The sequence below is a fragment of the Synechococcus sp. MEDNS5 genome (assembly GCF_014279875.1).
GTDB lineage: Bacteria > Cyanobacteriota > Cyanobacteriia > PCC-6307 > Cyanobiaceae > Synechococcus_C.
Genome location: NZ_CP047952.1, coordinates 2,131,820 through 2,185,786, shown reverse-complemented (window position 1 = coordinate 2,185,786; position 53,967 = coordinate 2,131,820). Strand labels below are relative to the sequence as shown.

Sequence of the window (53,967 nt, the reverse complement as noted above, 5' to 3'; positions counted from 1 at the left end):
TTTATATTGATGCTTTGGATTTGCGCCAGTTTCCGTTTAATTCGGTTAGTCTTCCCGTCGTTCTTGAGGCAGAAGATCCTTTTGGCGACTTGGTCTTCGAAAATTTTCGACTGATTCCTGATCTTCGCGATAGCGGTTTAGGGCTGTATTCGTCTCTCCCTGGGTGGCTCTCTAGAGGGTGGTCCATAGGTGAGTATCGTCATCATTTTTCCTCGGGCCTCGGTTTCAGTGCTGAAGATAATGAATTTAGTCAGCTTATTTTTGACTCCTCTTATCAGCGATCGAGTTGGTCGGCCTTCTGGACCTTGATTCAGCCGTTGATCGTTGTTATGGCATCGGTCGTTTTGATTACGCGTGTATTGACTGAATTCCGAATTGAAATTCCCGTCGCTGTGCTTTTGACGTTGATATTTTTACAGGAGGGCTATAAATCGAATCTGCCGGATCTTTCTTATCTTACGTTTATGGATTCTGTGTATGTGGTTGCGTATCTAACGTCGTTTATGAGTTTTGGCTTGGTGCTCTATCTCGAGGCCATCAAGCGTCGATCCTCTAGTGTGCAAGACCCTGATCTTCGTAGATTGTTGTTGCGTAGGGAGTTGTTTTTAGAACAGATCTGGCCTTCGCTCTCGCTTTCGATTTTGGTCGGAGTTTCGCTGATAACTTGGTTGTTGACTTAAGGAGTATCCGGATGGGCCCTAGCTTAGGGTTCCCAAGGGCCACTGCCAAGAAACACTAAATCCACATTCCGAGTGCCCTGGCCGTTTTGGATGGGTGATGTGCGTTTAAGTTCCTTGACCAGTGATGCTCTATTGAGCTGAGGGCCTAGATTTTTCAGTGCGTTGATGAGCCATTCAGTCGCAAGGAAACCCTCAAGGCTGACGAAATCAAAATCAGGCTGGTCGCTTTGTTTTTGTAACACTTTTTGGTACCGCTTCACATCGGGTTGGCGACGATCCCAAGGGAAAGGAACAACTTGTGTGACGCCGATTCCATAGGAAGCGCTCTGAGGAAGATCGTCGAACAGTGCTTTCGTCCCGATGAAAGAAATAGTCATCAACTGTGGATGGCTCCCCATGCGATGGAGTCTGGAGACGACGGCACTCATGGTTTGACTGGTGGAAATCACCACGAGCGCGTCTGGATCGCTCTGATAAAGACTGATTGCAGCTGCTCTGATGCGGGTAGAGTTCCTAGGCAGTGGCACACTGCTTGCTGGCTCGAGACCATGGCGTTGTAAGGCTGTTCTGAGACTTGTCAGGACATCTTTCCCGTAGGCGTCGTTCTGGTAGGCAATGGCGATGCGCACATATCCATCATTGATGAGATGGTTGATGATGCGATTCGCTTCTTGGGCGTAACTCGAGCGGTAGTGCACAAGATTGACCTGTTGTGGCTGTCGTAGCGCGCTGGCCCCTGTCATCGGCGCGATGATGGGAAGCCTGGCCTTGATCGCTTGGTTGAGAATGGCTTTGGTTGTGGGAGTACCCACATACCCGAAGAGACCCAGAACTTCTGGTTGCTTTGTGAACAGTGCCGTGTTGTCGATGGTCAAGTTGGGTTCATACTTGTCATCCAAGCGCCAGATTTTCACAGGACGTCCGTTGATTCCGCCAGCCTGATTAATCTCGCGAAGCGCGGCATCAATTCCCCTGCTGTAGCTCCTGCCCAGGTGCGCAGCAGGTCCTGTTAAAGGGAGTGACTGAGCGAAAACGTAAGGCTTTGGATTCTCGTTCTGCAGCAATTCAATATTTGATGTTGCGACCGCAATGTTTTTGTTTGGATTCACGTCTCCTTCCGGAGCGATCAAGGCTGATCGTTTGGCATGGAAGGTTGTCCCAGCCCAAAGACCCAAGGCCAGCATCGTGATTCCTGCAGACCACATCAGGACCTGACGGAAGTGGCATGGCTGCCTCGGGTGTGTCACTCAGCTCAGAAGATTGTTGAGGTGTTTCGCGACACATTGAACGGCTGCTCGTGCCGTGGCGTAAGCCATGCGCATCGGGCCCACCAGAGCAACTTGCCCGACAGAGCCTTCGCCGCTGCGGTAGCTCGATTGGATCACGGAACAGTCGCTCAAGGCGGTGTGAGGATGCTCCCCGCCGATCCAGACCCAGTGATCACGACAGGGCTCGCTGGGGATGAAGGCAGCTGGGTTGCAATCCATCAGATCCAGGAGGGGGCGCACTTTGGCGCTGTCGCTGAATTCAGGCTGTGCCACCAGTCTTGAAACGCCGTGAACGTGAGCGCTCTGCTCGTTTGGGCTGATGAAGGGATCCTTGTGTTCGATGGCTTCCCTCAGCGCCTGACCGCAGGTTTGCAGCTGCTGGGGTAAGGACTCCCAGCCGAGCTGTCCGGATTGACGCAGTTGGTCATCGGTCCAGCGTTCGAGGGCTGCCACCTGATGGGCACAGCCATAGGGCAAACGCAGATTGAGGTGATGGGTTTGGCTGGAATCAGCCACCAGCATTACCAAAAGCCTTTCGTCTGTACGGACCAGGCGGATCGCGTGAAGTCGCTGTTCTGTCGGTTGCGGCAGGGTGATCAGGCTCATCAGCCCCGTGAAATCGGTCAGACGCCGTGCCAGCTGCTGCAGCAGATCATCGAGTGCTGCCCAGCGCAAGCTCAGTTGGGTGAGCTCCTGCTCGAGATGGTGAACGGCGGCTCCAGGCTTCGGCAGCAAACAGTCCACGTAGTGGCGGTATCCCCTCGGACTGGGAATCCGACCGGCGGATGGATGGGGCTGAACCAGCAGCCCTTTTTGCTCAAGAGCTCCCATCGCCGAACGAACCGTGGCTGAGCTTGCCTGGAGCCCAAAACGCTGAACAAGGGTTTTGCTTCCCACCGGCTCGATCGTGTCCACGTAGTGATGGACCGTGGCCTGCAGCACTTCCTGTTGGCGTCGGGGCAGGAGCTCCACAGCAGTCAATGAGATGGTTTGATCGTACGGATGATTCCTTGGATTTGGAGCGCGACCGCGTTCAGTAGCGGGGTACGGAGGAATCCACAGCAAGGCTCCAGGCATCAATACCACCCTCCAGATTCCAGACCTCCTGCGATGGATTGCGTTCCAGCAGCCAACATCCGAAGTTCCAGCTGCGCACCCCTGCATGGCAAAGCACAACCACGACCCGAGAAGCCGGCAGCCGCTGGTCGATCGCATCCATCCACTGCTCCGCTTCGCTTAACGGCAAATGCTCCACTGGGTAAGGAAATGCAGCGATCGTCAGTTCTCTGTGCTCACGAACGTCGACCAGGGTCAACTCAGGTTCCCTCTCCAGCCAGGCCGCCAGCTCGACGGCTTTCAGGGGTTGAGGCGTGCGTTGGTTCATCGCATCAGTCTGGCTCTGGGCTGGCCATGCATCCTTGATGCATGAAGATGACTCTGATGTCCTTCACCGCTTGTCCATGAAGGGGCGTTCGTTCCTGCTCGCTCTTGTCACATCGGCCATGGTGCTCCTCACCCTTGCCCTTGGCGTGTGGTGGGCGATGGCCAGACAGAGTCCGCTACGGATCGTTGATCGCCCGCTGGAACTCAGTCGGGCGGCACGGTTCATGCCCCGCGATGCTGAACTCACCTTGAATTGGTTGGTGGATCCGTCTCGAATCCCGGCCTATGCCCGAGCTGTCGCTCCGGTGCGTCAGAGGCAGGCCGTGAATGAAAGCACCCGCCAGCTCCGTGATGGCGCGTTCGCCTTGGCAGGGCTGAATTTCAACGACGAGCTGGTGGACTGGATCGGCCCGCAGGTCAGTTTTGCTGTGCTGAATGACAGCAGCTCCAAAGCTGGCGATCAGGGCGGTTTGGGGTGGGTTCTGGCCCTCTCCAGTCAGGACGACGACGGAGCCAGACGTTTTCTGCAGCGTTTTTGGCAAACTCGCAGCCTGGCAGGGACTGACTTGCAGATCACCCGGTATCGGGGCATGGGCGTGATCAGTGGTCGGGGTGCCCTGTTGGGTCGTGATCCCCAGCCGATTGCCACGGCACTGATCGACGATGACCTGCTGCTCTTGGCGTCAGGTCGAGGGGTGTTGGAGCAGGCCCTGGATGTGTCGCAGCTCGAAAGTTTGCACCTTCAAGGTGACGAAGACCTTGCCAACGATTTGAAATCACTCGGTTCGGGTGTGGCGTTTCTTACGGCAAGTCCGGCCGCAATGAAGCGCTGGCTGGGTGTTCCGGCTGCGATCGCAGACCGTGGTGATCTCTCCGGTTTGGTGGCTGGCCTGGTCACCCATGGGACGGATCTTGACCTAAGTGCTTTGGTTCGCTTTCGCGATGAGGTGATTCCTGAGGCGGATGGACGTCCAGATGCTGAGGCACTTCTTGCCGGTGCAGGGGGGGATGCCCAGGCGCTAGCTCTGCTGTCAGCGCCCCAGGCATTGATCAATCCCGACAGCCGCAATCCCTTGGCGCAGTGGATTGCTCCAGTTCTGCAACGGACGTTGGACTCCGCCTCTGCGGAAGGAGCAGCGGCCGTTGTTGCTCTCGACTCCGGCCCACTGCTTCTCCAAAAGGGTGAGGCGGGTTGGCTTCTCGGGACCCGCGCGGATTCACCACCATCGGAGGCCGTGAGCAGCAAGCTTGAGCAGGATGGCCTCGTGGGATCCACGCTGGATGCCGATGGGCAATCGCTTGAGGTCTGGACCAGGCTGGTGCGTCAACGTCGCCATGGTGAGGAGTCGCTGACGGCGGATCTGGCCGTTGCTTTAGAACACGATTCTCGCTTGAACTGGTGGGGACAGACCCTTGAGGCACTGCGTCAGCGTCGAACTGGGGGCGATTCGACCGGTCTCAAGCAGCAACTTCAGGAGCTGCGCAGTCAGGCCAAGGCGCCGATCACGCAACAGCTCGCTCTTGCTGCCGATCCGAGTCGGGATGGGCTCGCCCAGTGGCGTCCATGGATTCTTCTCCAGGGCCTGGGAGGACGTTCACTGAGCCCTGCGGTGCAGAGTCTCACTCTGGTCGCAGCGCCAGATCAGACGTCGAGTCAGAGTGGGGAGGCGAGCAGCCTGCGCCTGCATGCCCGACTCCGTCTCGGTTGATCTTTTCTTGTTCCGTCATGGCATCGCTGCTGAACGGGAGCATGGGCAGGACCATCCAGATCGCCCCCTGACGGTGCTCGGAGAGCAGCGCACGCTTGCTGTGGCTTACCGCCTTAAGGCTCTTGGTTATCAAGCCGACCAGATGCTCTGCAGTCCTTACAGGCGGGCCGTGGAGACTGCCGACTTGGCCGTTCAGGTAGGTCTGGCTTCGGTGAAGAGGATCGAGACCACCCTGGCGCCTGGGGGTGATCCAAGGCCTTTAGTGAGATCCCTTCACGGTCGATGTCTCCTGGTCGGCCATGAACCCGATCTGAGCGGAATAGCCGCTGCACTCATCGGGGCTGCACCCGGGGGGCTGCGCTTGCGGAAAGCAGGCTTCTGCCATCTCTCCTGGGATGCCCTTCACATCGATCCCTTCGGACATGCAGAGCTCCAGGCTTTGCTTAAACCGCGACTCCTGCTCCCAAGCTCCGTTTAAGTTGCTTTTGAGTTGTGGGGAGACGGTGAGTCGGAGCGAGAGTGCTGAAATCCGTCATGAGCGCACCGGTCTGGTGTTCCGTCCTGGCTTGGAAGGGGTTCCTGCAACGCAGTCGTCAATCTGCGACATCGACGGGCAAAAGGGGCTGCTTTCCTATCGCGGTTATCCCGTTGATGTTCTCGCGTCTCACTGCAGTTTCTTGGAAACCACCTACTTGCTGATCTGGGGTGAATTGCCCAACCCGCAGCAGTTGAGGGATTTCGAGCAGGAAGTGCAGATGCACCGAAGGGTGAGCTTCCGCGTGCGCGACATGATGAAGTGTTTTCCATCGGATGGTCATCCGATGGATGCTCTGCAGTCCAGTGCGGCCTCGCTTGGCTTGTTTTATTCCCGGCGCGCCATCGATGACCCCCAATACATCTATGACGCCGTGGTGCGGTTGATCGCCAAGATCCCCACGATGGTCGCGGCCTTTCAGCTGATCCGCAAAGGACAGGATCCGATCCAACCTCGGGATGACCTGGCCTATTCGGCCAACTTCCTCTACATGCTCATGGAGCGTGAGCCTGACCCTCTGGCGTCGAGGATCTTTGACCGTTGCCTGATCCTGCATGCGGAACACAGCCTGAACGCCAGCACGTTCAGTGCGAGGGTGACGGCCAGCACGCTGACCGATCCCTATGCCGTGGTCGCTTCAGCTGTGGGAACCCTGGCTGGCCCTCTGCATGGAGGGGCCAATGAAGATGTGCTGGCCATGCTGGATGAGATCGGTACAGCAGACCGTGCAGCTGATTACCTTGACGCGGCCATGGCTAGCAAACGCAAAGTCATGGGTTTCGGCCATCGGGAGTATCGGGTTAAGGACCCCCGTGCCGTGATTCTTCAGGCGCTGGCCGAAGAGCTGTTTGCCCGCTTCGGCCACGACGAGATGTACGACGTGGCTCGTGCCCTCGAAGCGGCTGCCGAACGTCGCCTGGGTCCGAAAGGGATTTTCCCCAATGTGGACTTCTACTCCGGCTTGGTTTACCGCAAGCTCGGAATTCCAAGGGATCTGTTCACGCCTGTGTTTGCCATCGCCCGGGTGGCGGGATGGCTTGCCCACTGGCGGGAACAGCTCGGCGCCAACCGCATTTTCCGGCCCTCTCAGATCTATACGGGCTGTTCGATGCGTCAGTGGAGCCCGCTTGAAGACCGGCTTCCCTCCGCAAGCACCTAAGTTGCACTCATCAATCCTCAGTTCATGGTGACTTTCTTTGCCACCAATGCACCGGCTCTTGTCAGTCCCGGTCTGGATCTCGAACAGAGCTTCAGTCAGACCCTGGAGGGCTTTGGTCTCTCCGATCAAGCGGCCCGATTGATTTGGTTGCCGTTACCCATGCTGCTGGTGCTTGTGGCAGCAGTGGTTGGTGTGCTGGTCACGGTCTGGTTGGAACGCAAGATCTCTGCCGCTGTTCAGCAGCGCATCGGGCCCGAGTACGCCGGAGCCCTTGGCGTTCTTCAGCCCCTTGCTGATGGCCTCAAGCTTCTAGTGAAAGAAGACATCATCCCGGCCAGGGCTGATGGGCTTCTCTTCACGCTTGGCCCCGTGCTCGTTGTGGTGCCGGTGATCCTGTCCTGGTTGATCGTTCCCTTTGGACAGAACCTGCTGATCAGCAATGTGGGCGTTGGCATCTTTCTGTGGATCTCCCTCAGCAGCGTTCAGCCCATCGGACTGCTGATGAGTGGTTATGCATCCAATAACAAGTACTCCCTTCTGGGTGGACTCAGGGCTGCAGCCCAGTCGATCAGCTACGAAATCCCGCTCGCCCTTGCGGTGCTTGCGGTGGTGATGATGAGCAATTCTCTCAGCACTGTTGACATTGTCAGCCAGCAGACAGGAGCTGGAATTCTGAGCTGGAACATCTGGCGCCAACCGGTGGGTTTTCTGATCTTCTGGATCTGTGCCCTGGCTGAGTGTGAACGACTGCCCTTCGACCTCCCTGAAGCTGAGGAGGAACTGGTCGCTGGTTATCAGACCGAATACGCCGGCATGAAATTCGCCCTGTTTTATCTGGGCAGCTACATCAACCTTGTGTTGTCGGCTCTCCTGGTCTCGGTGCTGTATCTCGGTGGCTGGGGATTTCCGGTGCCTGTGGAATGGCTCGCCGGTTGGTTGGGGCAGTCTGTTGATGCTCCGCTCGTTCAGGTGATCACAGGCGCGACAGGCATCGTGATGACCGTGCTGAAGGCCTACCTGCTGGTGTTCATCGCCATCCTGTTGCGCTGGACCACGCCCCGGGTGCGCATTGACCAGCTTTTGGATCTCGGCTGGAAATTTCTGCTTCCCCTGGCTTTGGTGAACCTGCTGGTCACCGCGGCTCTCAAGCTGGCATTCCCCGTTGCTTTCGGTGGGTGAACACGCCACTTTCATTCAGTCGTCGTCATCATGACGCTCTGGTTTCCTCTCGATAGTCCGCTCCTTACCTGATCTCAGCCAATGTTCGGTTTTCTCAAACAGGTTGGTGACTACACCCGCGACGCCGTTGACGCAGCGCGCAACCTCACCCAAGGCCTGGCTGTCACCTTCGATCACATGAAGCGCCGTCCAGTGACGGTGCAGTACCCCTACGAGAAGCTGATTCCTTCAGAGCGCTACCGCGGACGGATTCACTACGAATTCGACAAGTGCATCGCCTGCGAGGTTTGTGTTCGGGTGTGTCCCATCAACCTGCCAGTGGTGGACTGGGTGATGAACAAGGAGACCAAGAAAAAAGAGTTGCGGAACTATTCCATTGATTTTGGAGTCTGCATTTTTTGCGGCAATTGCGTGGAGTACTGCCCCACCAACTGTCTGTCGATGACCGAGGAGTACGAGCTGGCTGCATTCGATCGCCACAGCCTCAACTTCGACAACGTGGCTTTGGGACGCTTACCCACCAGTGTGACCACTGATCCCGCCGTACAACCCCTCAGGGAACTGGCGTATCTTCCGGCCGGTGAAGTCCATCCCCATGGGGTCGACCCAGCCCGTCCACGGGCAGGTCAGCGGCCCGACCAGGTTCTGGCTTCACTGAAACAGAGCGCTGGTGACGCAGCGGGCGATGAGGGAGAATCAGCCTCATCATCCACCAACAGCAAGGGGAGCGCTGAATGACGATCGCAGCGTCAACGCAGCTGATCAGCTTTCTTGTTCTCAGCGCGGTCATCGTTCTGGGAGCCCTCGGTGTGGTGCTCCTCAGCAACATTGTGTATTCGGCTTTCTTGCTGGGTGGCGTCTTCCTTGCTGTCGCTGGCCTCTACTTGCTTCTCAATGCCAGCTTCGTGGCTGCCGCTCAGGTGCTGGTCTACGTCGGAGCTGTCAATGTTCTGATCCTGTTTGCGATCATGCTGGTCAACAAGCGCGAGGATCTTGCTCCGATCCCTGGGATTGCGGTCCGGCGTCTTCTCTCAGGTGGGGTCTGTGCAGGCCTGTTTGTTCTTCTCACCCGTGTGGTTCTCACCACGCCCTGGGCTGAGGGGCCAGAACCGATCGGCGAAGGGGCAACGATCCGCATTGGTGAGCATCTCTTCACCGATTACCTGCTTCCCTTCGAGCTGGCGTCCGTGCTGCTTCTGATGGCCATGATCGGGGCCATCGTGCTGGCCCGGCGTGATGTTCAGGCAGTGGATCCTGGAACTGGTGAAGCTGTTGATCAAGGTTTGATTGAAAAGGCGCGCACGCCTTTGCTGGTGGATCAGCCACCCGCCTGATGTCCTCTTCCCTTCTTCCCAATGGCTTCTGAGCTGCTTTCCGGTTCCGTTCCCCTCGAGGCGTATCTCCTTGTCGCAGCAGTTCTGTTCTGCACAGGGGTTTGGGGGCTGATCAATAGTCGTAATGCTGTTCGCGTGCTCATGAGTATCGAGTTGATGCTCAATGCGGTGAACATCAACCTCATGGCGTTCTCTTCCTACGTGGATGGACAGTTGATTCGAGGACAGGTGTTTTCGGTGTTCGTGATCACTGTGGCTGCGGCCGAGGCTGCAGTCGGTTTGGCCATTCTTTTGTCGCTGTATCGCAATCGCGTCACAGTGGATATGGAACGTTTCAACCTTCTGCGCTGGTAGGGCAGCGCCCCCAACATGCAGCTGCAACGGGTTTGGCTGATCTATAGAGCTGATAGTCCGCTCGCTCTGAAAGAAGCAAAAGCGTGTGCATCCCAGCTGGAGTCGCTGGGTGTCTCCGTGGCGATCGCCATGAGTGGACTCATGGCCGATCCCTTCCCAGGTCTCCTCGCCTCTGAGCCTGAGCTCCCCGATTTGGCCGTTGTGCTCGGCGGCGATGGCACTGTTCTTGGCGCCGCGAGACACCTGGCTGTGCTGGATGTTCCCATCCTCTGCTTCAACGTTGGTGGCCATCTGGGATTTCTGACCCATGAGCCCGGTCTTCTGCATAGCGAGACGCTCTGGACCCGGGTTCTCGAGGATCATTTCGCCATGGAGCGACGGATGATGCTTCAGGCCGTGGTCCATCGGGCTGATGCCCTGACATGCCCGGTCTCTGGAATGCTTCCGGACGATTCGTCCGTGGAGGAAAGGCACTGGGCTCTCAATGACATCTATCTGCGCCCCTATCGCGAGGATCTTGCTCCAACGTGCACATTGGAACTGGAGATCGATGGAGAGGTGGTGGATCAGGTGAGAGGTGATGGATTGATCCTGGCCACACCCACCGGGTCCACCGGTTATGCCATGGCTGCTGGTGGTCCCATTCTTCACCCTGGGATTGATGCCATCATCATCAGTGCTATTTGTCCGATGAGCCTGTCCAGCCGGCCCATTGTGCTGCCGCCGCGTTCGCGTTTGGTGATCTGGCCGCTCGGGGATCCCCACCGCCAGGTGAAACTCTGGAAAGACGGTGCCGCTGGGGAAGTGCTGGCACCTGGTGAATGCTGTGTGATTCAGCGGGCTCCCCATTACGCCTTGATGGTCCAGCTGGAGCAGAATCCTTCCTATTACCGCACCTTGTCTCGCAAACTGCATTGGGCGGGCAGTTTGATCGACAGCATGCCGTCGCCGAACTGAAACCACTGATGCCCCTAGAGATCGAACGACGTTTTCTGGTGACCGGTTCTGCCTGGTGTGCGTTGGCTGGAGCCCCTGAGTACTTGAAGCAGGGCTATCTGACGGCTTCCAAGGATGGCGTCACCGTGCGGATGCGCTTGCGTGCTGATGGCGAGGCTTGGTTAACGCTCAAAGCACCTGCTTCAGGGATTGCTCGCCATGAGTTCGAATATCCCCTTCCAACCACCGATGCCGAGGCGCTCTGGGATCTGGCACCCCATCGTCTGATCAAGACCCGTTACCCCCTCTCACTCACCGGTGGTGAGTGGGTTGTGGATTGCTTTGAGGGTGACAATGCGCCTCTTGTTCTCGCTGAGGTGGAGTTGGAAAGCGATGATGCTCCTCTTGAGCTGCCTTCGTGGTGTGGCCAGGAAGTGACAGGTGATAGTCGCTGGAGCAATGCGGCCCTGGCTATTGCTCCGATTGCGGCATGGCCTGAGGAGGCCAGAGCTCGCTACGGCTTGGGCAGCTTTGAATGAGTCCAAACACCCTTGAAGACCCCTTCAGCTTTCCTTTAGATTTCTCTCAGGAAACGTGAAGGTGCCTCCGTGCACGGCCTCTATGACCATGAGGGGATACTGCGATTCATCGGTCTCGATCGCGAGGCATGCATCGCCTATGCCGACCTCTTTGACCTCTCTCTGACGCACTGTTCGATGCTCGATTTGCCCGTGCCTTTGCCGCTGGCAGTCAGGGCGCGTCGTCTGATGCTTCCGGAAGCGAGCAGCAGTTAAATCCATCGCGGCAGATCTTGCCATGATCCATCGCCCAGTTGAGCAGGGCCACCCGGTTCTTGGATCCGGTTTTGGTGAACACATTGCTCACGTGATTATCAACGGTGCGTTTGCTGATGGTCAGTCGCTCAGCAATTTCTTGATTCGTCAGACCTACCGCCACGAGTTCGATGATTTCTAGCTCCCTTGCGGAGAGGGAAACATTCATTGCGTTTGCTCCCTCGCCACTGGTCATAGTGACCGTTGTGATCAACCTAGCTTCCATCCTAGGCATCGCAGAAGAGGGTGATCTTGCATAGTGGCCCTCAGAAGCGTTCCTTCGTTTGAGTTCCGCGCTGCAGCGCAGCCTTGAGGCTGGTTCTATCACGATCACTGCTGAGGTCATGCCGCCGAGAGGAGGGGATCCTGCTCACACCATCGCCATGGCTGAGTGCTTGCGCGGTCGCGTTCACGCCATCAACGTCACTGATGGCAGCCGGGCGGTGATGCGCATGTGCAGCCTTGCGGTGTGTCGTTTGCTGCTCGATGTGGGCTTGGAGCCCGTTCTGCAGATGGCTGGACGCGATCGCAACCGCATCGCACTTCAAGGTGACTTGCTGGGGGCCCATGCACTGGGGATCCGCAATGTGCTCTGCCTCACGGGAGATCCGGTGCGTGCGGGCGATCAATCGTCAGTGCGGTCGGTCCACGAGCTGGAATCGGTTCGGCTTCTGCAGCAGGTGAGTGCTTTCAATCGTGGTGAGGATCCCGTCAAGGAAAGGCTTGCTGACGGTCCGACCAATCTGTTCGCCGGAACGGCAGCTGATCCCCATTGCGCGAGCTGGTCCGGTCTGTCGCGTCGCCTCGCGCGCAAGCGTGAGGCAGGTGCCCGATTCGTGCAGACGCAGATGGTGATGGATCCTCGTGCTCTTGAGAGGTTCTGCAGGCACCTTGCTGATCCCCTTGAGCTGCCAGTCCTTGCAGGGGTGTTTTTGCTCAAGTCAGCCCGTAATGCCCGATTTATCAATCGCATGGTGCCTGGTGCGTGCATTCCCGACCATTTGATTGAACGTTTGGAGAAGGCAAAGGATCCGATGGTTGAAGGCATCGCCATCGCTGCTGAGCAGGTGCGCCAGTTCACAGGAATCGCCCAGGGGGTTCATCTGATGGCCGTGAAAGCGGAACAGCGCATTCCTGAGGTGCTGGACCGTGCCGGGGTCAGCTTGCCGGTGCTGTGAGATCGGTGCCGAGCAGTTCGGCCATGGCCTTTTGCTGGGGGGAGGGCTCCACGAGGTCTTGGCGACGGGCATCCGTGATCAGCCAGTCGAGCGCAGCTTCCTGAAGGTCGAAATGATCACCGTTGCGGCCGACGCAGTAACGACCGAACACGAGTTTCTCCACCAGCTGCACGCCGGCACCAATTCTCGAGTAGTCAAAAATGATGGAATTGTCGATCGTGGCACCTTCGCAGATATGGCAGCTGGGACCAATCATGGACGGACCGATCAAGGTGGCTCCGTCTTCGATCCGGGTCATTCCGCCCACATAAACCGGGCCCTGCACATTGATCCGATCCCAGTTGGCTGCGACGTTGAGACCAGCAAAGACTCCCGGACGCACCTGTTTGCCGGGGATGCCCACCTGACGCACTTCGCCCTGAAGCACGCTGCGGATGGCCTGCCAGTAATCGGGGACCTTCCCAATATCGACCCATTCGAAGTCCATGGGCAAGGCATAGAAGGGGGCCCCAATTTCAACCAGCTTGGGGAAGAGATCAGAACCGATATCAAACGATTGACCTGATGGAATGTGATCGAAGATCTCGGGCTCGAACAGGTAAATCCCGGTGTTGATCGTGTCGCTGAGGGCCTCCTCAATCTTCGGTTTTTCCTGGAAAGCTTTGATCTGACCTTCGTCATCACTGACCACGACGCCATAGCTGCTCACCTGGTCTTTCGGGACTCTTTTGGTGATCAAGCTGGCCATCGCTCCTTTCTCACGGTGGCGGCGCACGGCCTCAGTGAGATCAAGATCGATGAGGGCATCGCCGCAGAGCACCACAAAGGTGTCGTCGAAAAATCTCTGAAAATCCTGGATTTTTTTCAGACCGCCTGCTGAGCCGAGGGCATCACCGATTAACTCTCCATCTTCGATTCTTCCTTCGAAGCTATAAGCAATTTCAACGCCGAAGCGCTGCCCATCCCGGAAATAGTTCTCGATTTCTTCAGCGAGGTGAGACACATTCACCATCACTTCTTTGAAGCCATGCTCTTTAAGAAGTTCGAGCAGGAATTCCATCACCGGCTTCTGCAGGATCGGAATCATGGGTTTGGGGATCACGTGGGTGATCGGCTGAACCCTTGTTCCTCTGCCTGCGGCCAGGATCATCGCCTTCATCGGCGTTACACGGCTTTTGAATCGAAAGGCCACCTTAAGTGGGGGCTTAGGCGGCTATCGCTGCTTTGGCCGGCACGACATCTGGCACGTCGATGCTGGTCAAGGGCAGTTGTGCCATGGTTCCAGGTGCCAGAAGCCGTCTGAGCTGAATAGGACCATGCAGAACCCCGAATTGCTCTAACTCGACTTGGCCCTGTGACGATAGGAACAGCAGGGCCCAGAACACACCAACACGATCTTTGTCGAGATCCGGTGCCGCGGCGTCGCCCCATCGCTCCACGAGGGTTTCGAAGTTGACCCACTGCAGAGCCTGTTCCCAGTTGTTCAGGAACAGGCCTAGTGCGGCGGTGGTTTCCGGAAGCTTCTCGCGATGGGCCAGAGCTGCCACCTGAGCAATCGCTTCGCGATTGGAGAATCGTTTCTGTCGTTGTCGTCGACGCATCTCCAGCTCATCCGACTCGAGCTGCTCAGCAATCGACTCCAGCTGTTCAATCAGCTCTCCCAGGGTGACCGGACGGCGTAGGGGTGGAGGCGCTACGGGGCGGCGCAGGAGATGTTTTTCAGGCCGTCTGGGGAGGTCGAAGCTCGGATCCAGCCAGCCCTGATCTCCAAAATCAGCATCGAAAGCCTCTTCAATCACTGGTTCAGGTGGGAAGGTCTGGGCTTCCAGTACTTCAGCCTTGAGGCTCACCAGCACAGAAGCGGCCAGAAAGGCTTCGCTGCTGTCGGCCAGATCACGTTCATAGCTGCCTCCCCTACTGGCGATCTCCGCCTCCATGCGTCTGGGAACCTCGATCCTCTGCTTGAGCTGGTCGAGGAATCCATCAACCACCGCGATCACATCCACATCCCAGGGGTCCAAATCGCCGCGTTGCGCAGCATCCTGGAGCAGACGAATGGCAAGCCTGGCGCCGGAATCAGCATTTGGATTCAGCGCGGCATCTGCCACCAGCAATCACCAACTTCTTGAAAAGTACCGATCCTGGAAGGGATGGGCCAGTCCTAAGGAAGTTTGGGGGCCTGCAGCAAAGCGGGAGCGAGGGAGGGATTTCTGATCAGCGGCGCGGTGGGTCGGCTGATGGCTTCCATTGCTGCAACATCACGATCCACGAGTGCCTCGATCGCCGTGCGGTAACTGTCGGTCATCAAGCGTGGGTAAAGACCGATGCCGATAATCGGCACAAGCAAGCAGCCGATGATGTAAACCTCACGAGGCTCTGCATCCACCAGATTGGTGTTGGAGGCCAGCTGCACGTTTTCCTTGCCGAAGAAGATCTCCCGCAACATCGACAACAGGTAGATCGGCGTCAGGATCACACCAATTGCCGCCAGACCGTCGATCACGATCCGGAACGTGAGGGTGTAAGCCTCATCGGTGGCGAATCCGGTGAAGATCATCAGTTCGCTCACAAATCCACTCATCCCGGGAAGAGCCAGAGACGCAAGGGAGCAAACGGTCCAAAGCGCAAACATGATGCGCATCTTCTGCCCAACACCGCCCATCTCATCGAGCTGCAGGGTGTGGGTGCGGTCATAGGTGGCGCCCACAAGAAAGAACAGGCTGGCGCCGATCAGTCCGTGGCTGATCATTTGAAGCATGGCCCCGCTGGTACCAAGTGCGCTGAAGCTGCCGATGCCGATCAACACAAATCCCATGTGACTGATTGAGCTGTAAGCAATCTTGCGTTTGAGATTTCGCTGGGCGAAAGATGTGAGCGCTGCGTAAATGATGTTGACCACCCCGAGGACCACCAGCAGCGGTGCGAACTGTGCATGGGCTTCCGGAAGCATTTCGGCGTTGAAACGCATCAAGGCGTAGCCCCCCATTTTCAGCAGGATCCCTGCCAGCAACATGTGAACCGGAGCTGTGGCTTCACCATGGGCGTCTGGAAGCCAGGTGTGCAGAGGCACAATCGGTAGCTTGACGCCGAAAGCGATTAACAGTCCCGCGTAACAGAGAAGCTGAAAACTTGTGCTGAATCCCTTCTGGGCCAGCACGGAATATTCAAAGCTGGGAGTCCCTCCACCCATGAAGCCCATCGCGAGAGCCGCCAAAAGGATGAACAGAGAACTTCCTGCGGTGTAAAGGATGAATTTGGTCGCCGCGTATTGGCGCTTCTTTCCACCCCAGATCGCCAGCAGCAGATACACCGGCAGCAGCTCGAGTTCCCACGCCAGAAAGAACAGCAGCATGTCTTGAACTGCGAAGACAGCGATCTGCCCTCCGTCCATGGCCAGTATCAGAAAAAAGAACAGCTTTGGCTTGAAAGTCACCGGCCATGCGGCCAGCACAGCCAGGGTTGTGATGAAGCTGGTGAGAAGAATGAGGGGCATGGACAGGCCATCGGCCCCAACGGCCCAGGTCAGACCGAGATTCGGAAGCCAGCTCACCCGCTCCGAAAGCTGAAGGCCACTGAAGCTGGGGTCGTAGCCGTTGAGGTAGGCAGCGACCGTGATCAGAAACGTCGTCAGGGCGATTCCGAGGGCGAACCAACGCACCTGACGCCCATCACCCTGATCAGGGATGAAGGGAACGATCAGCGAGCCAACGATCGGGAAAAGAATTGAGAGGCTCAGCCAGGGGAACTGGGCGGGGATGATGCCCGCAGCGATATCAGCTGCCGGGTCAAACGGGGCACTGACGGCAAAGTCCAGCAAGAATCAGCACATTCACCACTGTTCGGAGTGTAGAAATGCTCAGTGATCTGGCATCCTGTCGATAGGCGTTGACACACACAACTCCGAATTCTCCACCTGGAAATCAGGCGATCGGTCCACCCAGCACACCGAACAAGACCACCAGGGCGATCACACCTCCGAACACGATCAGGGCATAGAACTGAGCCCGGCCCGTTTCGAAGTACTTGAGGCCTTCGCCACTGCCCAGCGTTAGCAGGCCTGTGAGATTCACAACGCCGTCCACGACCTTGGCATCCACCTCGAGAACTTCACGGGCAATTTTTCGGCTACCCCGTACAAAAAGCTTCTCGTTGATGGCATCGAGGTACCACTTGTTGGCGAGGAAGGCATTCACGCTTGGGAAGCGGGCCGCCACCAGATTTCCAAGATCGATCCGTTGCAGTGCATAGGCCAATACAGCAACTGTGATTCCAGCAGCCGAGATGGCGACGGAGGCGCCGGCAAGGGGCAGGAATTCGCCCCAGCTGAAATGTTCGGCCATGTCTACAGCTTCCTCCGGGTTGAGCAAGGCAGCAAACCTGCTGTTCCAGGGAGTGCCCAGCAAGCCAATCAGGATGGAGGGGACTGCCAGCACCATGAGCGGCGTTGTCATCGACCATGGCGACTCATGCAGGGTCCCTGCATGGTGGGGGTGTTCAGCATCCACGGATTTGCCTGCGGCTTCCATCAGACGAGCCTGCAGGGTTTCATCGTCTCCGCGAAATTGCCCTTCGAATGTGAGGAAGTAAAGGCGGAACATGTAAAAAGCCGTCATGCCTGCGGTGAGGAAGCCCACGACCCAAAGCAGGGGGAAGGTCTGAAACGCCTGACCGAGGATTTCGTCTTTACTCCAGAAACCAGCCAAGGGAGGAATTCCGCTGATGGCTACGCAGCCGATCAGGAAGGTGATGGCCGTGATGGGCATTTTTTTGCGTAGACCTCCCATCAGGCGCATGTCCTGGGCCAGAACTGGTTCATGCCCCACCACATCCTCCATGGCGTGGATCACTGAGCCTGATCCCAAAAAGAGCATGGCCTTGAAGAATGCGTGGGTGACCAGGTGAAACATCCCGGCCACCGGTGCACCGCAACCCATGGCCAGCATCATGTAACCCAGCTGGGAGACGGTGCTGTAAGCCAGACCTTTTTTCAGATCCATCTGAGTCAGGGCAATCGAGGCACCCAGGAAACAGGTCAGCGTTCCGATCACAGCGATGAACAAACCGACACTGGGGAATTGGCTGTAAAGCGGTTCGAGTCGGGCAACCAAGAACACACCGGCAGCCACCATCGTGGCGGCATGAATCAATGCCGAGATTGGCGTGGGGCCTTCCATGGCGTCAGGCAACCACACATGCAGAGGGAACTGGGCTGATTTCGCCATCGGTCCCATGAAGACCAACAGACAGAGGGCCAGAGCGGCCCAGCCAGGAACGACGCCACTGCTGACTGCCGCCGATAATCCATCGGCGATGCCTTCGAATCCGAAGCTACCTGTCGCCCAGAACAAGCCGAGGATGCCCAGGAGAAGGCCGAAGTCGCCCACCCGGTTCACTACAAAGGCTTTCTGCGCAGCATGGGCCGCGCCATCACGGTCGTACCAGAAACCAACCAGCAGGTAGGAGGACATGCCCACCAGCTCCCAGAACACGTAAATCTCAAGCAGGTTGGGGCTCACCACCAGGCCCAGCATCGAGCTGCTGAAGATGGCCAGGTAGGTGAAAAAGCGCACATAGCTTTTGTCGTGCGCCATGTAGCCATGGGAGTAGATCATCACCAGCAGAGCCACGGTGGTGACCAGAGCCAGCATCACAGCGGCAAGAGGATCCACCACGTAGCCCATCGGCAGGCTGAAATCACCGGCACTGGCCCAGATAAACAGGTGCTCAACGGGCGGAGCCCCTCCCAACTGCTCGAAGAGAACGGCATAACTGATCACTGCCGCAGCACCAACGCAGCTGATCAGCAGCAGTGCAACCGGTTTGCGCAGTCGATTGATGGTGCGGTTGAAGCTGATCAGGCCAAGACCGGTGATCAAAGCCCCGATCAGGGGCAGCACCGGAATCATCCAGGCGGAGTCGGCAGCCGAGGGCATCCGGAGAAGACGTGTTGTGTTGAGTGTAAGCAGCTCAGTTGAGCAGCTCTCCGAGACGGGAATGCAGGAAGGCCATCCCTCCGGCTGGGATGTAGCGATGCGCCCACCAGAACACTCCCACGGCAATGGTGATCCCCAGCTGAGCTGGTCTGAAGAGTTCTTCCCAGATCAGTTGTTGCCGACCATCGAGAACCGCCGCGAATGGAACGACCGAGGTTTCAGAGCGCAGTGTTTCGAATGCATCCCCGAACCGAGCCTTCTGGCGACGGTCGCCGTGCCAGACGGCAAAGAGATGATGTCCGATCAGACCTGCACAGGTCACCAGCATGAAACTGCTGCCGATCCAGAGGGCGTGGCTGAGGCACCAGAGAATTTGTCCAACAGCTTGGGGGTGTCGACTGATGCGGATGATTCCAGTGGCGTAGAGACGCACCTGCGGTTTCAGGACGGCGGGAATTTCCAGCAGGTTGTAGGTGGCTGGGTAGAGGAACAAAAAGCTGATAGCCGTCATGATCCACACGGCGGGGACCATTCCAGGCACCCCCTGGAGATTCCACAGACGGATGCCGTCGTAGCGGTGGGCGAGAAAGTAGCCGATCACTACAACCGCGGATGGAATACTCAGAGCGGCAAAGATCAACCGCCAGGCTCGAGCTCCGATCCTGACCTCTGCTCGACTGCGCAGGGCCGCACCGCCGCTGTGAATGATGGCGAAGACCAAGAGCAGCAGAACCATCACCAGGCTGCTGTGGTGGAGATCGCCAGTTACTTCAGCCAACGAGATGCTGCGAGAGCTTTGATTCTGGAGGCTTGGGGGAGGGATCCACTTACAGTTTTCAAGCCCCGGCTGCCTCAAGGCAGCTCTCCATGGCCGATCTGCCCTTCACTCTGGATCAGCTGCGCATTCTGCGGGCCATCGTCAGCGAGGGAAGCTTCAAGAAGGCTGCTGACAGCCTTTACGTCACCCAGCCGGCTGTGAGCCTCCAGATCCAGAATCTCGAGAAACAGCTCGAGGTGTCGCTGTTCGACCGAGGTGGACGCAAGGCTCAGCTCACCGAAGCGGGCCATCTTCTCCTCAGTTACTGCGATCGGATCCTCAGCCAGTGCCACGAGGCCTGCCGCGCGCTGGACGATCTTCATGACCTCAAAGGTGGCTCGCTGCTCGTGGGCGCTAGCCAGACCACCGGTACTTATCTGATGCCGCGGATGATCGGACTGTTCCGGCAAAAATTTCCCTACGTGTCGGTGCAGCTGCACGTGCACAGCACCCGGCGGACGGGATGGAGCGTGGCCAATGGTCAAATCGATCTGGCGATCATCGGCGGGGAGCTCCCCGCTGAACTCAACGAACTCCTGCAGGTTGTGCCTTACGCCAGCGATGAGCTGGCCCTTGTTCTGCCCATCAAACATCCCCTGTCTCGCCTGGTGGAGCTCAGCAAGGACGATCTTTACCGCCTTGGGTTCGTGAGCCTGGATGCCCAGTCCACAACGCGCAAGATGGTGGATCAGCTATTGGCCCGGTCCGGTCTCGATGTGCAGCGGCTGCGCATCGAGATGGAGCTCAATTCCTTTGAGGCCATCAAGAATGCTGTTCAGGCCGGCCTCGGAGCAGCGTTTCTTCCCGTGGTGTCGATTGAGCGGGAGCTGACGGCGAACACATTGCACCGACCGGCTGTGGTGGATCTGCAGGTTCGCCGGCAGTTGAAGCTGATCACCAATCCGTCGCGTTATTGCTCACGGGCTGCGGAAGCGTTTCGCAGGGATGTTCTGCCGGTCTTTGCGAGTGCCGACAGCCCCCTGCGCCAAGCCAGAGGAAGTGCGTCGCCTTTGGAGGCAGGGGACGACCCCCTGCCGAACAAAGATCAGAATTGATCAGCTTCAGGGGTGATGCCCACGGTGTCGTCGGCCACGCCACGGGTCAGAAACTTGTTCTGGCTGATGTCGGTTTGGTAGACGCAGCGCACCACGGGTTTGTCACGAACGGACCCGATGTAGGCAAAGGTATTCATCCTCTGCTTGCATTCACGCTCTTGGGAGGAGGTGATGGCACCTTCCTTTCTCAGCACAGCCCAGTTTTCCCGGCGGATCACGCAGCCAGGCTGAAGCGTGGGTTGGGTGACGAAGCTGCTGGAAGGGTTGAGTGTGGTGTACATCTCAATGTCCATCACGAAGGCGCTGGCGCCCCATTGCCGGCAAAACTCAGGATCCGGCACGGCCATGTCGAGCTGTTGAGAACTGGCGATATTGCCTTGGTCTCCCTGGGTGGTGCTGGTCACAGCGCTGCCGATGCCGATTCCAATCACGAGCACACCAGCCAGGATCGCGGCCGTTGCGCTGTTCAAGCGCATCCCTCCATTGGCCGGTGGGCCAGGCGGAGGGCCTCCGTAGCCTCGGCCATCGCGTCGCTCATCCAGTCGGGGATCTGGAGCCCGACGGCGGTCATCGGAGCGACGGTCGTTGCCGCCGCGGGGGCGGTCGTAGGGGGAGCGGCTCACAGCAGTTCGGGGGTTCTTGGCAAGCCCATGGAGTAGTTCATCACTCTGCAGTCAGGGTTGTAACTGAGATTTCCAGCTTGAAGGAGCTCGCGGATGCTTCCTTCCAGCTCTGTGCCGATGCGCCTCAGGTTGTAGTCGTTGAGGGGTTGGCCTGCATAGCTCTGAACTAGGTCGCGGAAGCGCGTTTGGATCGTGGTCACTGTGCTCTCAGTCCAGAGGAATTCGTTGTCAGGGTCAAGATCCAGCGTGAGCTGGTCTGGATCAGGGACCAGATCACCGTTTTCAACCCGAGCCGTGAAGAGGCGGATGTGGCGCGTGGTGCTCTTGAGCAGGGTCTCGGCCATGGGTCAACGTTGCGGCTTCAGCACCGCGGGGGTGAATTGAAGTGGACTTTAGGAAGCGGAGCAGGAGGCTCTCCTTTTAAGGTTGGTTTCAACTTCTGATCTCAAGCATGCGCGTCGCTATTGCGGGGGCCGGCCTGGCGGGACTGTCCTGTGCCAAATACCTCGCTGATGCAGGTCACACGCCTGTTGTGGTGGAAGCCCGCGACGTGCTGGGCGGCAAGGTGGCAGCTTGGAAAGACGAAGATGGGGATTGGTACGAAACCGGCCTGCATATCTTTTTCGGGGCCTACCCCAACATTCTCCAGCTGTTTAAGGAGCTTGATATCGAGGACAGGCTCCAGTGGAAAAGCCACTCGATGATCTTTAACCAGCCGGAAGAGCCTGGTACCTACAGCCGTTTTGATTTCCCAGACCTGCCGGCTCCGATCAACGGTGTTGCAGCGATTCTTGGCAACAACGACATGCTCACCTGGCCTGAGAAGATTAGTTTCGGCCTGGGCTTGGTCCCGGCGATGCTGAGGGGACAGGGGTATGTGGAGGAATGTGATCAGTACTCATGGACGGAATGGCTGAAAATCCATAACATCCCCGAGCGTGTGAATGATGAAGTGTTCATGGCCATGAGTAAGGCTTTGAACTTCATCGACCCCGATGAAATCTCTTCCACGGTGGTGCTCACAGCTCTGAATCGTTTCCTGCAGGAGAAAAACGGTTCACAGATGGCCTTTCTGGATGGCGCACCTCCTGAGCGCCTTTGTGAGCCGATGGTCGATCACATCCGTTCCTTGGGGGGAGAAGTTCATCTCGATAGCCCACTACGGGAAATTAAATTGAACGAGGATGGTTCTGTGGCCGCTTTTTACATCGGCGGTGTGAAAGGAAACGAGGGTTTTGATCTCACAGCTGACGCCTATGTCAGCGCCTTGCCAGTCGACCCATTCAAGCTGCTGCTTCCCGAGCCCTGGAAGCAGATGGACATTTTTCAAAAGCTTGAAGGCCTGCGAGGGGTGCCCGTGATCAATTTGCATCTCTGGTTCGACCGTAAACTCACCGATATCGACCACCTACTGTTCAGCCGCTCTCCACTCCTGAGTGTGTATGCCGACATGAGCATCACGTGCAAGGAGTATGAGGATCCTGATCGCTCGATGCTCGAGTTGGTGTTTGCTCCGGCCAAGGATTGGATCGGTCGTAGTGATGAGGACATCATCGAGGCCACGATGGGTGAGCTTCATAAGCTCTTCCCAATGCATTTCGATGGAGAGAACCCTGCGCAACTGCGTAAATACAAAGTTGTGAAGACTCCCCTGTCGGTCTACAAAACAACACCTGGCTGTCAGAAGATGCGGCCAGATCAAACCACTCCGATCAAGAATTTCTTCCTTGCCGGTGACTACACCATGCAGCGTTATCTGGCATCGATGGAAGGTGCTGTGTTGAGTGGCAAACTCTGCGCTGGTGCGGTGGATTGTAAGAAAGATCAATTGGGTGGGACATACGAGAAAATGCAAACGGCTTCCGTGAGATAGCTTGAATGCTGAGATCTTTACGGCAACGTCTGATTGGAACCTCGGAATCTCGTTCTGAGCGCGTTCAGCGTTTGTCGCGAACTTGGATATTAGTCGTTGCTACGCTAATCGTTGGGTCGGTTGGTTATACTTATGTGCGATTACGCGAGCGCACACAACAATATTTTTTGGAAAGAACCGATCAACTTATTCGCTCAACAGTAGCTCAGCTTGATTTAGTTGATTCTTTCTACCGGAGCTTATTAAAAGCTGATATCAGTTTCATCTTCGCCACATTGAGTGACGGCCAAGCCTCTTCGCCGCAGTCTGACGAACAATCACGTGAGCTGATTCTTAATTCGTTGAAGGGACTCGAAGATGGTACTTCTCAAAGGTTGAACCGAGTCTTTGACATGCTCAACGACGGTTTGGGTGCTCAAGCAACATTATTCCTCGTTAAGAACGGAGAGTTTGTTCGCGTCAAAACTACTGTACGTAAGCAGAGTGGAGAGTCGGCGCAAGGAACAGTTCTAAGTTTAGATGGGAAAGTGAAGCCTCTTTTGCTGCAGGGCAAAGAGTCCTATGGAATTGAATATCTATTTGGTAGGCCTTATATCAATCAATACAAGCCAATTAAAAATCAGCAGAATGTAGTGGTTGGTGCTGTGGGTGTTGGCTATCCCTTGGAAGAGCTTCGTGATGTCGGCCAAGTGATACAAACGTCAGCGGTAGGATCTCTTGGATTTCTGACTCTTGTTGACAACAAGGGAGAAATTATTTATCTCACGGTAGGTAAGCCGCGTGAAAAAATTCAAGGCATTATTGATAAAGCAAGACAAGATAATAATCAGCAGAAGTTGGTTGACGGCTTTGACATACAACAATATCCTTTCGAGCGATGGGGATTTCAAATTTATGTCGGTTCAAAAATATCTGAAATTAACGATTTAGCCGCACGTATTGTATTTGTAGCGATGGCGCCAATAACTCTTGTTTTGTTATTGGTGATCTTGGTTACTGTGTTCTTCGAGAAGCGTCTGAAATTGACATTATTGGAGGCAGAAAAGCTCCGTCTCGAAGCAGAACACCAAAGTTTGCGCGCCCACCGAGCAAAGAAAACAGCATTTCTCGCTAGTAAAGCCAAAAGCGAGTTTTTGGCGAATATGAGCCATGAGCTTCGTACGCCGATGAATGCAATTATTGGCTACAGCGAAATGCTGATCGAAGAGTCAGAAGAGTTGGAGCCAAGCGATTTTGTTGATGACTTGGAAAAAATATTGTCCTCGGGTCGCCATCTTTTGAGCTTGATCAATGGCGTTCTTGATCTTTCGAAAATCGAGGCAGGAAAAATGACTGTTTATAATGAAAGTTTTTCTGTCAATCAAGTTTTAGACGATGTTTGCGCGACGGCTGAGCCTCTTGCTCAAAAAAATAAGAATCAATTTGTTTGTGAAAGACCTTCTCGAGATGATGATATGATTTATCTGGATGTAACAAAGGTCCGTCAGTCTCTCATCAACCTCATCGGCAATGCTTGTAAGTTCACTGAGAACGGTACTGTACGTTTGTCTTGCAAGCTCTTCAACTCTGAAGCTGGTGTGCCCCAAGTTTCATTCTCAGTTATCGATACTGGAATCGGCATGACAGAGAAGCAGCAAGCAAAGCTGTTTAATGATTTCAGTCAAGCAGACGCAAGCACGACACGCCAATATGGAGGAACTGGACTTGGTTTGTCACTCAGTAGGAAACTCAGTCGCTTAATGGGTGGTGATATCAATGTTCAGAGTTCGTCGGGTGTGGGTAGCACGTTTACGATGATTCTTCCACGTTATGCATCGTCTGAAGTCTCTGAAGAGACCTCAGATACTCATGCTTCTACAGATCAACTCCAAGACAACTCTCAAAGTGCTGAGACGAGTTCTTCATCAGCAAGCTGTAGAAAAATCGTTGTTGCTGATGATGATCAAAATTCCATGGATCTAATAAAGCGTTTCTTGAAAAAAAATAATTTTGAGGTTTTTGGTGTTCCAAACTCCGAAACTGGATTTGAATCGATCGTCAGCATCCAGCCTGACGCTTTGATCGTGGATATCAACACTTCAAGATCAGAGGAATGGAATGTTCTCGCCATGGTCAAAAGTAATCGGAAGTTGTCTTCATTGCCGGTTGTTGTTGTTAGCCGAGACGATACTCAAAAATTGTCTGCGATGCTCGGTGCTGCTGGTTGTCTGCAGAAACCGATTGATTGGGATCGATTGGAATCAATCTTAAATCGTGTGAGCATCAGCCATAAAACGAATCATTTGGATGTTGCCTTGTTGCAAAATTGCTCTGAACTCAGTCTGATGATTCAGAAAAAGCTTGAGTCTCTGCAAAATATTCCATTCCATCTCACCATAGAGCAAGAACCAGATGCAATGGAAGCTTCTGTTTTGAAGCATCGTCCACACCTCATGATCGTGGATATGACCTACCGCTTACAAGAAACACTCTCCATGATTGAGCGAGTTCGAGAACATTACAATGCAAGAGAATTGCCGCTTGTGGCTATTTCTTCAAACAATTTATCGCATGACGTTCTCGTGAGGTTAGATTCTGTAGGCACGCGTTGGCTTCCATTAACCAATGATAGTGTTCATTTGCTTGTCTCTGTTATCGAAGAACTCATTACTATCTCTACCAAGGTACCATCAACGCCATGACAGTGATCTTACTTGTTGAAGATAACGAGTTGAACCGCGATATGCTGTCGCGTCGGCTTACGCGTAAGGGCTTCATAGTTGAAATTGCCTGCGATGGCGCTGCTGCCATCGAACGCGCCAATGCGCTGCACCCTGATTTGATTTTGATGGACATCGGTTTGCCGGTGATCGATGGCTTCGATGCGACGCGACGATTAAAAGATGATCCACAAACTCAAGCTATCCCAGTCATTGCTTTGACGGCCCATGCCATGATGCAAGACCGTGAAGCCTGTCTCAGTGCTGGGTGTGATGATTTTGATACCAAGCCAATTGAGTTGCCCCGTTTGCTTGAGAAAATCAACCTACTGCTGGAAAGGAGCGCTTCATGATGTCTGATCATTCCATTTCTGAAGAGACAAATCTGAGGCTTCTACGCCACGACCTTTATAATCCGATCAACCAAATTGTTGGTTACAGCGAGCTTTTAACTGAAGAACTGGATGCAGGAGAAGATATCGCGACTGAAGATCTCTCCAAGATTAAGGATTCCGCCCTTGTTCTGTTGGAGATGATCCGCAGCCGATTAACACCTCAGGAATTACAGGCTGAAAAGCATTCTTCGACAAACGAGTCATCAGGATCTGTTGTTCAGCTCAAAACTAATCAATCAAATAAACAACATCTGCGTTCGTCAGATCGCCTTTCGGGTCGAAAAGGGCGAATTTTAGTTGTTGATGATAATGCAAGCAACAGGGATCTGCTTGTTGCATCATTATCACGACAAGGCCACGTCGTTTCAACGGCTGAAGATGGTGAGATTGCGGTTAATACCGTTAAAGAGAAGCCTTTCGACTTGATTCTTTTGGATGTGCAGATGCCTCGCTTAAATGGAGAAGAGGTTCTGGAGTATTTAAAAGATAATCATCAGTTCTCTGTGATTCCAGTGATTATGATTTCTGGATTGGATGATATCGATGTGGTGATCCGTTGCATCAATTCTGGTGCTGATGATTACCTGCCAAAGCCCTGCAATCTCACATTGCTGCGGGCACGGGTTGACTCATCTCTGGAAAAAAAGTTCCGTTATGACGACGACTTAACGCTTTACGAAAACCTCAAAGAGGCGCAATTACGTGTACGAGCTCAGATTGATCAAGCGCAGTCAGTGATCAGTGAACTGTCGGGTTCGTCCAGCCATGATCCCAACGTGACGCGCTTGCTCAGCCATGTTTCTGAGATTGCATCTGTGCTGGTCGAAAATGACACGGCTTTGCATGTGACAATTCAGAAGCTAGAGGTTAAGATCAGCCGTCAATCTGTTGTTTCGCAGGTCAAAGCCATCACTAGCGATCCTGCTTTCCAGTCACTATCGGAACGTGCTCGGTTGATGCGCCAACGACGTCAGCAGCTTGGTGCCTGATGATGGCTTCGGTATCGTCCTTTTCATCGGTTATGCCTGATGCCACTCCTCTTTCTTTGAAGGAGGCCTTTGAACGGTGTCGAGCAGAGACTGAAGAATGGGCGAAAACTTTTTATCTTGGCACTTTGCTGATGCCGGTAGAAAAACGGCAAGCAATCTGGGCTATTTATGTGTGGTGCAGACGCACAGATGAAATCATGGACAGTCCTGAAGCTCTGTCCAAGCCAAAAGAGCAATTATTGGCTGAATTGGACGCCTGGGAGCACCACACCCGCGCGATGTTTGAAGGCCGCGTTGATACTTGGTTGGACAAAGTCATGGTTGATACGATTCACCGTTTTTCCCAACCGCTCCAGCCTTATCTCGACATGATTGATGGGATGCGCATGGATTTAACTAGTCTGCGCTATGAGTCTTTTTCAGATTTGCAATTGTACTGTTATCGAGTTGCTGGCACTGTTGGTTTAATGTCTGAAAAGGTGATGGGAATTGATGACTGCTACACATCAGCACCGTGGAGTGAAGAGGCTGAAACCTCAGGCGCAGCAGTTGCTTTAGGAATTGCCAACCAACTCACGAATATTCTTCGTGATGTCGGTGAAGATCGACAACGAGGTAGAATTTATTTGCCCCTAGATGAAATCAATGGTTTTGGATACTCTGAATCTGAACTTCTTGATGGTGTCATCAATGATCAATGGCGAAATCTGATGGCTTTTCAGATCCAACGTGCTCGTGATTGGTTCAAGCGCTCTGAGTCGGGTGTCCGTTTTCTGGCGCCTGACGCTCGCTGGCCCGTATGGACATCTTTGCGACTGTATCGTGGAATTCTATCAAGAATCGAAAATAACGATTATGATGTATTTAATTATCGTGCTTTTGTGCCGCGATATCGCAAACTCATTGATTTGCCTTTTTCCTTTATTCTATCGCAAGCAAAATGAGATTCTTTTGTGTGAAACTCATATCTTCGTTTGCCTTACTCAACGCTGCATTGCTTTTGCTGGAGGTTTCTAGTTGTGGCAGAGTTCGTGCTGAACAAGAGCTCCCAACTGCTTCATCAATCGAGACGATTACTGGGTCTTGGCCAGTGAGCCGTCGGTTGCCACAGACCGTTTCGCCTTCGATCCCTGAGGAGGTCCTCAAAGACCTCGATATGCAGACAGCTGTTCGCTTGGCCGAAGAAAGAAATCCTGTCATTCTTGAAAATTTTCAATCATTTAAGGCTGCTCAAGACTCACTGGGTTCCGACTTCGCAACATGGTGGCCTGTATTGAGCTTTAATCTCAATTTTGGTAATTACAATCAAAATTCTTACTATAACTATGCAGGTGCAAACAGTGGTATTGATACCTCGATTTATTCCGACTATGGGGCGTCTGCGAGCGATCTCCCTTCTTATCTTTTCGCTCGCTCTTACACAAGTAGTTACCTTCAAGGTGTGCAAACTCTGGATTTGAATTGGAAGATCTATGATCCTGCGCGTCAGCCCCAAATCTGGAAGGGTAAGTATCTTGTTAAAGAAGCCGGAAGCGATTATGTCATTTCCCGCCGCGATTACGCCCTGCAGACGCAACAAGCTTATGTGCGGTTGCAGAAGTTCCTTGCATCTATCCTCACTAGTGAACAGCTTGTCGAGAATGATTTGCTGCTGCTCGATCTTGCAAAGTCCAGGAAAAAGCTTGGCGTCTCGTCTGAGCTTGATGTCGCTAAGCAGTTGACTGTTCTAAGAACTGATCAAGTCAATCTTGTGAATTCCAAAAGTAGTTCGATGGTTGCACAGGCCGAGCTAGCTGCCTTATTGAATGATCCAAGGGCAAACAAAATCAATCCTAGCGAAGCGCTCAGTCCTCTAGGCTCTTGGCAGGTATCTATTGATGAAACGATCGATTCGGCCCTGGATTACCGTCAGGTGATTGTTAAAAATCTTTCGATTGCTCAGCAAAATGAAATGCAGGCGCAGATTGATTTGGCTATTTATCGGCCAACAATTGAACTTGTTAATTCACTTTATTGGACTAAAAATTTAGGTTTCCCAAGTTCTGGCTCTCCTTGGATTATCGAAACAGGGCGAAGTGATTTTTGGAATTCCGAATCTGTCATTCAAGTTACTTTAACGGGCTTCGACGGTGGGCGTGCACGCATGGATGCTTCAGCATCACGCAAGCGTGCAAAATCTGCACAGGCTGCAGCTCAGCAATCGATTAATTCCGTGATTGAAGAAGTGCGGGAGTACTTTTCTCAGTCGGTTGAGGGCAGAGAAGCTCTCATCGTAGCTTCGCAGAGGGTTCAAGCTGCATCAACGGCATTAAAGCTTCAGTCGCTTCGATTCAATGCAGGCTACGGAACGATTACTGATGTCGTGCAGTCTCAGCAAGATCTTACCCAGGCCGTCGAATCCTATATCAGTCAGCTTTCCGATTACAATCTTGCTCTCGTCAATCTTTCGCGTGCTAGCGGGCTGACTTTTGCAGCTGACCCAGGCTTGGCTCAAAAGGTTGGTGATCCCTTGTCTGAGTTGGGACTGACTTCAATCCTGCGAAGGGCGAAAAACTCCTTCAACTCAGACGGATAAAGGTTTCGTGAATTTTTCGGTGATGCCAGTTAACCTGTCTCCTAAATAATGCAGCCTTTTCCTCCCAGGAGTCTCCATGACGCAGATCATTGCTGTTCACTCTTTTAGAGGAGGCACGGGAAAATCCAACCTCACTGCGAATCTGGCTACAAGTCTGGGGCTCCAAGGCCAGCGTGTCGCTGTATTTGACACAGATCTGGCTTCGCCAGGTGTTCATGTTCTTTTTGGTTATACCCATGAGGCAGGCAATCTTTGCCTGAATGATTTTCTCCAGGAAGATGCAGCCATCAAGGATTGTGTTCATGAGGTAACGCCGGCTCCCGTCAAAGCGGCAAAGGGACATGTGTTCCTTGCTCCGGCCTCGATGGATAGCGATCGAATTGCACGATTGCTTCGAGAAGGCTATCAGGTTGAAAAATTGAATGATGCGATCTTCGCCTTGGCAGACTCTCTTAAATTAGATTATGTCATTGTAGATACTCATCCTGGAATTAACGAGGAGACGTTGCTTTCCGCTGCCATTGCTGATTATTTGGTCATGGTCATGCGTCCAGATAGTCAGGATTATCTTGGGACTGCTGTCGCTATTGAGGTGGCGCAACGATTGGATGTCGCAAACATCCAGCTTGTAATGAATAAGTTGCCAAGCCAATTCAGTCGAGATGAAGTTCGCTTGCGTATGCAGGAAAGTTATGAGGTGAATATTGGATCAATTCTTCCTCTGAGTGAAGATTTACTTACCCTAGCCAGTGGTGGACTTGCTGTTCTTGAATTTCCCAACCACACCTGGTCCACTGCAGTCAGAGATCTTTGCAAAGCGCTCATGGAGGCGTCTCCTTCGGCATGACTGAAGGTGCTTTCCCTGATCTGGAGGCCCTGCCCCGAGGGCCTCTCACCATGGCTCTGATGGTTCAGCTGGACCATGCCCCTCTCCGCCGCCTGCTTAAAAAGGGTTTGCGCCGTGGACTCTCCACTACCGAACTTCGCCAATGTCTTGACTCTGACTGGGGTCTGGCTTTAGAGAGCGAGTCCGCTACTAGCCTTCTCAAGGCTTTGCAGGATCGGCGCTGGTTCATCTCCTCCGCGGATACCGACGTCTGGAAAACCCATCTCGGTTCTTAAGCCCTCACCACCATGCAGCTGACTCGCTCCTGGTACGCCGTTGAGCATTCATCCGCGGTTCCCGCAGGCTCTGTGCGCCGTCTTGACTTCCATGGTCAGGCGTTTGCTATCTGGAGAGCTCCTGACGGCCAGCTTTCCGTCCTGTTTGACCGTTGCCCCCACAAGGGAGCGAGCCTCAGTGCCGGACTTGTGGGTGATCAGGGCTTGGCTTGCCCTTATCACGGCTGGTGTTTTCAGGCGGATGGCCATTGCAGCAAGATTCCGGCCCAGGACAGCTCGCAGTCCATCCCCCGCCGGGCCCAAGCGTCCTCACTCCACTGTCTTGAGTCCGTTGGCTTCATCTGGATCTGGTGGGATCCTGACGCTCAGTCCTCTCCTGAGGAGTTGCCCTCTTTGCCGATGGTCGGTCCAGTCCCAGAGGATGGAGATCGCTCCTGGCGGTCTCTCGAAGGCTCCGTGGAGTGGAAGGCCCACTGGATGCGGGTCCTCGAGGCTTTCATGGATCTCACCCATGCGCCATTTGTGCACAGCGGGAGCTTCGGGGCGATGGCGCCGGACCAGCTGATGCCCGTTGAGCAGTGGGCAAAGGATGACAGTGTGTATGAGAGGGTCCTGGCTCCAAGAGACCGTCACTATCGCGCTGATCAGGGCCGAGGATTGCGTGCCTGGTTTAACCAAGGTGACGAGCAAGGCGCCTCAGTTTCCTCTGATGACGGCGGGGAGCAGCACATCCAGCTCTGGTTAGCGAATGTATCCCTGGTTCGCGTCGTCTTCGGTGATTTCCAGATTTCGCTGCTTACGGCCCACGTTCCAGTTGATGGGACCACAACCCGCAACCTCTGGCGCCACTTCCGTTCTTTTCTGCGCAGCCCTCTGGCCGACAGCAACGCGCGCGGACGGGTCGACCGTTTCATGGCGGAAGATCAACGCACGGTTGAGACGCTTAGGCCTTTGATTCCTGATCTCGATGGACATGGCGATCTCTTGGTCGCTAGTGATGTCTCAACCCTTGCCCTTCGCCGCATGCTGCGAGAAAAGCGCGATGCCGGACTCTTCCGGTAATCGACCTTTGGCTGCTGTTCACCCCTCATCGTTTCTGCCCAATCCATGGCCTCTTCTCTCTCGATCGAAGCCCTTGATCATGTGGCTCTCACCGTGAGTGATCCTCAACGGTCCATGCGCTGGTATGAGGACGTGCTGGGCTTTAAGCCCGCTGCAATGGAAGGACTCCAGCAGGGACCGCCCTTCCTTCTGCGTATTGCCGAAGGCAACTATTTGAATCTCTTTCCCGGGGATAGTGCTCAGCTCAAACCAGTGCCTGACCACAGCACTGTGGCGATGCGTCATGTGGCATTTCGCATCACTTATACCTGCCTCGACGACATTCAGAAGAGACTCGAATCACTAGGGCTATCGATTTCAGCTTTTGATTACGGCCCTCGCTGCCGTGCCCTCTTTCTGTCAGATCCTGATGGCCACCAGATCGAGTTGATCGGTTATGCCGAGGGTGTCTTTACAGCCTGATGAGCAGCCGGCAGTCTTGGCATGGAGGCCAAAAGACCGACCGCAATAAATACCAAAACAGCCTGGGACTGGAATGTGGCTCCGTAGCCGGCTGATTCATACATTTGACCTGCAAGTAGTGGACCGATCAGGGAGGTCAGACTCACCACCGACTGGGTCATGCCTCCAAGCACTCCCTGTTGATTTTCGTTGACACAAAGGGACATTGCTGAGCGCAGGCCAGGGGTGCTGAGTCCGACGCCCCCCGCAAACAGGAGTTGGGTCGCATAGAGATCACGTCCTTCGCTGATGACGGACACTCCCAAAATGGCGATGGCAACAAGGCTGAGCCCGATAATCGAGAGTTTGTCGGGACGTATGGCCTTCAGCAGGCGAGGAAGCAGCGCACCTTGTACTACCACGGCAACCACTCCGACATACACGAGCACCAAGGAGGTGGGTTGAGGGCCCCAGTTGAAACGATCTTTGGCTGCCAGTACGAAGATGCCGGAGAAGGCACTGAAGCCCAGGTAAAAGAGAAAATAGATGCTGATGAGCTTTTTTAAGCGATGGTTCCCTCGGGTGAATAGAGGATTCGTCGCTTTTTCTGTGGACGTTACGGTTTGTTGTTGTTTGGCATTCGACGCTTTTGGGAGATAAAGGCGAATCAAGACCACATTCAACAGGCAAAAAGCTGATGCCACGACAAAGGGAAAGCGTGGATCAATGGCCCCGAGTGCCCCACCGATTCCAGGTCCGATGATGAAGCCAAGTCCTAGGGCTGCACCGATCGCTCCGAATCCAACGGTGCGTTGATTGCGATCCTCGACGGTGTCAGCAACCAGAGCCTGGGAGATTGCAAAGACACCGGAAGATGCGCCATTCAAGGCAGAGAACAACAGAAGGATCAGAAGCGAGGAGGAGAGTGCCTGACCGATCAGAGCGACTGCACTGATGGCCACGGTGACCGTGAGAACACTGCGCCGACCCCAACGATCGGATAATCGTCCGATCACCGGTGCGCCGATGAATTGCAGGCCTGAGTAGGTCGCCGTGACACTGGTTACAGCAATGGCGTTGAAGGAGCCGGTGAGCTGATGCACGAAGAACGGCACAACGGGCAGCAGCAGGCCGAAGCTGGCGGCATCCACTGCCACCACAAGGCAGAGAACGAGAAGGACTTTTTTGTTCAAGAGTTTTGCTCCGCGGCAGGGCTGCCATTGGGGTTGAGCATTCGCTGCAGGACTGGATTGACCTGCTTAGGCCCCTCATCGTGCGGGCAGTGACCCAGGGATGGAATGACCGTGAGTTCGCGTACACATGCGAAGCGCGTCCATTGTTGAGCCTGGCTGAGCGGCTCCCAGGGATCGGCCTCTCCCCAGATCATCCTCACCGGTGTTTGGAGTCTCTGAAGAACATCGGGGGCGAGGTGATCGTTGAAGAGGTTAATGAAACCGCGAAAGGATTCGGTTGCTCCAGGACTGCGTGCTGCTCGGTGAAGAACCTCCACCAGAGTGTCGTCCACGGAAGCGCCAGTGGGGTAAGCCAACTGAAGAACTCTTCGGATCACCCCGGGTCGTGCCAAGCTCAGGAAAAGCGAGCGTGTCAGCCAGCGTTGCCGTACGAGTTGTTTCAGCAGGGGGCGACTGAAGGCTCTGAAGGGTGGTTGTTCCGAAACGCGTTTGTCGTCGATTGCACGCTGAGCACAGTCGATCAGCACAACCATTGCCGCAGGTTGGTCGCGTTCCTCAAGGATTTCGGCAGCGCGTAGCGCGACCACACCACCAATCGAATTGCCGATCAGAGCAACATCGGCAAGCCCATGGTGCTCAATGAAATCCACCACCTGATTGGCCCAAAGGTCGATGCTGTAGCGCACACCCTCAGGGTTGGGTTGTTCACCATCAAGGATGGAAGGTGGCTTGTCGCTCGTTCCAAAGCCCAGCAAGTCGAGAGCAACAACGCGGTGTTCCCCAGTCAGGGCCGTGACGTTGTGCCGCCAGTGTTCTTTGCAGGCCCCGAAACCGTGAATGAGAAGCGCGGTTCTTTCACCTTTTCGATGCTCTGTCTCGATCCAGCTGATCCCGTGGTTGTTCCAGGTTCCATCCTTGATCCAGTGATCAGGGAATATGGCTGCTCTGGCACTGGCGGGCACGATTGGAACCTTAATGCGGCTCAGTGAGTCTGCACGACATTGCCGCTGGATTCAGTCCAGGCTTTGACACGGCCATCTTCAATGGCCCAGATGCGGTCAGCATCATTGAGAAGTCTGAGGTCGTGCGTCACCAGGAGCACGGCACTGCCACGATCGCGGCAAAGGTTGCCGAGAAGTTCCACTACATCCTGGCCAGAGCGGCTGTCGAGGGACGCTGTCGGTTCGTCTGCTAGCACCAACTCCGGTTCGGGGGCGAGAGCTCTGGCAATCGCCACCCGCTGACGCTGACCTCCGGACAGTTCTTCGGGGAAATGATGTAGCCGGTGGCTCAGTCCCACGGCCTCCAGTAAGGCCATGGCTTTTTCACGGCGCTCCTGCGGTTTCGGTTCCGTGAGCTGAAGCAGGATTTGTACGTTCTGCAGCACGGTCAGTGAAGACACCAGGTTGTGGCTCTGGAAGATGAAGCCGATCCTCCGACGTGTCTGCATCAAGACCGTTTCATCAGCACCTTTCAGTTCCTGGCCAAGAACCTGGATTGATCCTTCTTCCACCGACCTCAGGGCGCCAATCAGGGTTAGCAGCGTGCTCTTTCCGCTACCTGAGGGGCCGACCAACAGGGTGATTTCACCACGCCTCACATCAAATGTCAGATCATGCAGGATTTGGGTTCGCAACTCTCCTTTGCCATAGCTGTGACAAAGGTTCTCCGTTCGGATCACTGGTGTGTTCGGAGAGGAGTTCTGCATGGACATTCAGAAAACGGATGCCGGATCTGCATCACGCAGTTTGCGGATTGCGATTGCGGAGGCGATAGCGCAGACGCTGATGGTGAGTGCACCAACCAGCAGAGATTTGTCAAAAGTCATTTGTAATTGGATGCCGGATACGGCCGTCAGCGCTGCGTAGAGGATGGCGCTGAGAATCGTGGCAGGAATGAATGCGGAGGCACCAAGGAGTACGGCTTCCTGAATCACGACGATCAGAATAAACTGATCGGAAAACCCCATGGCTTTAAGCGTGGCGTACTCCTTGAGGTGATCGCTGACATCGGTGTAGAGAACTTGATAAACAACCACGCCTCCCACGAGAAGTCCCATAATTGTTCCGAAGCCGAAGATGACGCCAAAGGACGAAACATTATTCCAATAGTCCCGCTCTTGAGTGATCAGTTCAGGCTTGGTTAGAACCTGAAGCTCATTTCCGTAAAGCGATCTTAGATCTCTCTGGATTCTCGGGATTTCAGAATGATTATCCACACGAATCAGCCCCAGGGAAATTTCTCCAAGGTTGATTTGTCTGGACGCAAGCTGGAGAGCTGTCGCCTCGCTGCCAATTAAATTGCTGTCTGCAACAAATGTTGAGCCCAGCTGGAACAGCCCCTTGATGCGGAAGGTCTTCTCGAAGTTAGACAGAATCATGTCGAGCGGGCCATCAGCTTTGAAGGTTTTGCCCACAGGGCCTGTTTTGATTGCAATGCCGAGGGTGTCGAAGAGAACGAATCCTGGTGTTTTCAGTAGATCGCTCTGCGCGTTGATCTCGGGAACATTCAAGACCGTGAGATCAGGGTCGTAGCCGATCATCCGTAGTGACGTTGGTTTGACTCCCTCAAGTTGTTGAGCGTTGATGTTGGCGATGTAGAGAGGGACGGTTTCCTTGATGCCGCGCAGCCCAAGGGCCTGAAACAGCTGTGATTGTGGAAACTGCTGGTAACTACCGCTATTGACGGTTGCGGGGCTGATCAGAACGAGGTCGGTGTCGAGCGCGTTGTAGAAGGTGGTGGCGCTTTTGAGCAGGCCGGACTGAAATCCGAGCTGCATGTACATCAGCAATGCGGCGAAGCCAATTCCGGTGACAGCAACCAGGTAACGGACCGGTTGGCGCTTCAGCTGCAGCCATGCCAAAGGCAAATCGTGCAAGTTCAGCCGAGATTTCCATCCACCACCGCCTGTCATGGTTCGAAGCGCGCTGTCACATTCAGACCGCTGAGGCGATCCAGCTGGAGATCTGGGCTCGGCTCGAGATCGAGTTTCACAAGAACCACCCTCGCGTTGACATCGTTGTTGGCCGCGACAGCAAACAAGTCACGTTCCGAGACCTTGCCGATGATGGATTTGAGTGTGCCCTGAACTTTCCCGGGAAATCCTCCTGTCTCAGCGGTGATCGAAGCTTTCTGTCCGATCTGTAAACGCTCAACGTCTGTCTGGAAGACCTGGACCCAGGCTTGCATTGATCCGGTGCGACCAACCACCGCAAGTCCTTCCTCGCTCTCCTTCATCCCTGGCCAGCTGTAAATCCTGATCAGCCGACCATCTAGTGGAGAGCGAACCTCCGCGGCTTTCAGCTGGCTTTTGGCTTGAGCAAGGGAGGCGCGAGCTCCCTCGACATCAGCTTGTTTTTCCAAAATGCTCGCAGTTGTCTTTGCAAGCTCTTCTTCGGAGATTGCTCCACCTTGGAATAGTTCCTTGCCTCGGCTCTGGCTGATCTTGAGGAACGGGAGCAAGGCTCCTGTGCTTTGAAGCTTGGATTGGGCCTGAACGACTGCGGCCTGCAGCTCCTGAAAGCTGCTCAGCCTGGCAAGCGTTTGACCCTTGCGAATGGGGTCACCTTCCCCTGCAAACCATTGCTTAACCACTTCGTTGCCCCCAGCCGTTCCTGCGGGAATGGAGAGTGGAACGAGCCCCCCCTCAGGCATCAGACGTCCGAGGGCCGTGACCTGCTGAGGACGACTCACCACGGGCTTGGGAGCCGGGCTGGGTTTGAAAACCGTCCAGCCAAGCGCGCCGACGCCAACAATTCCAACAGTGATCAACGTGCCGCGGATGACGCCGCGTCTTGCGGACTGCTCTGTCATCGTTGAAACACGGGTGTGCAATAGCGCTGCAGACTAATGCATGCCTGGATAAGGTAACTGGAATTTCCTTGAGTACCCATGCGCAGGTTTGCGGTTGAACAGGGCGATTACATCTACAAGGCTGATCAAGACAGCGCAGCGATTTACCTGGTGAAAACAGGATCCGTGGAGATGACCACGCTCTATCCGGAGACCGGTGAGGGCGTGGACGAGACCTATGGGCCTGGGCGCGTCTTTGGGGAGGTTGAGATCATCGACAGTCGACCTCGCATTGCCAATGCGCGTGCTGCGAAGTCATGCCAGATCGTTGAAATTCCGAAGGAAGAGCTCATGGAGATCCTTTACGAGAAGCCTGAAAAGAGTCTGATTCTGGGCAAGTCGACGTTTGAACATCTTCGATCTCTCTACGACGACGCGTCGATTGATTCAGACCTCGAGCGCCTGAGAGAGGAAATGCATGTGAGCATTCGCGACGCGGTCGTCGCCCACGAATCGAGGGTCCTCAAGAGCCACAATGGAATGGCTGCTATCGCTGTGCCAATTATTTTGCTGGTGATCCTCGCTGCTGGCTCCTATTGGTTCTTCCACAGGGGTTAAGCCCAGCACAGCACAAATTGACTTCCTTTTCCATCGAACTCTCCCTCCCATGTCACAAAAACAAGCGCAGAGCGAAATAGATCAGGCGATGGATTCCTTCAGGGCTGATATGAAGGATGCCATTGATGAAGGCGTGGACGACCATGAGGCGAACATGACAAAAATGGGTTTTTTGTTTCTTGGCATTTTTGGAGGAGTGATTGCAATTGCTGCCCTCCTTCCTTGATGATCCATCTTTGTCTTTTGCTGTAAGTCATTAAAAAAGGCCCTCTTTAGGGCCTTTGAATTATTGAAAGAATGAAATCTTCAAACAGCAGTTTTTTGATTTCCAAGTAAATCTTTCAGCTTTGCAAGTTCGCCAGCCCAGCGTGGATCAGGGCCATCCTCAGCTTTTGCATCACTGTGGACCACTTTATTGACAGCCTTACGTGCTGAGCCTGGAGCATGCCCTCCCCCGTTTTGCCCGGGACGGCGACCACCACCGCTGTTGTTGTCGCGACGTTCAGAGCGCTCGACACGAAGTGCGTTGCCGTTGAACTCCTTTCCGTTGAACTGTTCGATCACAGCATCGGCGACCTTCTCATCATCGATGTTGGCGAAGCCAAAACCACGACAAGCTCCGGTCTCCCTGTCGAACACAGCTTTGAAGCGAACGCCTTCCCCCACGCTGGTGAGCTGAGCTTCAAGCTCTTTGCTTTCAAAATTCTGCGGCAAATTGCCGATGTAAAGACGCACGCTCATGAAACGGGAGAGAAAAACGGAAAACTGCGTGTCAGGGCCGATCGTTGTCGTCGCTGCAATGGCAGTTAATCACAGCGCCTGTTCGACTCGCTTGTCGATGGAGGCCGGTGGAGCCATCGGCGGGCCTCGTCGAGGGCCTGCTCACGGGTTGAGACTCGACCATAGGCATGCGCGGTGGTGAGGTGTTGGATCAAGGCGCCGAGTTTCGGACCCGGCTGAAGAGAGAGCGCTTTTTGCAGAGTGTCGCCATCCAATGGGGAGCAGGGATGAAACAACGGGTCCTTCGGGTCTCGCCACCGCTGCATCCATTCGTTTCTGCGTTGCTTCGGCCAGCACAGAACCAGGGCTGGAAGATCAGCCTCGAGGTCCTGATGCAAACGAAGCCTCTCGGTTTCGTCCAGGGTGATGCTGTCTCCTGCACCGATGCGTTCCTGCCAGTAACGCAGCCTGGAACACCGTTGGATCTGTCGGCGGCTGAAGCGCAGGGACTTCAGTCCTGGATCGCTCAACAGTCCTGTTAGCCGAGCCAGTGGCAAGGCCAGGGTCTGCTCCTCCAACGTCATTGAAGAGTTCGCGATCAGCGGTCGGCCCAGGGTGGAGTGCGAATGCTCTAAGTCTCGTGGCCTCCATGGGTTGAGAAGGGCCAATGCCTGCAGGAGTGCAATCGCCTCGTCGGCAGCGGGAGCAGCCACGAGTCGCAGTAATTCGGCCTGAATTCGTTCCGGGGCCGAATGCGTCAGCAATGGGCTGTTGGCTTGCAGCATGGCCAGCGTGTCTGCATCAATGCGCATCTCCAGTTCGGCCATCAAGCGCAGTGCGCGCAGCAGGCGCAAGGGGTCATCGCGGAGATTGCTCTCTCGGATTGCGCAGATCAGCCCGTTTTGAAGATCTTGGATGCCCCCCGTGGGATCGATCAGTTGCTGGGGATCCGACAGAGTCAGTGCAATGGCATTGAGTTTGAAGTCGCGTCGGAAGAGATCCTCCGTTAAGTCATCTCCATCGAACCTGGCGAAATCGATCGTCCAGCCCTTCAATACCAGCCGAGCCATATCTCGTTGTTCGTCCAGCACCACGCACACGCCACCGTGATCCTTGGCGAGGCGTTGGACGGTGCTCAGCACCGCACCAGGAATCACCAGGTCGAGGTCAGGGCATGGGGGCAATCGATTCAGTAACCCGTCGCGAACTGCTCCGCCAACCAGCACGGCTCCATCAGGTAGCTGGGCGGGCTTGAGGGGCCACCGATCCGGTTCGAGTCGGCGCCAGAGCAGACCAGGCAGTCGCTCTGGACCCACCGTCAGAATGGAGTCCGCACTGGAACCGTTGGGCATGTGCATCTGTGTGGACTGCCGCTGGGTCGATCGTTGTCAGGCCTATCACGCGGTTGAGCGTCAGCATGGTGCCGTGCATCTCTGCGAGGCACCGCAGATGAAGCCTGTTGAACCCAGGATTCACATCAGTGTGCACGACCTCCCCCATGGGCAGGTCGGCGTTGAATGGGATGTGCGTGCTTGCGGAAGCTTCACCCTCGATCGAGGACGATGGGCGCGGTTGCGCCCTGGTGAAGAGGTGCCTCAATGAGCGACTGGCTTCTAGCACTGCACAGCTCGACGGAAACCCTGGGTATCGCCATGGTCTCTGCGCAGGCACCCCTCAGTTCGGCGAGGGTTCTCTGCCATCCCATGGGGCGTGCGCTGACGAATGCGCTTCCCTCTGTGCTGGAGGAGGTCTTGCCGGCGTCTGAATGGTCTGGAATTCGTCGCCTTGCTGTGGCCACAGGCCCCGGGGGATTCACGGGAACCCGCTTGACGGTCGTTCTGGCTCGCACGCTGGCTCAACAGCTTCAGTGTCCTCTCGATGGCTTGAGTAGCTTTTTATTGATGGCTCCGCGCCTGCAGCTTGATCTTCCCGCTGCGCAGCGAAGTGAACCTTTCTCCATTGTTCAGGTTCTGCCTCGGCGGGGTCGGGTCGCCGGCCTTTATCGGGTGCGTGACGGCTGGAATCGTGACAACGCAACTTGCGCGGAGATGGATCTCAGGGAACTGCAGGTTCCGGTGCTGCTTCATGACGCTGAGCAGCCAGCCCCTGAGCTCACCATGGCCCTCGATGTGGGGCGTGATGTGCTTCAGCTGTTGCGCTTCTGTCAGGATCGCCATGCAAGCCATGCTTCGGGTCCCTGGGACACCGTGCTGCCGATTTACCCCACTTCCCCGGTGGGATCCGTGTAATGGGCCTTGGCATCCGCTCCCTCCTGTTGGTTTCAGCGTTGATGGGCGGAGCCGCTCTTGCGACGCCACTTCGGCCTTTCGCCAAGGCAGCGCTGACCCGACAAGATCCGCAGAGAATTCTTGTGCTGGGTGGTGATGCTGATCGAGAACGCATCGGTTTACGGTTGGCCCGTCAACTGGCGTTGCCGCTGGTGGTCAGCGGCGGAACCAATCCTGAGTACGCCCAATGGCTGATGGAGCACGAGGGACTTGGGAAGAACGAGGTTCGACTTGATTACCGGGCTCAAGACACGCTCGGCAATTTCACCTCACTCGTCGATGAGCTCGAGGGTGAGGGGGTTGAGCACGTGCTGTTGGTGACCAGTGAGGATCATTTGCCTCGCGCCTTGATTGTTGGTGGGATCGTCGCCGGCAGCCGTGGCATCCGGTTGACGGGTGTGCCGGTGAGCTGTGCCGAGCGATGCCGAAGGGAAAGCATGGGAAAGCGGTGGGTGGATGGTCTGCGCGCCCTGGCCTGGGTGATCAGCGGGCGTGATCTGAAGCCCTGGGCACTCAGGCAATGGCCTGAACTGTTCTCTCAGCCCTGATCGAGCAGGGCGTTGATCCTGCGTTGAAGTTCGATGGTGGCGGCCTCCAGGTCAGGTTTGCGGCGGCTGCAGGGGGCAGAGATCGGCTCACCGATGCGCAGTTGGAGTGGCACCAACCTGGGCCAGCCTCGCCCCGTGCCCAGGGCCCGATGACTGTTGATGATGGCCACGGGCAGCAGCGGTGCTCCTGAGCGAGCGGACAGCAAGGCCGCTCCGGGCATGGGGTGATTGACGCGGCCGTCTGGCTGGCGCGTTCCATCCAGAAACACGCCGATGGCCCATCCTTCCTGAAGGCGGGCTGTGGCGGTGCGAATGGCCTCACGATCACTGGCGCCACGTTTCACGGGGTAGGCCCCGCAGGCCCGGATCAGAGGGCCCAGAAGGGGAATACTGAAGAGTTCCGCCTTCGCCATGAAGGCCACGGGACGCCCCAGGGCATGCCCCAACAGGGGTGGATCGAGATGGGAGCCATGGTTGGCCACAACCACAAGAGGGCCCTGCATGGGGACCTGCTCGTTCCCGCGGGTACTTCCTCTGAACAGCAGCCGGAAGAGCGGAAAGACCAGCACTCCGCTTACGAGCCGGTAGGTGAGACTCGGTCGTGGCGTGAGAATCAGTGGCCCTGGCGGTTGATTCTGGGAGTCAAGACTGCTCACGCTCAGAGACCGAGATCGCCGGCTCCAGCAAGCTGGGACAGCGTGACCCCGGGCATGGCGCGTTTGGCAAGCCCACTGAGAACAGCCCCTGGGCCAACCTCCACCAGGGTGTCCACTCCCGCATCGGTCATCGCCAGCATGGTTTCACGCCAGCGAACACCTGTGATCATCTGGCGATGTAGGCGGCGCTTGAGTTCAGCCGCATCCATGCAGGGGGTGGGGTCCGTGTTGCTCAGAACCGGGAAGCGCGCATCCTCAAAGGACAGATCGTCGAGGTGTTGCGAGAAGGCATCCGCCGCGTCCTGCATGAAAGGCGAATGAAAGGCTCCCGACACAGCCAGGGGGATCACCCGTTTACAGGTCAGGGCTTCACCAACCGCCGCTACAGCGTCTGCTGTGCCCGACAACACAACCTGGGCCGCACTGTTGTCGTTCGCGATCACCACGCCTTCCGTTGCGTTCACCAGGTCGTCGAGCTGACTGCGCTCGAAGCCGATAACGGCGGCCATCGCTCCTCCGCCAGCTGCGGCCATCAGTTCAGACCGGCGCTGCATCAGTTCAAGACCGGTGGCAGCATCAAACACCTCTGCGGCATAGAGGGCAACCAGTTCGCCGAGGCTGTGACCGGCAACCAGGGCAGGCTCGCGACCCTGCCGCCTCAGCTCATCCACGATCAGCGACTCGACCACGAACAGCGCGGGCTGGGTGTTGCGCGTGTCGTTCAAATCAGCAGGATCATCCGCATCGCCAGGCTCGCCGCGGCAAATCGCCAGAAGATCGCGACCCAGCAGCCTGGAAGCCAATGCAAAGCGCGCTTCGGCGCCAGGAAGGCTGAGGACAGGATCGGCCATTCCGACTTTCTGAGACCCCTGACCAGGAAACACCCAGGCGATCGACATTCTTGACGGCGCAATCGTTGGTGGAGCCTACGCGGGCCCCTGCCAGCGAAGCAGGGCCGCCCCCCAACTCAGCCCGGCACCAAACCCGCTAGTGGCCAGGAGATCGCCGCAGCCAACCCGTCCGTCGCGCACAGCCTCGTCGAGCATCAACGGGATGGTGGCTGCCGAGGTGTTTCCGTAGTCCGCGAGGTTGCTCAGAACCTTGGCGCTGGGAACCGACAGTCGATCCGCGACAGCATCGAGGATGCGTTGGTTGGCTTGATGGAGCAGGAGCCAGTCCAGTTGATCGGGTGAAACGTCGCAGCGCTTCAAGAGGGATTGGAGGACGGCGGGAACCTCTCGGACCGCGAACTTGTACACCTCCTGGCCATTCATCACGATCGGCCGATACCCTCCCGCACGGTGCTCGGCCTCATTCACGAGGGGAGAGGAGGCCTCGATGGCCGGCAGATTGAGGACGGCGCCGCGCGACCCGTCGCTCTGCAACAAAAAACCGAGAAGTCCGTCCTGATCCGTGGCTTCCAGAACGACGGCACCTGCGCCATCTCCAAAAAGCACGCAACTGCGGCGGTCGTCCCAGTCAACGAAGCGGCTGAGCTGGTCCGCACCGATCACCAGGGCACGGCGCATCGCACCCGTTCGCAGGTACTGGGCTGCGGTGACCAGTGCAAACAGAAAACCGCTGCATGCAGCCGTGAGATCGAAGGCAACAGCGTTCGTCGCGCCGAGGTCGGCCTGCACTCTTGGGGCTGAACCGAACAGATCATCGGGTGTGGAGGTGGCCAGGAGAATGAGGTCGAGATCCTCGGGAGATCGACCGGCCATGGTCAGGGCATTTCGACCTGCCTCCGCAGCGAGATCGACCAGGGTCTGACCTGCATCGCTGACCCTGCGACGACCGATGCCCGTGCGTGTGCGGATCCATTCATCGTTGGTATCAACCCTCTGGCTGAGCTGATCGTTGCTGATCACCTGTGCTGCCTGGGCGCTGCCGCTGCCGATCAGGGCCACGCCAAGGACCTGCGGTGATTGTCCAGCCAAGAGAAGATCCAAGCGGGTGGCGTCAGTCAACCACAGTCCGGCAGGGGAAAGCTCAGGCTTGCACCGTCGTTTGCTGGCTGAGTGCAGCGAGATCCTCCATCACGCCATGGCTGGCGGCTGAATGGGCCAGGCGCAGGGCACTGACCACGGACAGAGCTTTGCTGCTGCCGTGGCCAATCACACAGATGCCGTTCACGCCAAGGAGAAGAGCACCACCATGCTCGGCGTGATCCAGTCGCTTCTTGATGCGTTTGAGATTGCTTCGCAGAAAGGCGGAGCCCACCTTGCCGCGACGGCCCCTCGGTAGTTCGGCCTTGAGCACTCCCAACAGCACGCTTCCGACGGATTCAAGGAACTTGAGCAGCACATTGCCCGTGAAGCCATCGCAGACCACCACGTCGAAGGCTCCGGAGAGCACGTCCCGGCCTTCGCAATTGCCGGCGAAGTGCAAGCGAGATTCCTCTTTCAGGAGCGCGTAGGTGCTGAGTGCCAGGTCATTGCCTTTGCATTCCTCCTCGCCGATGTTGAGCAGTCCGACTCTGGGCTGCGCCACTTGCAGCACATCGCGGCTGTAGATGTTGCCGAGGAGGGCGAACTGATGGAGGTAAGAGGGCTTGCAATCCATGTTGGCGCCCACATCGAGAACCAAAACAGGCTGTCCTGGGTCCTTGGTGGGGAAGAGGGCGCCGATGGCTGGCCGGTCGATTCCCGAGAGACGACCCAGCCGAAAGATGGCGGAGGCCATCACGGCCCCTGAATTGCCAGCGGAGTACACCGCCTTGGCCTCACCGCGTTTCACGAGGTCCATGGCCACATTGATGCTGGCGTCGCGTTTGCGTCGCACAACCGTGGCTTCTTCATGCATTTCGACTGACGGTCCACTCATGATCAGTTCGAGATGACCCGCATCAATCGCAGCGTTCAACGCTTCGGTCAGGCCTGAAGCCGCCGCAGCCTCCAGGATTCGATCCGTCTCACCGACCAATCGAATGCGTACGGCAAGCCGTTCGATGGCTTGTAGGCAGCCTTCCAGGATTGGCGCGGGAGCATGATCGCCGCCCATGCCGTCCACAGCGACCCAAATCCTGTCTTGATCGTTGATCTCGAGGTCTTCCCCAGGCAGGCCGCCCTGCAGGCGGCGGAGGGGATCCATCACCGGTTGCAGCATGGATCCGGCCATGGAGGTGACGGATCCGGCCATGGAGCCTGCGGCATTGGCCGAGGTCGTCGCCGTGCCAACAAGGCTGGTCACGGCAGCATTGCGCCTGTACCAGATCACCAAACGGCGCACCGCCTTGGAGCGGCGGGGTTTGTTCCGGGGTGTGGAGGCCGGGTTCAGCTCAGGGTCCTTCGGAGGCAACGGAATCGACGATGCGCTGGAACAGGTAACCGGTTCCTCGAGCTGTGAGGATCAGCTCGGGATTGGCCGGATCGTCTTCCAGTTTGGAACGAAGACGGGAAATATGAACATCCACCACGCGCGTATCAACGTGTCGTTCTGGGGTGTAGCCCCAAACCTCCTTCAGGATCTCGCCACGGCTGAAGGGTTCGCCTGAGCGGCTCACCAGCAGCTCAAGCAAACTGAACTCCATCCCTGTGAGGCGGATGCGTTCATCGGCCCGGAACACCTGGCGCTTGTTGGTGTCGATCTTTAAATCAGACACCTTGATCAATCCGGAGTTGGGAATGCCGGCGGCGTGTTCTTTCTCCACCCTGCGCAGCACGCAGCGGATTCGGGCCTCCAGCTCTTTGGGACTAAAGGGCTTGATGACGTAATCGTCCGCTCCCAGCTCAAGTCCCGTGATGCGGTCGGCCACGTCGCCCAGGGCGGTGAGCATCACGATCGGCACATCCGATTCCTTGCGCAGCTCCTGGCAGACCCCGTAGCCATCCAGTTTCGGCATCATCACGTCGAGCACGACCAGATCCGGCTCGCACTCCTGGAAGCAGGCCAATGCTTCCGTGCCGTCGCAGGCAGTAACGACGTGATAGCCGATCATCGACAGCCTGGTTTCCAGAATCCTGCGGATACTGGCCTCGTCGTCCACTACGAGAATTGTTTCCTTGGTAGGGGCTGAGGCCGTCATATCGCCGGCAATGCTTCAAGTTATGGGTCACAAATAGGCGAGCGGCATGCCTTTTTGTTCACGCAACGCCAACTTTCTTCACTATTCGACGTGCCTCGTCCGTCCACTTTTTACGTCTGTCAGAGCTGCGGAGCGCAGACCCGGCAGTTCTTCGGTCGCTGTAACAGCTGCGGCAGCTGGAATTCTCTCGTCGAGCAGTCCGCCCCGAAGCAGGACTCACGCCGCCGCCGTGCCGGAGCCGATCCTGGAGCCGGGCCTCAGGCACGCCGTTCAACGTCGATGGCTGCCCTTGGCGACCAGCCACTGCAGCGTCTCCCAAGCGGGTATGGAGAACTGGATCGCGTTCTCGGTGGTGGGCTGGTTCCCGGTTCGCTCGTTCTGGTGGGTGGTGACCCTGGGATCGGCAAGAGCACCCTGCTGCTGCAGAGCGCATCGGCCATCGCCAGCCATCGTTCCGTGCTTTACGTGAGCGCTGAGGAGTCGGCCCAGCAGGTGAAATTGCGCTGGCAGCGCCTCACCGCAGACCCCAGCGATCTTCAGCTTCTGGCGGAAACCGATCTGGATCTGGTCCTCGAGGAACTTGAGGCTCTGCAGCCCGATGTGGCGATCATCGACAGCATCCAGGCCCTTCATGACGGCGATCTGTCCAGTGCCCCCGGTTCCGTGGCCCAGGTGCGGGAGTGTGCGGCTGCGCTTCAGCGCGTGGCCAAGCGTCAGAACACCGCCTTGCTGCTGGTGGGGCATGTGACCAAGGAAGGGGTACTCGCCGGCCCGAAGGTGCTGGAACATCTGGTGGATGCTGTGCTCACCTTCGAGGGGGATCGCTTCGCCAGCCATCGTTTGCTGCGCGCTGTGAAGAACCGCTTCGGCGCCACCCATGAACTGGGTGTGTTCGAGATGCGGGGGCAGGGCCTTGCCGAAGTGGGGAATCCCAGCGAGCTATTTCTCAGCGGCGAACGGGCCAGTGGTGTGGCCACGATCGTGGCTTGCGAGGGGACGCGTCCTCTGGTGGTTGATTTGCAGGCTCTTGTGAGCACCACCAGTTACTCCAGCCCGCGCCGCACGGCCACAGGAATTGCGGTGAACCGTTTGCATCAGATCCTCGCGGTGCTGGAGAAACACATGGGCCTGCCCCTGTCGAGGTTCGACTGCTATCTGGCTGTTGCCGGTGGACTGGATGTGGAAGAGCCCGCTGCTGATCTGGGTGTGGCCGCGGCTGTGGTGGCCAGCTACCGCGATTTAACCCTGCCTGCAGGAACGGTGTTGCTTGGGGAACTGGGCCTGGGTGGTCAGCTTCGGCCGGTGGGACAGCTGGAACTGCGCCTGCAGGAAGCCGTGCGCCTCGGGTTCACACGCGCTGTGGTCCCTCGGGGAAGCGGGCTGGGCCCTTTGGCCGCACGCCTCGATCTCGCGCTGCTCGAAGCCGGATCGATCACTGAAGCCCTCGTTCTTGGTTTGGGAGTAAATCCCGGCGATGACGATTGAGCGGGGTCGCGCTCAGAAGTAAACGTCCACATTGCTGCGGCCACTGGACTTCAGCCAGTTTTCGATGTCGAGGTAGCCGCCGGGATTCAGTCGCACAGCTTGGGTCCAGACGTCGGCGGCTTGATCAAACCATCCGTCGGCATCGTCGCGGCGCCCCTCTTCCTCCGCGGTGCGTCCACGCTTCTCGAAGATCAACCCCATGTTTTTCAGGCACGATGGCTGCTTGGGGTTTTCATCCAGGGCCTTCTGGTAGGTCGCCAGAGCCCGATCTTCTTCACCGTTGCTCATGTAGATGATGGCCATGTTCTTGAGGGTTTCGCCTCGGTCGATGGGGTTCTCCTCGAGCTTCAGGCTCTCTTCGTAATTTTCCAGTGCCTCTGCATAGTCCCCGTCGTTTTGAGCTGAGAGCCCATCCCGGTAGTACACATAGGCCTCCTTCGCTCTGGCGTTGATCGGCAACAGTTTCACGATCAGGTCGGCCATCACCGTGAAGCTCTTGTCGATGAAGTTGTCGTTGCGGTTGCTGCGGGGCACGAAGAGCTGGACGGATGGATCCATCCTGAACCCAACGGGTGATGCCTAGCGTGAGTTGATGGAATCCGTCGCCGTGTCCACATCGTCGTCAGTCGCAAGCACCTCTTCGTCGAGCGCCCAAGTGGTGTTGCTCGATGTGGAGGGAATGAAGTGCGGTGGTTGCGTGCGAGCCGTTGAACGCACACTTCAGGATCAGCCTGGAGTTCAGGAAGCCAGCGTCAACCTGGTGACCCGCAGTGCATGGCTGCGCCTCGATCCCGCTGGCCTGGATGCTCAGCAGTCGCTGGAGGGGGCTCTCGAGGCATTGCGCAGCAGGGGGTTTCCAGCCCAGCCGCGCCAGAGTGGTGTCTTGAGTGGAGATGCTGAGCCCGACCGGGCCTGGGGATGGTGGAACCAGTGGCGTCAGCTGATGGTGGCGCTGGTGTTGCTGCTGCTGTCGGTCCTCGGCCATTTGGCTGAGGCAGGGACGCTGGCCTTGCCGTTGATCGGGACGTTGCCGTTCCATGCGGGACTGGCCACAGTCGCTCTGTTTGGACCGGGGCGTTCCATCCTGCGCGGTGGTTGGGCCGCTGCTGTGAGTGGCGTTCCCAGCATGGACACGTTGGTGAGCCTGGGCGTTGGCAGTGCCTATCTCGCCAGTGTGGTGGCCCTGGTGTGGCCTGCGGTGGGCTGGCCCTGTTTCTTCAACGAACCGGTGATGCTTCTGGGCTTTGTGCTCCTCGGTCGTTTTCTCGAGGAACGGGCCCGTCGGCGTACTGGTCGTGCCCTCAAGGAATTGGCAGCACTCCAACCTTCATCGGCGCGGCTTGTGATGGCCGATGGCATCGTGCGGGATGTGCCAGTGGAGATGCTGCGGCCTGGTGAGCGCATTGAACTGCTTGCCGGGGATCGCATCCCGGTGGACGGTGTGATCGAAGAGGGCTTTTCCGCGGTGGACCTCTCCAGCCTCACCGGAGAACCGCTGCCTGTGGATGCCGGGCCGGGAACGGAGCTCAGTTCCGGTTGTCTCAATCTCGAGGCCACCCTGGTGATGGAGGTGCGCCGGGTGGGCCGTGAAACAGCACTTGCCCGAATCATTTCCTTGGTGGAACAGGCCCAGGCGCGGCGAGCGCCGATCCAAGGGCTCGCCGATCGGGTGGCTGGGCGGTTCTGTTACGGCGTGGTGTCGCTGGCGCTGCTCACCTTTCTGTTTTGGTGGCTGATTGGCAGCAGCCTCTGGCCGCAGGTTCTGGAGGTTCCTGTGGTGCTGATGGACCATGGCCAAGGGCATGGAGTTCATCAGTCCCTCGGAGCTGCAGCCCAGACGCCGTTCGGGCTTGGACTGCAGCTGGCGATCGCCGTCCTGGTGGTGGCTTGCCCCTGTGCTCTTGGTCTGGCAACCCCCACGGTGATCACTGTGTCGTCGGGTTTGGCAGCCCGCCAGGGCTGGCTCTTCCGGGGTGGTGATGTGATCGAGCGTTCCGCTGCGATCGAGCGGGTGATCTTCGACAAAACCGGCACCCTCACGCTGGGGAGGCCTTTGGTGGACGCAGTGCTCTTGAGTGATGATCCATCGCGCACGATTCAGTTGGCGGCCAGCCTCGAGCAGACCAGTCGCCATCCCCTTGCCCATGCCTTGCTGCAGGAGGCACAGCGCCTCAATCTTCCTCTGCTTCCGGTTCAGGAGAGTCGAACCGTCCCGGGAGCAGGGATGGAGGGATCACTGCCCGACTCTCCGGAGCAGCTGCGCGTTGGATCCCTGGAATGGTTGCGGGGCCAGGGGGTCGAATGGCCCGATCACCAGCGGCACGCCGTCGAATCCGCTCAGACCCGCGGACAGTCCTTGGTGGCTGTGAGCCTGGGCAACCGGCCGATCGGCCTGGTGGCCATCGATGATCGTCTGCGTCCCGATGCGGGGATTGCCGTTCAGCGCCTGCGATCCCAGGGGTTATCACTCGGCATGCTCAGCGGTGACCGTCGCCAGGCCGTGGAACGGGTGGGTCAGACGCTGGGGATCCAAGCGGATGAGATGGCCTGGCAGCTGCTTCCGGATCAGAAGCTTGAACGGCTGGAGCGTTGGCGCCGGTTTCAGCCAGTGGCGATGGTGGGCGATGGCATCAATGATGCGCCAGCTCTGGCAGCCGCTGATTTGGGGATTGCCGTGGGGACCGGCACCCAGATCGCTCAGGACACGGCTGACTTGGTGTTGATGGGTGATCGCCTGGAGGCTTTGCCAGAGGCCCTCGGATTGGCGCGGCGCACGATGCGCAAGATCCGTCAGAACCTGGTCTGGGCGTTCGGCTACAACCTCATCGCACTGCCTGTTGCGGCAGGGGTTCTGCTACCGGGCTTCGGCATTCTTCTCTCCCCTCCCCTTGCTGCATTGTTGATGGCCCTCAGTTCGGTCTCCGTCGTGGTCAATGCCCTCAGCCTGCGGCTCCCCTGACCATGAAGGGGCGTTTCCTGGTGCTGGAGGGGATCGATGGCTGCGGCAAGACCACGCAGCTGCGCCAGCTTGCTGACTGGCTTCCGGGTAGCGGCCTAATGCCTGATGGGGCAACGTTGCATCTCACCCGTGAGCCTGGCGGGACCCCCCTCGGTCGTGCTTTGCGTGAGCTGCTGCTTCACCCGCCTGATGACGTGGCGCCGTGCCCGGAGGCCGAGCTTCTGATGTATGCCGCCGACCGGGCTCAGCACGTGCAGCGCCGAATTCGTCCAGCCCTCGAATGCGGCGACTGGGTGCTCAGTGACCGCTTCAGTGGGTCAACTCTCGCTTATCAAGGCGATGGGCGTGGTTTGGATAGGGCACTGATTCTTGACTTGGAGCGGATTGCCACCGCTGGCCTCGTGCCGGATGTCACGCTCTGGCTCGATTTGCCTCTTGAGGCGAGCATCGCCAGACGGGGCGATCGGGCTGAGGACCGGATTGAGGCTGAGGGGCAGGCCTTTCTGGGCAGGGTGGCCAATGGATTCCGGGTGCTGGCTGCGGAACGGGACTGGGTTGGTATCCCTGCTGATTTGAGCCCAGGGGAGGTGCACAAGGCCATCCGCTTTGCTCTGGAAGGGAACACCGCTTTCAGGAGGCTGTGACCGATGGCCAACGAGCTGTTTGCTGATGTTCAGGGGCAGCCCCTTGCCACCAAGTTGCTGCAATCCGCCTTAGAGCTTCAGCGCCTTGCACCGGCTTACCTGTTCAGCGGCCCTGACGGGGTGGGTCGCAGGCTTGCCGCCTTGCGCTTCATGGAAGGTGTGCTCAGTGGCGGCAGCCAAGACCCCAGGGAGCGACGGCGTCTTGAAGAGCGCAACCATCCAGATCTTCTCTGGGTGGAGCCCACCTACAGCCATCAGGGGCGTCTCATCTCCAGGTCTGAAGCCGAAGCCGCCGGAGTGAGCAGGCGCACACCGCCCCAGGTTCGTTTGGAGCAAATTCGTGACCTCGGCCGTTTTCTGGCTCGGCAGCCCTTGGAGTCCGCGCGAGGGCTGGTGGTCCTTGAGCAACCGGAGGCGATGGCGGAGGGGGCGGCCAATGCCTTGCTCAAGACCCTCGAAGAGCCGGGCCACGGATTGTTGATCCTGCTTTCGGCTGCCCCTGATCGTTTGCTGACCACCATCCGCTCTCGATGCCAGCAGATCCGTTTCACTCGGTTGCCCGAAGGTGCGATGCATGCCGTGCTGGCCCAGCTGCCTGATGGCTCCGGGCACCAAGCTCTGGAGATTGCTGCCGCTGAGCCTGAGCTGGTGGCTCTGGCGTCAGGCTCTCCAGGAGCACTGCTCGAGCATGTGCGTGTTTGGGGCACGATTCCAGAGGACTTGAGGGAGCGCTTGAAGCATCCTCCTCAAACCCCCCTGGCCGCGCTCGGCCTGGCGAGGGATGTCTGCGAACAGCTGGAGGGAGAGCAGCAGCTCTGGTTGATCAGCTGGTGGCAAACCGTTCTCTGGCGACAGGAACTGAGCAGGGCGTCCGTTGAACGCCTGAATCGCCTGCGTCAGCAGCTGTTGTCGTTTGTGCAGCCGCGTTTGGCCTGGGAAGTGACTCTGCTCAATCTGATCAGAGTTCCAACCGTCTAACTCAGGCGCTTGCGCGACTGTTCTGATCATTCTGTTCGCGATCCTGCCGAGCCTGAGCAAGTACATCCTCGAGACCCTCTAACTGGGCGCCGGTGGGAAGTTCCAGGCAGTAACCAGCTCCGTAGACCGTTTTGATGAAACGGGGTTTCCGAGGATCGGGTTCGAGCTTGGTGCGCAGGTGACGCACGTGAACACGGATGGTCTCGATGTCATCGTCCGGCTCGTACCCCCAGACTTCCTTGAGGATCAAAGAAGGTGCAACGGTTTGGCCGTGACGCTGGAGCAGGCAGTGCAACAGCTCGAATTCGAGGTGGGTGAGGCGGACAGGCTTGTCGAACCAGATGGCTTCGAAGCGCTCAGGAACCAGGGTGAGCGGCCCGTAGCTGAGAATTTCGTGGTGATTGCCGGAGGTGCCCACAGGAGCCCGGTCGCTTCGCCGTAACAGGGCCTTGATACGCACCTGAAGCTCTTCGAGATCGAATGGCTTCGTGAGGTAATCATCGGCGCCGGAGTTGAAGCCGCTCACTTTGTCCTTCGTGCCGCCAAGAGCTGTGAGCATCAGAATCGGAATCCCCGATGTGCGGTCATCCCGCCGGAGCCTCTGGCAGAGGGTCAACCCATCGACTTTCGGGAGCATCAGGTCGAGAAGGATCAGGTCCGGGCTGTATTGAAGAGCGAGGGCCTGGCCTTTGATGCCGTCGTCAGCGCTCTGAACGTCAAAGCCGCTGTGCTCGAGATGGCCGCTGACCAGCTCGCGCATGTCCCGGTCGTCTTCGATCAGCAGGATGCAGGGCTTCATCGACTCGCAGGCGGTTGGAACAGGGAAGACGTGGTGATGCCGCGTCGTGGCTTGACAGATTCTCTCAAGGTTCTCTTGAACTTGCAGTGATTCATTGAGGGGGCCTTGAAGGGGTGATCAGCCTGGATCCACTGCGGCGGAAAGCGTTGAGCGAAATGCTGGTGCTGGCATGATCGCTTGCCTCTTCAGGAAGTCTTCGGTTTCGGGCGACTGCCGGTAACGAAATTCCATCCGTTGAAGGAATTTGTTCATTGCCAGGCTGTTGCCCAAAAAAAAACACACCACAAGCGTCTCGCCGTGGTGTGTGGTGATGAAAGCTCCCCGGGCGGGATTCGAACCTGCGACCAATCGATTAACAGTCGACCGCTCTACCGCTGAGCTACCGAGGAATGTGACCCAGAGAACTTACCCTTCAGGCCCTCCGTCCCGCAAGAGGCTCGAGCTCTCGTCTCAAGCTTGAGCCACTGCCCCAGGCTCCGATGCGGCCTTTTTCCATCCGGGCTGCACCATCGGCGTGATCCAGCTCTCCGAGGCGATGGGTGACCCAGAGTGCGGTCAGGGGGCTTTTGGAGCGGTGGCACAGTTGTTGAACTGTGGCGAGGATCGAGGCCTGGCTCGCCGTGTCGAGAAGGGCGGTTGGCTCGTCGAGCAGCAGCAGATTGGCGTCGCTGGCGAGAGCGCCTGCAATGGCGAGGCGCTGCTTCTGCCCGCCGCTCAGGGTATGAATCGGCCGACCAGCCATTCCGGCCAGGCCGACCTGCTCGAGCAAGTTCTGAATCCTCTTTGTTTTTTCAGATCTCGATAGATGAAACGGCAGATTGAGCAGAAGCTCGCTGCCGCAGCTTGGTAGGAGCAGTTGATGGTCTGGATTTTGGAACACCAAAGCCGGCCGCAGGGCGCAGTGCACTCGGCCGCTCTGCGGATTGACCAGGCCGCAGATCATCCGGAACAGGGTGCTCTTGCCGCTCCCGTTGCTGCCTACCAGCATCCAGAGTCCTGGGGATCGGATCTGGATGCTGCAGCGATCAAGCGCCTTGGTTCCGCAGGGCCAACAGAAGCTGACCCGATCAAAGCGAAGCGCTGCTTGCTCAGAGTCGGCCTGTTCCACCGGCAGCATTTTTGTCAGGC

At 56.8% G+C, this 53,967-nt stretch carries 58 protein-coding genes and 1 tRNA gene (2 of these 59 only partly in view); 31 read left to right on the top strand and 28 right to left on the bottom strand.

What is annotated here, in order from left to right:
• Positions 1–680, top strand: the 3' portion of a protein-coding gene (locus SynMEDNS5_RS11790) for a hypothetical protein (RefSeq protein WP_186583536.1). The gene continues 544 nt to the left of window position 1, outside the view; the window shows 680 of its 1,224 coding nt (coding positions 545–1,224); the start codon falls outside the window, past its left edge; the stop codon is at positions 678–680.
• Between the two features lie 23 nt (positions 681–703).
• Here the strand turns inward: SynMEDNS5_RS11790 and SynMEDNS5_RS11785 are convergent, their stop codons facing one another.
• The 3 genes from SynMEDNS5_RS11785 to SynMEDNS5_RS11775 form a co-directional block, all read right to left on the bottom strand.
• Positions 704–1,885, bottom strand: a complete 1,182-nt coding sequence (locus SynMEDNS5_RS11785) for an ABC transporter substrate-binding protein (protein ID WP_186583535.1) — start codon at positions 1,883–1,885, stop codon at positions 704–706.
• A gap of 42 nt (positions 1,886–1,927) precedes the next feature.
• Positions 1,928–2,920 carry a heat-inducible transcriptional repressor HrcA gene (hrcA, locus tag SynMEDNS5_RS11780; protein ID WP_186583534.1) on the bottom strand — a complete coding sequence of 331 codons (993 nt, stop codon included), beginning with the start codon at positions 2,918–2,920 and terminating at the stop codon, positions 1,928–1,930.
• A 61-nt stretch (positions 2,921–2,981) separates the two neighbouring features.
• Positions 2,982–3,332: a rhodanese-like domain-containing protein gene (locus tag SynMEDNS5_RS11775; RefSeq protein ID WP_186583533.1), complete on the bottom strand. Its 351-nt coding sequence runs from the start codon at positions 3,330–3,332 to the stop codon at positions 2,982–2,984.
• 76 nt (positions 3,333–3,408) lie between these two features.
• Between SynMEDNS5_RS11775 and SynMEDNS5_RS11770 the strand changes: the two genes are divergently transcribed.
• The 9 genes from SynMEDNS5_RS11770 (at position 3,409) to SynMEDNS5_RS11730 (ending at position 11,076) form a co-directional block, all read left to right on the top strand.
• Complete coding sequence (locus SynMEDNS5_RS11770; RefSeq protein ID WP_255440162.1) at positions 3,409–5,040, top strand: DUF3352 domain-containing protein; 1,632 nt, start codon at positions 3,409–3,411, stop codon at positions 5,038–5,040.
• Positions 5,018–5,518, top strand: a complete 501-nt coding sequence (locus tag SynMEDNS5_RS11765) for a histidine phosphatase family protein (protein WP_186583532.1) — start codon at positions 5,018–5,020, stop codon at positions 5,516–5,518. The genes SynMEDNS5_RS11770 and SynMEDNS5_RS11765 overlap by 23 nt, the downstream gene beginning before the upstream one ends.
• Before the next feature lie 25 nt (positions 5,519–5,543).
• Positions 5,544–6,734 carry a citrate synthase gene (locus tag SynMEDNS5_RS11760; RefSeq protein WP_186583531.1) on the top strand — a complete coding sequence of 397 codons (1,191 nt, stop codon included), beginning with the start codon at positions 5,544–5,546 and terminating at the stop codon, positions 6,732–6,734.
• Positions 6,735–6,758: 24 nt separating this feature from the next.
• A complete protein-coding gene (gene nuoH / locus SynMEDNS5_RS11755) occupies positions 6,759–7,913 on the top strand; it encodes an NADH-quinone oxidoreductase subunit NuoH (protein WP_011934178.1) in 1,155 nt (384 codons plus the stop codon).
• An 81-nt stretch (positions 7,914–7,994) separates the two neighbouring features.
• Positions 7,995–8,651, top strand: coding sequence for an NAD(P)H-quinone oxidoreductase subunit I (ndhI, locus tag SynMEDNS5_RS11750; protein WP_186583530.1), 657 nt, complete (start codon positions 7,995–7,997; stop codon positions 8,649–8,651).
• Positions 8,648–9,247, top strand: a complete 600-nt coding sequence (locus tag SynMEDNS5_RS11745; protein ID WP_006042998.1) for an NADH-quinone oxidoreductase subunit J — start codon at positions 8,648–8,650, stop codon at positions 9,245–9,247. Before ndhI ends, SynMEDNS5_RS11745 begins: the two co-directional genes overlap by 4 nt.
• 21 nt (positions 9,248–9,268) lie before the next feature.
• Positions 9,269–9,601, top strand: coding sequence for an NADH-quinone oxidoreductase subunit NuoK (nuoK, locus tag SynMEDNS5_RS11740; RefSeq protein WP_011934175.1), 333 nt, complete (start codon positions 9,269–9,271; stop codon positions 9,599–9,601).
• A 15-nt stretch (positions 9,602–9,616) separates the two neighbouring features.
• Positions 9,617–10,558, top strand: a complete 942-nt coding sequence (locus SynMEDNS5_RS11735; RefSeq protein ID WP_186583529.1) for an NAD(+) kinase — start codon at positions 9,617–9,619, stop codon at positions 10,556–10,558.
• 8 nt (positions 10,559–10,566) lie between these two features.
• Entirely contained in the window at positions 10,567–11,076 is a 510-nt protein-coding gene (locus tag SynMEDNS5_RS11730; RefSeq protein ID WP_186583528.1) for a CYTH domain-containing protein, read from the top strand.
• Between the two features lie 211 nt (positions 11,077–11,287).
• Here the strand turns inward: SynMEDNS5_RS11730 and SynMEDNS5_RS11725 are convergent, their stop codons facing one another.
• Complete coding sequence (locus SynMEDNS5_RS11725; protein WP_186585996.1) at positions 11,288–11,566, bottom strand: helix-turn-helix transcriptional regulator; 279 nt, start codon at positions 11,564–11,566, stop codon at positions 11,288–11,290.
• Between the two features lie 88 nt (positions 11,567–11,654).
• Between SynMEDNS5_RS11725 and SynMEDNS5_RS11720 the strand changes: the two genes are divergently transcribed.
• Positions 11,655–12,548: a methylenetetrahydrofolate reductase gene (locus tag SynMEDNS5_RS11720; protein ID WP_186583527.1), complete on the top strand. Its 894-nt coding sequence runs from the start codon at positions 11,655–11,657 to the stop codon at positions 12,546–12,548.
• Here SynMEDNS5_RS11720 and SynMEDNS5_RS11715 read toward each other — a convergent pair.
• The 5 genes from SynMEDNS5_RS11715 to SynMEDNS5_RS11695 all read right to left on the bottom strand — a co-directional run bounded on the left by SynMEDNS5_RS11715 (position 12,529) and on the right by SynMEDNS5_RS11695 (position 19,217).
• Positions 12,529–13,707: an NDP-sugar synthase gene (locus SynMEDNS5_RS11715; protein ID WP_186583526.1), complete on the bottom strand. Its 1,179-nt coding sequence runs from the start codon at positions 13,705–13,707 to the stop codon at positions 12,529–12,531. The two genes, SynMEDNS5_RS11720 and SynMEDNS5_RS11715, sit on opposite strands and share 20 nt — an antisense overlap.
• Before the next feature lie 46 nt (positions 13,708–13,753).
• Positions 13,754–14,656 (bottom strand): segregation/condensation protein A, encoded by a 903-nt coding sequence (locus SynMEDNS5_RS11710; protein WP_186583525.1) that lies wholly within the window; start codon positions 14,654–14,656, stop codon positions 13,754–13,756.
• A 53-nt stretch (positions 14,657–14,709) separates the two neighbouring features.
• Positions 14,710–16,365: an NAD(P)H-quinone oxidoreductase subunit 4 gene (locus SynMEDNS5_RS11705; RefSeq protein ID WP_186583524.1), complete on the bottom strand. Its 1,656-nt coding sequence runs from the start codon at positions 16,363–16,365 to the stop codon at positions 14,710–14,712.
• 103 nt (positions 16,366–16,468) lie between these two features.
• Positions 16,469–18,481: an NAD(P)H-quinone oxidoreductase subunit 5 gene (locus SynMEDNS5_RS11700; protein WP_186583523.1), complete on the bottom strand. Its 2,013-nt coding sequence runs from the start codon at positions 18,479–18,481 to the stop codon at positions 16,469–16,471.
• Between the two features lie 34 nt (positions 18,482–18,515).
• Positions 18,516–19,217 (bottom strand): NnrU family protein, encoded by a 702-nt coding sequence (locus SynMEDNS5_RS11695; RefSeq protein WP_186585995.1) that lies wholly within the window; start codon positions 19,215–19,217, stop codon positions 18,516–18,518.
• 131 nt (positions 19,218–19,348) lie between these two features.
• Here SynMEDNS5_RS11695 and SynMEDNS5_RS11690 point away from each other — a divergent pair, with 131 nt between their 5' ends.
• Complete coding sequence (locus SynMEDNS5_RS11690; protein WP_186583522.1) at positions 19,349–20,353, top strand: LysR family transcriptional regulator; 1,005 nt, start codon at positions 19,349–19,351, stop codon at positions 20,351–20,353.
• On the opposite strand, the gene SynMEDNS5_RS11685 is transcribed toward SynMEDNS5_RS11690, so the two are convergent.
• Both SynMEDNS5_RS11685 and SynMEDNS5_RS11680 read right to left on the bottom strand, forming a co-directional pair.
• A complete protein-coding gene (locus tag SynMEDNS5_RS11685) occupies positions 20,344–20,976 on the bottom strand; it encodes a DUF3172 domain-containing protein (RefSeq protein WP_186583521.1) in 633 nt (210 codons plus the stop codon). The two genes, SynMEDNS5_RS11690 and SynMEDNS5_RS11685, sit on opposite strands and share 10 nt — an antisense overlap.
• A complete protein-coding gene (locus tag SynMEDNS5_RS11680; RefSeq protein ID WP_186583520.1) occupies positions 20,973–21,320 on the bottom strand; it encodes an NAD(P)H-quinone oxidoreductase subunit M in 348 nt (115 codons plus the stop codon). The genes SynMEDNS5_RS11685 and SynMEDNS5_RS11680 overlap by 4 nt, the downstream gene beginning before the upstream one ends.
• Positions 21,321–21,427: 107 nt before the next feature.
• Here SynMEDNS5_RS11680 and pds point away from each other — a divergent pair, with 107 nt between their 5' ends.
• From pds to SynMEDNS5_RS11630, 10 genes are all read left to right on the top strand, one after another.
• Positions 21,428–22,849, top strand: coding sequence for a 15-cis-phytoene desaturase (pds, locus tag SynMEDNS5_RS11675; RefSeq protein WP_186583519.1), 1,422 nt, complete (start codon positions 21,428–21,430; stop codon positions 22,847–22,849).
• Between the two features lie 5 nt (positions 22,850–22,854).
• Complete coding sequence (locus tag SynMEDNS5_RS11670) at positions 22,855–25,530, top strand: Cache 3/Cache 2 fusion domain-containing protein (RefSeq protein WP_186583518.1); 2,676 nt, start codon at positions 22,855–22,857, stop codon at positions 25,528–25,530.
• Complete coding sequence (locus tag SynMEDNS5_RS11665; protein WP_186583517.1) at positions 25,527–25,901, top strand: response regulator; 375 nt, start codon at positions 25,527–25,529, stop codon at positions 25,899–25,901. Before SynMEDNS5_RS11670 ends, SynMEDNS5_RS11665 begins: the two co-directional genes overlap by 4 nt.
• Complete coding sequence (locus SynMEDNS5_RS11660; protein WP_186583516.1) at positions 25,901–26,932, top strand: response regulator; 1,032 nt, start codon at positions 25,901–25,903, stop codon at positions 26,930–26,932. Before SynMEDNS5_RS11665 ends, SynMEDNS5_RS11660 begins: the two co-directional genes overlap by 1 nt.
• 2 nt (positions 26,933–26,934) lie before the next feature.
• The gene (locus SynMEDNS5_RS11655; RefSeq protein WP_186583515.1) at positions 26,935–27,876 is read left to right on the top strand and encodes a phytoene synthase; all 942 of its coding nucleotides are present in this window, start codon (positions 26,935–26,937) and stop codon (positions 27,874–27,876) included.
• A gap of 146 nt (positions 27,877–28,022) precedes the next feature.
• Positions 28,023–29,507: a TolC family protein gene (locus SynMEDNS5_RS11650; RefSeq protein ID WP_186583514.1), complete on the top strand. Its 1,485-nt coding sequence runs from the start codon at positions 28,023–28,025 to the stop codon at positions 29,505–29,507.
• Between the two features lie 76 nt (positions 29,508–29,583).
• Positions 29,584–30,354, top strand: a complete 771-nt coding sequence (locus SynMEDNS5_RS11645; protein WP_186583513.1) for a MinD/ParA family protein — start codon at positions 29,584–29,586, stop codon at positions 30,352–30,354.
• Positions 30,351–30,629, top strand: a complete 279-nt coding sequence (locus SynMEDNS5_RS11640; protein WP_186583512.1) for a hypothetical protein — start codon at positions 30,351–30,353, stop codon at positions 30,627–30,629. Before SynMEDNS5_RS11645 ends, SynMEDNS5_RS11640 begins: the two co-directional genes overlap by 4 nt.
• A gap of 12 nt (positions 30,630–30,641) precedes the next feature.
• Positions 30,642–31,691, top strand: a complete 1,050-nt coding sequence (locus SynMEDNS5_RS11635) for an aromatic ring-hydroxylating dioxygenase subunit alpha (RefSeq protein ID WP_186583511.1) — start codon at positions 30,642–30,644, stop codon at positions 31,689–31,691.
• Positions 31,692–31,736: 45 nt separating this feature from the next.
• Positions 31,737–32,153, top strand: coding sequence for a VOC family protein (locus SynMEDNS5_RS11630; RefSeq protein WP_186583510.1), 417 nt, complete (start codon positions 31,737–31,739; stop codon positions 32,151–32,153).
• On the opposite strand, the gene SynMEDNS5_RS11625 is transcribed toward SynMEDNS5_RS11630, so the two are convergent.
• The 5 genes from SynMEDNS5_RS11625 to SynMEDNS5_RS11605 are packed head-to-tail and all read right to left on the bottom strand — an operon-like array spanning position 32,126 to position 37,138.
• On the bottom strand, positions 32,126–33,325 hold the full coding sequence (locus tag SynMEDNS5_RS11625) for an MFS transporter (protein ID WP_186583509.1): 1,200 nt from the start codon (positions 33,323–33,325) through the stop codon (positions 32,126–32,128). The genes SynMEDNS5_RS11630 and SynMEDNS5_RS11625 overlap by 28 nt on opposite strands.
• A complete protein-coding gene (locus tag SynMEDNS5_RS11620) occupies positions 33,322–34,287 on the bottom strand; it encodes an alpha/beta fold hydrolase (RefSeq protein ID WP_186583508.1) in 966 nt (321 codons plus the stop codon). The genes SynMEDNS5_RS11625 and SynMEDNS5_RS11620 overlap by 4 nt, the downstream gene beginning before the upstream one ends.
• Positions 34,288–34,307: 20 nt before the next feature.
• On the bottom strand, positions 34,308–35,033 hold the full coding sequence (locus SynMEDNS5_RS11615) for an ATP-binding cassette domain-containing protein (protein WP_186583507.1): 726 nt from the start codon (positions 35,031–35,033) through the stop codon (positions 34,308–34,310).
• A 6-nt stretch (positions 35,034–35,039) separates the two neighbouring features.
• Entirely contained in the window at positions 35,040–36,239 is a 1,200-nt protein-coding gene (gene devC / locus SynMEDNS5_RS11610) for an ABC transporter permease DevC (RefSeq protein ID WP_186583506.1), read from the bottom strand.
• Positions 36,236–37,138: an HlyD family efflux transporter periplasmic adaptor subunit gene (locus tag SynMEDNS5_RS11605; protein WP_186583505.1), complete on the bottom strand. Its 903-nt coding sequence runs from the start codon at positions 37,136–37,138 to the stop codon at positions 36,236–36,238. Before SynMEDNS5_RS11605 ends, devC begins: the two co-directional genes overlap by 4 nt.
• A gap of 78 nt (positions 37,139–37,216) precedes the next feature.
• Between SynMEDNS5_RS11605 and SynMEDNS5_RS11600 the strand changes: the two genes are divergently transcribed.
• Complete coding sequence (locus SynMEDNS5_RS11600) at positions 37,217–37,735, top strand: cyclic nucleotide-binding domain-containing protein (protein WP_186583504.1); 519 nt, start codon at positions 37,217–37,219, stop codon at positions 37,733–37,735.
• Positions 37,736–37,784: 49 nt separating this feature from the next.
• Entirely contained in the window at positions 37,785–37,961 is a 177-nt protein-coding gene (locus tag SynMEDNS5_RS11595) for a hypothetical protein (RefSeq protein WP_186583503.1), read from the top strand.
• An 80-nt stretch (positions 37,962–38,041) separates the two neighbouring features.
• On the opposite strand, the gene SynMEDNS5_RS11590 is transcribed toward SynMEDNS5_RS11595, so the two are convergent.
• On the bottom strand, positions 38,042–38,476 hold the full coding sequence (locus tag SynMEDNS5_RS11590; RefSeq protein ID WP_186583502.1) for an RNA-binding protein: 435 nt from the start codon (positions 38,474–38,476) through the stop codon (positions 38,042–38,044).
• A gap of 65 nt (positions 38,477–38,541) precedes the next feature.
• Positions 38,542–39,807 carry a CCA tRNA nucleotidyltransferase gene (locus SynMEDNS5_RS11585; protein WP_186583501.1) on the bottom strand — a complete coding sequence of 422 codons (1,266 nt, stop codon included), beginning with the start codon at positions 39,805–39,807 and terminating at the stop codon, positions 38,542–38,544.
• On the opposite strand from SynMEDNS5_RS11585, the gene SynMEDNS5_RS11580 reads away from it, so the two are divergent.
• Genes SynMEDNS5_RS11580 through SynMEDNS5_RS11570 form a run of 3 tightly spaced genes read left to right on the top strand, consistent with a single transcriptional unit; the run spans position 39,806 to position 41,291 of the window.
• On the top strand, positions 39,806–40,057 hold the full coding sequence (locus SynMEDNS5_RS11580; RefSeq protein WP_186583500.1) for a Ycf34 family protein: 252 nt from the start codon (positions 39,806–39,808) through the stop codon (positions 40,055–40,057). The two genes, SynMEDNS5_RS11585 and SynMEDNS5_RS11580, sit on opposite strands and share 2 nt — an antisense overlap.
• A complete protein-coding gene (gene tsaB / locus SynMEDNS5_RS11575) occupies positions 40,054–40,704 on the top strand; it encodes a tRNA (adenosine(37)-N6)-threonylcarbamoyltransferase complex dimerization subunit type 1 TsaB (RefSeq protein ID WP_186583499.1) in 651 nt (216 codons plus the stop codon). Before SynMEDNS5_RS11580 ends, tsaB begins: the two co-directional genes overlap by 4 nt.
• Complete coding sequence (locus SynMEDNS5_RS11570) at positions 40,704–41,291, top strand: YdcF family protein (RefSeq protein WP_186583498.1); 588 nt, start codon at positions 40,704–40,706, stop codon at positions 41,289–41,291. The genes tsaB and SynMEDNS5_RS11570 overlap by 1 nt, the downstream gene beginning before the upstream one ends.
• Here the strand turns inward: SynMEDNS5_RS11570 and SynMEDNS5_RS11565 are convergent.
• From SynMEDNS5_RS11565 to rpaB, 5 genes are read right to left on the bottom strand one after another with little or no spacing between them, the layout of a single operon-like run.
• On the bottom strand, positions 41,282–41,947 hold the full coding sequence (locus SynMEDNS5_RS11565; RefSeq protein WP_186583497.1) for a 1-acyl-sn-glycerol-3-phosphate acyltransferase: 666 nt from the start codon (positions 41,945–41,947) through the stop codon (positions 41,282–41,284). The genes SynMEDNS5_RS11570 and SynMEDNS5_RS11565 overlap by 10 nt on opposite strands.
• A gap of 2 nt (positions 41,948–41,949) precedes the next feature.
• Positions 41,950–42,846 carry an ACP S-malonyltransferase gene (fabD, locus tag SynMEDNS5_RS11560; RefSeq protein WP_186583496.1) on the bottom strand — a complete coding sequence of 299 codons (897 nt, stop codon included), beginning with the start codon at positions 42,844–42,846 and terminating at the stop codon, positions 41,950–41,952.
• Positions 42,847–42,873: 27 nt separating this feature from the next.
• Positions 42,874–43,917, bottom strand: coding sequence for a beta-ketoacyl-ACP synthase III (locus tag SynMEDNS5_RS11555; protein ID WP_370593541.1), 1,044 nt, complete (start codon positions 43,915–43,917; stop codon positions 42,874–42,876).
• 22 nt (positions 43,918–43,939) lie between these two features.
• Positions 43,940–45,247 (bottom strand): phosphate acyltransferase PlsX, encoded by a 1,308-nt coding sequence (gene plsX, locus SynMEDNS5_RS11550; RefSeq protein ID WP_186583495.1) that lies wholly within the window; start codon positions 45,245–45,247, stop codon positions 43,940–43,942.
• Complete coding sequence (rpaB, locus tag SynMEDNS5_RS11545) at positions 45,228–45,974, bottom strand: response regulator transcription factor RpaB (protein WP_186583494.1); 747 nt, start codon at positions 45,972–45,974, stop codon at positions 45,228–45,230. The genes plsX and rpaB overlap by 20 nt, the downstream gene beginning before the upstream one ends.
• A gap of 90 nt (positions 45,975–46,064) precedes the next feature.
• Here rpaB and radA point away from each other — a divergent pair, with 90 nt between their 5' ends.
• Positions 46,065–47,459, top strand: a complete 1,395-nt coding sequence (radA, locus tag SynMEDNS5_RS11540) for a DNA repair protein RadA (RefSeq protein ID WP_186583493.1) — start codon at positions 46,065–46,067, stop codon at positions 47,457–47,459.
• Positions 47,460–47,471: 12 nt separating this feature from the next.
• On the opposite strand, the gene SynMEDNS5_RS11535 is transcribed toward radA, so the two are convergent.
• Positions 47,472–48,017: a photosystem I assembly protein Ycf3 gene (locus SynMEDNS5_RS11535; protein ID WP_370593540.1), complete on the bottom strand. Its 546-nt coding sequence runs from the start codon at positions 48,015–48,017 to the stop codon at positions 47,472–47,474.
• 34 nt (positions 48,018–48,051) lie between these two features.
• On the opposite strand from SynMEDNS5_RS11535, the gene SynMEDNS5_RS11530 reads away from it, so the two are divergent.
• The 3 genes from SynMEDNS5_RS11530 to SynMEDNS5_RS11520 are packed head-to-tail and all read left to right on the top strand — an operon-like array spanning position 48,052 to position 52,040.
• Positions 48,052–50,418, top strand: a complete 2,367-nt coding sequence (locus SynMEDNS5_RS11530; RefSeq protein ID WP_255440159.1) for a cation-translocating P-type ATPase — start codon at positions 48,052–48,054, stop codon at positions 50,416–50,418.
• Between the two features lie 2 nt (positions 50,419–50,420).
• Positions 50,421–51,062, top strand: a complete 642-nt coding sequence (gene tmk, locus SynMEDNS5_RS11525) for a dTMP kinase (protein WP_186583492.1) — start codon at positions 50,421–50,423, stop codon at positions 51,060–51,062.
• Between the two features lie 3 nt (positions 51,063–51,065).
• On the top strand, positions 51,066–52,040 hold the full coding sequence (locus SynMEDNS5_RS11520) for a DNA polymerase III subunit delta' (RefSeq protein WP_186583491.1): 975 nt from the start codon (positions 51,066–51,068) through the stop codon (positions 52,038–52,040).
• A 1-nt stretch (position 52,041) separates the two neighbouring features.
• On the opposite strand, the gene SynMEDNS5_RS11515 is transcribed toward SynMEDNS5_RS11520, so the two are convergent.
• The 4 genes from SynMEDNS5_RS11515 to SynMEDNS5_RS11500 form a co-directional block, all read right to left on the bottom strand.
• Positions 52,042–52,839: a response regulator transcription factor gene (locus tag SynMEDNS5_RS11515; protein ID WP_186583490.1), complete on the bottom strand. Its 798-nt coding sequence runs from the start codon at positions 52,837–52,839 to the stop codon at positions 52,042–52,044.
• Positions 52,840–53,156: 317 nt separating this feature from the next.
• Positions 53,157–53,228: transfer RNA gene (locus SynMEDNS5_RS11510), tRNA-Asn, on the bottom strand.
• Between the two features lie 23 nt (positions 53,229–53,251).
• Positions 53,252–53,956: an ABC transporter ATP-binding protein gene (locus SynMEDNS5_RS11505; protein WP_186583489.1), complete on the bottom strand. Its 705-nt coding sequence runs from the start codon at positions 53,954–53,956 to the stop codon at positions 53,252–53,254.
• A gap of 5 nt (positions 53,957–53,961) precedes the next feature.
• On the bottom strand, positions 53,962–53,967 hold the final stretch of the coding sequence (locus SynMEDNS5_RS11500) for a hypothetical protein (protein WP_186585991.1). The gene runs 258 nt beyond the window's last position; only the last 6 of its 264 coding nucleotides appear in the window; its start codon lies beyond the right edge, outside the window; the stop codon is at positions 53,962–53,964.

What these genes read in the sequence shown, in the direction of transcription:
- SynMEDNS5_RS11670 (WP_186583518.1), top strand. Translation starts at nt 22,855, where the DNA reads ATGCTGAGATCTTTACGGCAACGTCTGATTGGAACCTCGGAATCTCGT.
- SynMEDNS5_RS11535 (WP_370593540.1), bottom strand. Translation starts at nt 48,017, where the DNA reads ATGGATCCATCCGTCCAGCTCTTCGTGCCCCGCAGCAACCGCAACGAC.
- SynMEDNS5_RS11730 (WP_186583528.1), top strand. Translation starts at nt 10,567, where the DNA reads ATGCCCCTAGAGATCGAACGACGTTTTCTGGTGACCGGTTCTGCCTGG.
- SynMEDNS5_RS11715 (WP_186583526.1), bottom strand. Translation starts at nt 13,707, where the DNA reads ATGAAGGCGATGATCCTGGCCGCAGGCAGAGGAACAAGGGTTCAGCCG.
- fabD (WP_186583496.1), bottom strand. Translation starts at nt 42,846, where the DNA reads ATGTCGATCGCCTGGGTGTTTCCTGGTCAGGGGTCTCAGAAAGTCGGA.
- SynMEDNS5_RS11765 (WP_186583532.1), top strand. Translation starts at nt 5,018, where the DNA reads ATGCCCGACTCCGTCTCGGTTGATCTTTTCTTGTTCCGTCATGGCATC.
- pds (WP_186583519.1), top strand. Translation starts at nt 21,428, where the DNA reads ATGCGCGTCGCTATTGCGGGGGCCGGCCTGGCGGGACTGTCCTGTGCC.
- SynMEDNS5_RS11615 (WP_186583507.1), bottom strand. Translation starts at nt 35,033, where the DNA reads ATGCAGAACTCCTCTCCGAACACACCAGTGATCCGAACGGAGAACCTT.
- SynMEDNS5_RS11655 (WP_186583515.1), top strand. Translation starts at nt 26,935, where the DNA reads ATGGCTTCGGTATCGTCCTTTTCATCGGTTATGCCTGATGCCACTCCT.
- SynMEDNS5_RS11695 (WP_186585995.1), bottom strand. Translation starts at nt 19,217, where the DNA reads ATGGTTCTGCTGCTCTTGGTCTTCGCCATCATTCACAGCGGCGGTGCG.
- SynMEDNS5_RS11630 (WP_186583510.1), top strand. Translation starts at nt 31,737, where the DNA reads ATGGCCTCTTCTCTCTCGATCGAAGCCCTTGATCATGTGGCTCTCACC.
- SynMEDNS5_RS11700 (WP_186583523.1), bottom strand. Translation starts at nt 18,481, where the DNA reads ATGCCCTCGGCTGCCGACTCCGCCTGGATGATTCCGGTGCTGCCCCTG.
- SynMEDNS5_RS11645 (WP_186583513.1), top strand. Translation starts at nt 29,584, where the DNA reads ATGACGCAGATCATTGCTGTTCACTCTTTTAGAGGAGGCACGGGAAAA.
- SynMEDNS5_RS11635 (WP_186583511.1), top strand. Translation starts at nt 30,642, where the DNA reads ATGCAGCTGACTCGCTCCTGGTACGCCGTTGAGCATTCATCCGCGGTT.
- SynMEDNS5_RS11665 (WP_186583517.1), top strand. Translation starts at nt 25,527, where the DNA reads ATGACAGTGATCTTACTTGTTGAAGATAACGAGTTGAACCGCGATATG.
- ndhI (WP_186583530.1), top strand. Translation starts at nt 7,995, where the DNA reads ATGTTCGGTTTTCTCAAACAGGTTGGTGACTACACCCGCGACGCCGTT.
- SynMEDNS5_RS11680 (WP_186583520.1), bottom strand. Translation starts at nt 21,320, where the DNA reads ATGGCCGAGACCCTGCTCAAGAGCACCACGCGCCACATCCGCCTCTTC.
- nuoH (WP_011934178.1), top strand. Translation starts at nt 6,759, where the DNA reads ATGGTGACTTTCTTTGCCACCAATGCACCGGCTCTTGTCAGTCCCGGT.
- SynMEDNS5_RS11690 (WP_186583522.1), top strand. Translation starts at nt 19,349, where the DNA reads ATGGCCGATCTGCCCTTCACTCTGGATCAGCTGCGCATTCTGCGGGCC.
- rpaB (WP_186583494.1), bottom strand. Translation starts at nt 45,974, where the DNA reads ATGACGGCCTCAGCCCCTACCAAGGAAACAATTCTCGTAGTGGACGAC.
- SynMEDNS5_RS11585 (WP_186583501.1), bottom strand. Translation starts at nt 39,807, where the DNA reads ATGCCCAACGGTTCCAGTGCGGACTCCATTCTGACGGTGGGTCCAGAG.
- SynMEDNS5_RS11785 (WP_186583535.1), bottom strand. Translation starts at nt 1,885, where the DNA reads ATGTGGTCTGCAGGAATCACGATGCTGGCCTTGGGTCTTTGGGCTGGG.
- tmk (WP_186583492.1), top strand. Translation starts at nt 50,421, where the DNA reads ATGAAGGGGCGTTTCCTGGTGCTGGAGGGGATCGATGGCTGCGGCAAG.
- SynMEDNS5_RS11735 (WP_186583529.1), top strand. Translation starts at nt 9,617, where the DNA reads ATGCAGCTGCAACGGGTTTGGCTGATCTATAGAGCTGATAGTCCGCTC.
- SynMEDNS5_RS11640 (WP_186583512.1), top strand. Translation starts at nt 30,351, where the DNA reads ATGACTGAAGGTGCTTTCCCTGATCTGGAGGCCCTGCCCCGAGGGCCT.
- SynMEDNS5_RS11530 (WP_255440159.1), top strand. Translation starts at nt 48,052, where the DNA reads ATGGAATCCGTCGCCGTGTCCACATCGTCGTCAGTCGCAAGCACCTCT.
- SynMEDNS5_RS11595 (WP_186583503.1), top strand. Translation starts at nt 37,785, where the DNA reads ATGTCACAAAAACAAGCGCAGAGCGAAATAGATCAGGCGATGGATTCC.
- SynMEDNS5_RS11605 (WP_186583505.1), bottom strand. Translation starts at nt 37,138, where the DNA reads ATGACAGAGCAGTCCGCAAGACGCGGCGTCATCCGCGGCACGTTGATC.
- SynMEDNS5_RS11725 (WP_186585996.1), bottom strand. Translation starts at nt 11,566, where the DNA reads ATGACCAGTGGCGAGGGAGCAAACGCAATGAATGTTTCCCTCTCCGCA.
- SynMEDNS5_RS11580 (WP_186583500.1), top strand. Translation starts at nt 39,806, where the DNA reads ATGTGCATCTGTGTGGACTGCCGCTGGGTCGATCGTTGTCAGGCCTAT.
- SynMEDNS5_RS11600 (WP_186583504.1), top strand. Translation starts at nt 37,217, where the DNA reads ATGCGCAGGTTTGCGGTTGAACAGGGCGATTACATCTACAAGGCTGAT.
- tsaB (WP_186583499.1), top strand. Translation starts at nt 40,054, where the DNA reads ATGAGCGACTGGCTTCTAGCACTGCACAGCTCGACGGAAACCCTGGGT.
- SynMEDNS5_RS11660 (WP_186583516.1), top strand. Translation starts at nt 25,901, where the DNA reads ATGTCTGATCATTCCATTTCTGAAGAGACAAATCTGAGGCTTCTACGC.
- SynMEDNS5_RS11590 (WP_186583502.1), bottom strand. Translation starts at nt 38,476, where the DNA reads ATGAGCGTGCGTCTTTACATCGGCAATTTGCCGCAGAATTTTGAAAGC.
- SynMEDNS5_RS11505 (WP_186583489.1), bottom strand. Translation starts at nt 53,956, where the DNA reads ATGCTGCCGGTGGAACAGGCCGACTCTGAGCAAGCAGCGCTTCGCTTT.
- SynMEDNS5_RS11570 (WP_186583498.1), top strand. Translation starts at nt 40,704, where the DNA reads ATGGGCCTTGGCATCCGCTCCCTCCTGTTGGTTTCAGCGTTGATGGGC.
- devC (WP_186583506.1), bottom strand. Translation starts at nt 36,239, where the DNA reads ATGACAGGCGGTGGTGGATGGAAATCTCGGCTGAACTTGCACGATTTG.
- SynMEDNS5_RS11770 (WP_255440162.1), top strand. Translation starts at nt 3,409, where the DNA reads ATGAAGGGGCGTTCGTTCCTGCTCGCTCTTGTCACATCGGCCATGGTG.
- nuoK (WP_011934175.1), top strand. Translation starts at nt 9,269, where the DNA reads ATGGCTTCTGAGCTGCTTTCCGGTTCCGTTCCCCTCGAGGCGTATCTC.
- SynMEDNS5_RS11520 (WP_186583491.1), top strand. Translation starts at nt 51,066, where the DNA reads ATGGCCAACGAGCTGTTTGCTGATGTTCAGGGGCAGCCCCTTGCCACC.
- SynMEDNS5_RS11745 (WP_006042998.1), top strand. Translation starts at nt 8,648, where the DNA reads ATGACGATCGCAGCGTCAACGCAGCTGATCAGCTTTCTTGTTCTCAGC.
- SynMEDNS5_RS11515 (WP_186583490.1), bottom strand. Translation starts at nt 52,839, where the DNA reads ATGAAGCCCTGCATCCTGCTGATCGAAGACGACCGGGACATGCGCGAG.
- SynMEDNS5_RS11775 (WP_186583533.1), bottom strand. Translation starts at nt 3,332, where the DNA reads ATGAACCAACGCACGCCTCAACCCCTGAAAGCCGTCGAGCTGGCGGCC.